Annotated in this window: 56 protein-coding genes (1 of these 56 only partly in view); 30 read left to right on the top strand and 26 right to left on the bottom strand. The window is 67.4% G+C overall.

The features are described from left to right. Positions 1-32: 32 nt before the first annotated feature. From flhA to ACI2KI_RS09585, 11 genes are all read right to left on the bottom strand, one after another. The gene (flhA, locus tag ACI2KI_RS09635; protein ID WP_390182852.1) at positions 33-2,138 is read right to left on the bottom strand and encodes a flagellar biosynthesis protein FlhA; all 2,106 of its coding nucleotides are present in this window, start codon (positions 2,136-2,138) and stop codon (positions 33-35) included. A 47-nt stretch (positions 2,139-2,185) separates the two neighbouring features. Then, positions 2,186-3,055 carry a class A beta-lactamase gene (bla, locus tag ACI2KI_RS09630; RefSeq protein WP_404619576.1) on the bottom strand — a complete coding sequence of 290 codons (870 nt, stop codon included), beginning with the start codon at positions 3,053-3,055 and terminating at the stop codon, positions 2,186-2,188. 4 nt (positions 3,056-3,059) lie between these two features. Then, positions 3,060-4,472 carry a sigma-54 interaction domain-containing protein gene (locus ACI2KI_RS09625; protein ID WP_404619574.1) on the bottom strand — a complete coding sequence of 471 codons (1,413 nt, stop codon included), beginning with the start codon at positions 4,470-4,472 and terminating at the stop codon, positions 3,060-3,062. Between the two features lie 41 nt (positions 4,473-4,513). Then, positions 4,514-4,846: a flagellar motor switch protein FliN gene (gene fliN / locus ACI2KI_RS09620; RefSeq protein WP_292083895.1), complete on the bottom strand. Its 333-nt coding sequence runs from the start codon at positions 4,844-4,846 to the stop codon at positions 4,514-4,516. Then, positions 4,846-5,502 carry a flagellar assembly protein FlbE gene (locus ACI2KI_RS09615; protein ID WP_404619572.1) on the bottom strand — a complete coding sequence of 219 codons (657 nt, stop codon included), beginning with the start codon at positions 5,500-5,502 and terminating at the stop codon, positions 4,846-4,848. The genes fliN and ACI2KI_RS09615 overlap by 1 nt, the downstream gene beginning before the upstream one ends. Before the next feature lies 1 nt (position 5,503). Further along, the gene (gene fliG, locus ACI2KI_RS09610; RefSeq protein ID WP_404619570.1) at positions 5,504-6,538 is read right to left on the bottom strand and encodes a flagellar motor switch protein FliG; all 1,035 of its coding nucleotides are present in this window, start codon (positions 6,536-6,538) and stop codon (positions 5,504-5,506) included. Continuing rightward, a complete protein-coding gene (gene fliF / locus ACI2KI_RS09605; RefSeq protein ID WP_404619568.1) occupies positions 6,538-8,175 on the bottom strand; it encodes a flagellar basal-body MS-ring/collar protein FliF in 1,638 nt (545 codons plus the stop codon). Before fliF ends, fliG begins: the two co-directional genes overlap by 1 nt. A 183-nt stretch (positions 8,176-8,358) precedes the next feature. Beyond that, complete coding sequence (locus tag ACI2KI_RS09600) at positions 8,359-9,456, bottom strand: Glu/Leu/Phe/Val dehydrogenase (protein ID WP_404619566.1); 1,098 nt, start codon at positions 9,454-9,456, stop codon at positions 8,359-8,361. A 96-nt stretch (positions 9,457-9,552) separates the two neighbouring features. Then, positions 9,553-10,575, bottom strand: a complete 1,023-nt coding sequence (locus ACI2KI_RS09595; protein ID WP_404619564.1) for an alpha/beta fold hydrolase — start codon at positions 10,573-10,575, stop codon at positions 9,553-9,555. Between the two features lie 17 nt (positions 10,576-10,592). Further along, positions 10,593-11,198, bottom strand: a complete 606-nt coding sequence (locus ACI2KI_RS09590) for a uracil-DNA glycosylase family protein (RefSeq protein WP_404619562.1) — start codon at positions 11,196-11,198, stop codon at positions 10,593-10,595. Then, positions 11,182-11,502 (bottom strand): DUF3253 domain-containing protein, encoded by a 321-nt coding sequence (locus ACI2KI_RS09585; RefSeq protein WP_404619560.1) that lies wholly within the window; start codon positions 11,500-11,502, stop codon positions 11,182-11,184. The genes ACI2KI_RS09590 and ACI2KI_RS09585 overlap by 17 nt, the downstream gene beginning before the upstream one ends. A gap of 47 nt (positions 11,503-11,549) precedes the next feature. On the opposite strand from ACI2KI_RS09585, the gene ACI2KI_RS09580 reads away from it, so the two are divergent. Then, entirely contained in the window at positions 11,550-11,984 is a 435-nt protein-coding gene (locus ACI2KI_RS09580) for a PaaI family thioesterase (protein WP_292083904.1), read from the top strand. Between the two features lies 1 nt (position 11,985). On the opposite strand, the gene ACI2KI_RS09575 is transcribed toward ACI2KI_RS09580, so the two are convergent. From ACI2KI_RS09575 to ACI2KI_RS09560, 4 genes are all read right to left on the bottom strand, one after another. Next, on the bottom strand, positions 11,986-12,258 hold the full coding sequence (locus ACI2KI_RS09575) for a hypothetical protein (RefSeq protein WP_292083906.1): 273 nt from the start codon (positions 12,256-12,258) through the stop codon (positions 11,986-11,988). A gap of 40 nt (positions 12,259-12,298) precedes the next feature. Beyond that, positions 12,299-12,916 carry a glutathione S-transferase family protein gene (locus ACI2KI_RS09570; protein WP_404619557.1) on the bottom strand — a complete coding sequence of 206 codons (618 nt, stop codon included), beginning with the start codon at positions 12,914-12,916 and terminating at the stop codon, positions 12,299-12,301. 30 nt (positions 12,917-12,946) lie between these two features. Beyond that, positions 12,947-14,221, bottom strand: coding sequence for a NupC/NupG family nucleoside CNT transporter (locus tag ACI2KI_RS09565; RefSeq protein WP_404619556.1), 1,275 nt, complete (start codon positions 14,219-14,221; stop codon positions 12,947-12,949). 176 nt (positions 14,222-14,397) lie between these two features. After that, complete coding sequence (locus ACI2KI_RS09560; protein ID WP_292083909.1) at positions 14,398-15,276, bottom strand: branched-chain amino acid aminotransferase; 879 nt, start codon at positions 15,274-15,276, stop codon at positions 14,398-14,400. An 89-nt stretch (positions 15,277-15,365) separates the two neighbouring features. Between ACI2KI_RS09560 and ACI2KI_RS09555 the strand changes: the two genes are divergently transcribed. From ACI2KI_RS09555 to ACI2KI_RS09545, 3 genes are all read left to right on the top strand, one after another. Beyond that, the gene (locus tag ACI2KI_RS09555; protein WP_292083910.1) at positions 15,366-16,097 is read left to right on the top strand and encodes a response regulator; all 732 of its coding nucleotides are present in this window, start codon (positions 15,366-15,368) and stop codon (positions 16,095-16,097) included. Positions 16,098-16,104: 7 nt separating this feature from the next. Beyond that, a complete protein-coding gene (locus ACI2KI_RS09550; protein ID WP_292083911.1) occupies positions 16,105-17,448 on the top strand; it encodes an ATP-binding protein in 1,344 nt (447 codons plus the stop codon). A 79-nt stretch (positions 17,449-17,527) separates the two neighbouring features. Next, entirely contained in the window at positions 17,528-18,022 is a 495-nt protein-coding gene (locus ACI2KI_RS09545) for a hypothetical protein (protein WP_404619553.1), read from the top strand. Between the two features lie 3 nt (positions 18,023-18,025). Here ACI2KI_RS09545 and ACI2KI_RS09540 read toward each other — a convergent pair whose 3' ends face one another. The 3 genes from ACI2KI_RS09540 to ACI2KI_RS09530 all read right to left on the bottom strand — a co-directional run bounded on the left by ACI2KI_RS09540 (position 18,026) and on the right by ACI2KI_RS09530 (position 19,688). Then, positions 18,026-18,820: a pyrroline-5-carboxylate reductase family protein gene (locus ACI2KI_RS09540; protein ID WP_404619551.1), complete on the bottom strand. Its 795-nt coding sequence runs from the start codon at positions 18,818-18,820 to the stop codon at positions 18,026-18,028. After that, complete coding sequence (locus tag ACI2KI_RS09535; protein WP_292032930.1) at positions 18,820-19,323, bottom strand: YbjN domain-containing protein; 504 nt, start codon at positions 19,321-19,323, stop codon at positions 18,820-18,822. The genes ACI2KI_RS09540 and ACI2KI_RS09535 overlap by 1 nt, the downstream gene beginning before the upstream one ends. 77 nt (positions 19,324-19,400) lie before the next feature. Further along, positions 19,401-19,688 (bottom strand): accessory factor UbiK family protein, encoded by a 288-nt coding sequence (locus tag ACI2KI_RS09530; protein ID WP_404619549.1) that lies wholly within the window; start codon positions 19,686-19,688, stop codon positions 19,401-19,403. A 174-nt stretch (positions 19,689-19,862) separates the two neighbouring features. Here ACI2KI_RS09530 and lgt point away from each other — a divergent pair, with 174 nt between their 5' ends. From lgt to ACI2KI_RS09510, 4 genes are read left to right on the top strand one after another with little or no spacing between them, the layout of a single operon-like run. Further along, positions 19,863-20,735 carry a prolipoprotein diacylglyceryl transferase gene (lgt, locus tag ACI2KI_RS09525; protein WP_404619547.1) on the top strand — a complete coding sequence of 291 codons (873 nt, stop codon included), beginning with the start codon at positions 19,863-19,865 and terminating at the stop codon, positions 20,733-20,735. A 6-nt stretch (positions 20,736-20,741) separates the two neighbouring features. After that, complete coding sequence (locus ACI2KI_RS09520) at positions 20,742-21,815, top strand: class I SAM-dependent methyltransferase (RefSeq protein WP_404619545.1); 1,074 nt, start codon at positions 20,742-20,744, stop codon at positions 21,813-21,815. Between the two features lie 33 nt (positions 21,816-21,848). Beyond that, positions 21,849-22,094: a helix-hairpin-helix domain-containing protein gene (locus ACI2KI_RS09515; RefSeq protein ID WP_390182833.1), complete on the top strand. Its 246-nt coding sequence runs from the start codon at positions 21,849-21,851 to the stop codon at positions 22,092-22,094. After that, positions 22,091-22,861, top strand: a complete 771-nt coding sequence (locus tag ACI2KI_RS09510; RefSeq protein ID WP_404619543.1) for a polyphenol oxidase family protein — start codon at positions 22,091-22,093, stop codon at positions 22,859-22,861. The genes ACI2KI_RS09515 and ACI2KI_RS09510 overlap by 4 nt, the downstream gene beginning before the upstream one ends. Here ACI2KI_RS09510 and lpxC read toward each other — a convergent pair whose 3' ends face one another. The 7 genes from lpxC to cysS form a co-directional block, all read right to left on the bottom strand. Continuing rightward, complete coding sequence (gene lpxC / locus ACI2KI_RS09505) at positions 22,862-23,761, bottom strand: UDP-3-O-acyl-N-acetylglucosamine deacetylase (RefSeq protein ID WP_404619541.1); 900 nt, start codon at positions 23,759-23,761, stop codon at positions 22,862-22,864. Between the two features lie 188 nt (positions 23,762-23,949). Continuing rightward, positions 23,950-25,518 (bottom strand): cell division protein FtsZ, encoded by a 1,569-nt coding sequence (ftsZ, locus tag ACI2KI_RS09500; protein WP_404619539.1) that lies wholly within the window; start codon positions 25,516-25,518, stop codon positions 23,950-23,952. A gap of 258 nt (positions 25,519-25,776) precedes the next feature. Then, a complete protein-coding gene (locus ACI2KI_RS09495) occupies positions 25,777-29,007 on the bottom strand; it encodes a TonB-dependent receptor domain-containing protein (protein ID WP_404619537.1) in 3,231 nt (1,076 codons plus the stop codon). A gap of 408 nt (positions 29,008-29,415) precedes the next feature. Continuing rightward, entirely contained in the window at positions 29,416-30,741 is a 1,326-nt protein-coding gene (ftsA, locus tag ACI2KI_RS09490) for a cell division protein FtsA (protein WP_105563928.1), read from the bottom strand. A 25-nt stretch (positions 30,742-30,766) separates the two neighbouring features. Next, complete coding sequence (locus ACI2KI_RS09485) at positions 30,767-31,621, bottom strand: cell division protein FtsQ/DivIB (RefSeq protein ID WP_404619535.1); 855 nt, start codon at positions 31,619-31,621, stop codon at positions 30,767-30,769. Continuing rightward, positions 31,609-32,544 (bottom strand): D-alanine--D-alanine ligase, encoded by a 936-nt coding sequence (locus ACI2KI_RS09480; protein ID WP_404619533.1) that lies wholly within the window; start codon positions 32,542-32,544, stop codon positions 31,609-31,611. The genes ACI2KI_RS09485 and ACI2KI_RS09480 overlap by 13 nt, the downstream gene beginning before the upstream one ends. Positions 32,545-32,666: 122 nt before the next feature. Next, positions 32,667-34,118 carry a cysteine--tRNA ligase gene (cysS, locus tag ACI2KI_RS09475; RefSeq protein WP_404619531.1) on the bottom strand — a complete coding sequence of 484 codons (1,452 nt, stop codon included), beginning with the start codon at positions 34,116-34,118 and terminating at the stop codon, positions 32,667-32,669. 127 nt (positions 34,119-34,245) lie between these two features. Here cysS and folE point away from each other — a divergent pair, with 127 nt between their 5' ends. The 18 genes from folE to ACI2KI_RS09385 all read left to right on the top strand — a co-directional run bounded on the left by folE (position 34,246) and on the right by ACI2KI_RS09385 (position 50,883). Further along, complete coding sequence (gene folE, locus ACI2KI_RS09470) at positions 34,246-34,863, top strand: GTP cyclohydrolase I FolE (protein ID WP_313472044.1); 618 nt, start codon at positions 34,246-34,248, stop codon at positions 34,861-34,863. 200 nt (positions 34,864-35,063) lie between these two features. Next, complete coding sequence (locus ACI2KI_RS09465) at positions 35,064-35,504, top strand: biopolymer transporter ExbD (protein WP_292083928.1); 441 nt, start codon at positions 35,064-35,066, stop codon at positions 35,502-35,504. Between the two features lie 137 nt (positions 35,505-35,641). Then, complete coding sequence (locus ACI2KI_RS09460; protein WP_404619529.1) at positions 35,642-37,471, top strand: gamma-glutamyltransferase family protein; 1,830 nt, start codon at positions 35,642-35,644, stop codon at positions 37,469-37,471. Positions 37,472-37,481: 10 nt separating this feature from the next. Continuing rightward, a complete protein-coding gene (locus tag ACI2KI_RS09455; RefSeq protein WP_404619527.1) occupies positions 37,482-38,270 on the top strand; it encodes a hypothetical protein in 789 nt (262 codons plus the stop codon). A 51-nt stretch (positions 38,271-38,321) separates the two neighbouring features. After that, entirely contained in the window at positions 38,322-39,188 is an 867-nt protein-coding gene (locus tag ACI2KI_RS09450; protein WP_404619525.1) for an alpha/beta fold hydrolase, read from the top strand. A gap of 42 nt (positions 39,189-39,230) precedes the next feature. Further along, a complete protein-coding gene (locus ACI2KI_RS09445; RefSeq protein WP_404619523.1) occupies positions 39,231-40,085 on the top strand; it encodes an aldo/keto reductase in 855 nt (284 codons plus the stop codon). A 39-nt stretch (positions 40,086-40,124) separates the two neighbouring features. Further along, on the top strand, positions 40,125-40,373 hold the full coding sequence (locus ACI2KI_RS09440) for a helix-turn-helix domain-containing protein (RefSeq protein WP_390182820.1): 249 nt from the start codon (positions 40,125-40,127) through the stop codon (positions 40,371-40,373). Next, a complete protein-coding gene (locus ACI2KI_RS09435; RefSeq protein ID WP_404619521.1) occupies positions 40,373-41,011 on the top strand; it encodes a Pr6Pr family membrane protein in 639 nt (212 codons plus the stop codon). The genes ACI2KI_RS09440 and ACI2KI_RS09435 overlap by 1 nt, the downstream gene beginning before the upstream one ends. Before the next feature lie 10 nt (positions 41,012-41,021). After that, positions 41,022-42,551 carry a UbiD family decarboxylase gene (locus ACI2KI_RS09430; protein ID WP_404619519.1) on the top strand — a complete coding sequence of 510 codons (1,530 nt, stop codon included), beginning with the start codon at positions 41,022-41,024 and terminating at the stop codon, positions 42,549-42,551. A gap of 85 nt (positions 42,552-42,636) precedes the next feature. Next, positions 42,637-44,943 carry a methyl-accepting chemotaxis protein gene (locus tag ACI2KI_RS09425; protein ID WP_404619517.1) on the top strand — a complete coding sequence of 769 codons (2,307 nt, stop codon included), beginning with the start codon at positions 42,637-42,639 and terminating at the stop codon, positions 44,941-44,943. Between the two features lie 90 nt (positions 44,944-45,033). Next, complete coding sequence (locus ACI2KI_RS09420) at positions 45,034-45,654, top strand: hypothetical protein (protein WP_404619515.1); 621 nt, start codon at positions 45,034-45,036, stop codon at positions 45,652-45,654. Between the two features lie 113 nt (positions 45,655-45,767). Then, the gene (locus ACI2KI_RS09415) at positions 45,768-47,546 is read left to right on the top strand and encodes a M14 family metallopeptidase (RefSeq protein ID WP_404619513.1); all 1,779 of its coding nucleotides are present in this window, start codon (positions 45,768-45,770) and stop codon (positions 47,544-47,546) included. Further along, positions 47,543-47,944: an MAPEG family protein gene (locus ACI2KI_RS09410; protein WP_400543242.1), complete on the top strand. Its 402-nt coding sequence runs from the start codon at positions 47,543-47,545 to the stop codon at positions 47,942-47,944. The genes ACI2KI_RS09415 and ACI2KI_RS09410 overlap by 4 nt, the downstream gene beginning before the upstream one ends. 49 nt (positions 47,945-47,993) lie before the next feature. After that, positions 47,994-49,340, top strand: a complete 1,347-nt coding sequence (locus ACI2KI_RS09405; protein ID WP_404619512.1) for a TldD/PmbA family protein — start codon at positions 47,994-47,996, stop codon at positions 49,338-49,340. After that, positions 49,337-50,131 carry a 3'(2'),5'-bisphosphate nucleotidase CysQ gene (locus tag ACI2KI_RS09400; protein WP_404619511.1) on the top strand — a complete coding sequence of 265 codons (795 nt, stop codon included), beginning with the start codon at positions 49,337-49,339 and terminating at the stop codon, positions 50,129-50,131. The genes ACI2KI_RS09405 and ACI2KI_RS09400 overlap by 4 nt, the downstream gene beginning before the upstream one ends. 15 nt (positions 50,132-50,146) lie before the next feature. After that, a complete protein-coding gene (locus tag ACI2KI_RS09395) occupies positions 50,147-50,398 on the top strand; it encodes a DUF4170 domain-containing protein (RefSeq protein WP_312064475.1) in 252 nt (83 codons plus the stop codon). A 99-nt stretch (positions 50,399-50,497) separates the two neighbouring features. Further along, the gene (locus ACI2KI_RS09390; protein ID WP_312064473.1) at positions 50,498-50,686 is read left to right on the top strand and encodes a hypothetical protein; all 189 of its coding nucleotides are present in this window, start codon (positions 50,498-50,500) and stop codon (positions 50,684-50,686) included. Beyond that, entirely contained in the window at positions 50,683-50,883 is a 201-nt protein-coding gene (locus ACI2KI_RS09385; protein ID WP_300199985.1) for a hypothetical protein, read from the top strand. The genes ACI2KI_RS09390 and ACI2KI_RS09385 overlap by 4 nt, the downstream gene beginning before the upstream one ends. Before the next feature lie 3 nt (positions 50,884-50,886). Here ACI2KI_RS09385 and ACI2KI_RS09380 read toward each other — a convergent pair whose 3' ends face one another. Then, positions 50,887-51,552 carry a protein tyrosine phosphatase gene (locus ACI2KI_RS09380; protein ID WP_404619617.1) on the bottom strand — a complete coding sequence of 222 codons (666 nt, stop codon included), beginning with the start codon at positions 51,550-51,552 and terminating at the stop codon, positions 50,887-50,889. A 91-nt stretch (positions 51,553-51,643) separates the two neighbouring features. Here ACI2KI_RS09380 and ACI2KI_RS09375 point away from each other — a divergent pair, with 91 nt between their 5' ends. The 4 genes in view from ACI2KI_RS09375 to lpxK are tightly spaced (at most 3 nt apart) and all read left to right on the top strand, a layout consistent with a single transcriptional unit that may run on beyond the window. Then, entirely contained in the window at positions 51,644-53,509 is a 1,866-nt protein-coding gene (locus ACI2KI_RS09375) for an ABC transporter ATP-binding protein (protein ID WP_404619509.1), read from the top strand. After that, positions 53,506-54,192, top strand: a complete 687-nt coding sequence (locus tag ACI2KI_RS09370; RefSeq protein WP_404619507.1) for a lysophospholipid acyltransferase family protein — start codon at positions 53,506-53,508, stop codon at positions 54,190-54,192. The genes ACI2KI_RS09375 and ACI2KI_RS09370 overlap by 4 nt, the downstream gene beginning before the upstream one ends. A gap of 3 nt (positions 54,193-54,195) precedes the next feature. Further along, positions 54,196-55,497 (top strand): 3-deoxy-D-manno-octulosonic acid transferase, encoded by a 1,302-nt coding sequence (locus ACI2KI_RS09365; RefSeq protein ID WP_404619505.1) that lies wholly within the window; start codon positions 54,196-54,198, stop codon positions 55,495-55,497. Continuing rightward, positions 55,494-55,515, top strand: the 5' portion of a protein-coding gene (gene lpxK / locus ACI2KI_RS09360) for a tetraacyldisaccharide 4'-kinase (protein WP_404619503.1). The gene runs 995 nt beyond the window's last position; the window shows 22 of its 1,017 coding nt (coding positions 1-22); it begins with the start codon at positions 55,494-55,496; the stop codon falls past the right edge of the window. The genes ACI2KI_RS09365 and lpxK overlap by 4 nt, the downstream gene beginning before the upstream one ends.

The raw sequence follows: 55,515 nt of genomic DNA, 5'->3' as shown, positions 1-55,515 counted from the left end.
CCCTTGAGTCCAGTCGTTAACCTCGATCCTGATCAGACCGAGCCGACGGTCCGCAGACGGGCCTTCGGATGAACCTCGTTCTGGCTCATCACGACCGTCTGGCCGCGGAAGCGCTCGATGATCGAACGGACGTAGGGGCGGACCTGGGGGCCGGTCAGCAGGACCGGGTTCTCGCCCGCCATGGCGGCGCGCTCGAAGACGTCGCGGACGTTGCGGATGAAGTCCTGCAGGCGGCTGGGGGCCATGGCCAGTTGCTTGTCCTCGCCGGGGCCGATCAAGCTCTCGGCGAAGGCCTGCTCCCAGTCGGGCGACAGGGTGACGATGGGCAGGGCGCCGTCGTCGCCGCGGTTGGCCCAGCACAGCTGACGCGCCAGGCGGGTGCGGACGTGCTCGACCAGGGTGGTGACGCTGGTGGTGTGGGGCGCGGCTTCGGCCAGACCTTCGAGGATGGCCGGCAGGTCGCGGATGGAGACCTTTTCGCGCAGTAGGCTCTGCAGCACGCGCTGCAGGGTGGTGACGGTGACGACGGTCGGGATCAGTTCCTCGACCAGCTTCTTCTCTTCGCCGTTCAGTTCGTTGAGCAGCTTCTGCACCTCGGCGTAGGACAAAAGCTCGGCCATGTTCTCCTTGAGGATCTCGGTCAGGTGCGTGGTCAGCACCGTCGAGGGATCGACCAGGGTGTAGCCACGGAACGTAGCCTCTTCGCGCAGGCTCTCGTCGATCCAGGTGGCGGGCAGGCCAAAGGCGGGCTCGCGCGTATGCTCGCCCGGCAGCTCGACCTGACGGCCAGCCGGGTCCATGGCCATCAGCGACGACAGGCGCACCTCGCCGGCCCCGGCCTCCATCTCCTTGATGCGGATGGCGTAGCCCTGATTGGGCAGGCGCATGTTGTCGAGAATGCGCACGCTGGGCATGACGAAGCCGTATTCCTGGGCCAGCGAACGGCGCAGGGCGCGGATCTGATCGGTCAGGCGGCGGCCTTCCAGGTCGTTGATCAGCGACAGCAGGGCGTAGCCCAGCTCGATCTTGACCTCGTCGATGGTCAGGGCGGTCGAGATCGGCTCCTCGACGTCCTCCTTGGGCTTGCCCAGGTCCACGGCCCCCTCGACCGGGGCGGGCTTCAGCCGATCACGGCCCAGCTTCCACGCCATGAAGCCCGAGCCCAGAGCCAGGGCGGCGAAGGGGATCAGCGGCATGCCGGGGATCAGGCCGATCAGGCCCGCCGCGCCGGACACCACGCCCAGCGACACCGGGTTGCTGGCCAGCTGGCTGACCAGGGCCTTGTCCGCCGAGCCCTCCACGCCCGCCTTCGACACCAGGAAGCCGGCGGCGACCGAAACGATGATCGCCGGAATCTGGGTCACCAGACCGTCGCCGACCGTCAGCTGGACATAGGTGTTGGCCGCCTCGCCCACCGGCATGCCGTGCTGCGTCACCCCGATCAGCAGGCCGCCGATGGCGTTGATGAAGGTGATGATCAGGCCCGCCACGGCGTCGCCGCGCACGAACTTGGACGCACCGTCCATGGCCCCGAAGAAGGTGGATTCCTGCTCCAGCTCCTTGCGGCGCAGCTTGGCCTGGTCCTCGGTGATCAGGCCCGACGACAGGTCGGCGTCGATGGCCATCTGCTTGCCCGGCATGGAGTCCAGGGTGAAGCGGGCCGAGACCTCGGCGATGCGGGTCGATCCCTTGGTGATGACGACGAAGTTCACCACCAGGATGATGGCGAAGATGATCACCCCGATGATGAAGTTGCCGCCCATCATCAGTTCGCCGAAGGCGTTGATGACCTGACCGGCGCTGTCGTGGCCTTCCTGGCCGTGTGTCAGGATCAGGCGCGTCGAGGCCAGGTTGAGCCCCAGACGGAACAGGGTCGAGACCAGCAGGACCGTGGGGAAGATGGCGAAGTCCAGCGGCCGCTTCATCATCACGGCCGTCATCAGGATCAGCACGCTGGACACCAGCGAGATGGCCAGCAGCAGATCCAGAAGCATCTTCGGGATCGGCAGGATCAGCAGCATGATGACCGCGATCACGCCAACCGCCAGCCCCACGTCGCCGCGCAGCAGCCAGCCGAGCGCGTCGCGCCCGGTGGGGCGCGCGTAGCCGTCCTTCATCAGGATCGGCGCATCAGCCATGGCGGCGGACGAAGGTCATCCCGCCTGATGACAGGATTCGCGCGGTCTCAGCCATGCCCCAGCGCCTTGAGCGCCAGACGGGTGGCGTCGGCGATGACGGCGTCCCGTTGTTCCGGCGTCGATTCCGACGTCGCCTCGTAATAGACGGCGATGGGCATCGGATCAGCTCCACCTGGCGGCCGGAGATAACCGATGTCGTTTGTAGGGCCAGAACCGCCTGTCCCTGTCTTATGCATCACGTGCCAACCCGCCGGCGCAGCGGCCTTTATCCGCTCGGCGCCCGTCTTGGTCGCAGTCAGCCACGCCATCAGACGAGGTGGCCCCGCCGCTTCGACCATCTCGGGAATCAGCCAAGCTAGATTATGCGCCGCCTGCGCCGGCGTCGTCGTGTCCATATCGTCACCGACGATATTGAGTTGCGGCTCCCAGCGATCGACCCGCGTGACCTGATCGCCTATCGCGCGATACCACATCCGCCAGGCGTCCAGACCGCCCATCTCGCGGATCAGGATGTTGGCGGCCGGATTGTCGCTGACCGTCACAGCCGCCTCGCACAGCTTCTGAATGGTCAGGCTGGAGCCGACCGCCGGTTCCGTCACCGGAGCGTGACTGATCATGTCGGCGGCGGTGATCGGGATGGCGCGATCCAGCCGCTCCTCGCCCCGCGCCACGCGTTGCAGGGTGGCCGCCGCCAGGAACAGCTTGAAGGTCGAGCAATAGGTGAAGCGTTCGTCAGCGCGCCACAGCAGACGGCCGTGCGGCCCTTGCAAGACGAAGCCGAGGCGCCCGCCGTGTCGAGCCTCCAGCCCTGAAAGGTCCAGCGCCTGATCGACCTTGGACGGGACTTCGGCGGCGCACCCCGCCGTCAGGCCAAGCGCCCCGGCGCCCAGCAGAATCGTCCGGCGGTCGGCCCGCATGGCCCTAGCCCGCCGCGCCGTAGGCGGCCGCGACGCCCGACTGGGGCGCCGGGATGGCCGTGCCCTCGTCTGCGTATTCGTTCAGCTTGTTGCGCAGGGTGCGGATCGAGATGCCCAGGATGGTCGCCGCATGGGTGCGGTTGCCCAGGCAGTGGTTCAGGGTGTCGAGGATCAGGGTCTTTTCCATCTCGGCCACGGTCTGACCGACGAAGCTGCGGGTCATGGCGTCGGCCATCTGGGCCGCATGACCGGCGACGCCGGCGTCATAGGTCGAGGCGATGGGCGACGGGGCCGCCGCGCCGCCTTCCAGCAGAGGACGGCCGTCCGGCAGGCGGATGGCGTCGACGTCGATCTCGGCCCCCGTCGCCAGCAGAACGGCGCGGTGCATGGCGTTTTCCAGCTCACGCACGTTGCCGGGCCAGCGGTGGCCCACGAGGGCGCGGCGGGCCTCGACCGAAATCGGGCGCGGCGGCACGCCGTTGGCGGCGGCGTACTTGCGGATGAAGTGGTCGCACAGGACGGCGATGTCGCCCGGACGCTCGCGCAAGGACGGCAGGCGCAGGTTCACCACGTTCAGGCGGTACAGCAGGTCTTCGCGGAAGGTCCCCTCGGCCACGGCCTTGGCCAGATCGCGGTTCGAGGTGGCGATGATGCGGATGTTGACCGGCACGGGCTTGGAGCCGCCGACCCGGTCGATGACCCGCTCCTGAATGGCGCGCAGCAGCTTGGCCTGCAGGCGGGCGTCCATCTCGCTGATTTCGTCCAGCAGCAGGGTGCCGCCGTCGGCCTCCTCGAACTTGCCGATGCGGCGGGCCACGGCGCCGGTGAAGGCGCCCTTCTCGTGGCCGAACAGCTCGGATTCCAGCAGGTTGTCGGGAATGGCGGCGCAGTTCACGCTGATGAAGGGTTTGTCAGCGCGCTTGGACCCTGTGTGCAGGTGACGGGCCATCACCTCCTTACCGACACCGCTTTCACCGGTGATCAGAATGGAGGCTTCCGAACGCGCCACCTGGTCGGCCAGGCTGATGACGGCCTTCATGGCCGGATCGGCCGAGATCATCGGGCGCTCGTCGTCGGCCACGGCGGACAGGACGGCGGCGATCAGGTCCGCCTCGGGCGGCAGGGGAATGAACTCCTTGGCCCCGGCGCGGATGGCGTCGGCGGCTTCACGAGCGTCGGCGTCCACGCCGCAGGCCACGACCGGGACGTGGATGCGCTCGGCGTCGTTGGCGGCGATCAGGGCGGCGATGTCGATGCGGTAGTCGACCATCATCAGGTCGGCCCCCTGCCCGCGCCGCAGTTGCTCGGTCGCCTGATCGGCGCGCTCGACGTGCTGCACCTTGGCGCCGTGCGCCATGGCCATCTTCACCGCCGTCGCCAGCTGTCCGCTGAGCCTGCCAACCACCAGAAGCCGCATGGGTCTTCTCCTCTAAATCTACATCAGGATCCGGCGGCCGATCAGGCGCCAGAATCCTCGGTCTTGATGATTTCCGTCATGGTCACGCCCAGACGGTCCTCGACGACGACGACCTCCCCGCGGGCGACCAGGCGGTTGTTGACGAAGATGTCGATGGCCTCGCCGACCTTGCGGTCCAGCTCCAGCACGCTGCCGCGGTTCAGCTTCAACAGCTGGGCGACCGACATATGGGCCTTGCCCAGGACGGCGGAGATGTTGACCGGCACGTCGAAGACGGTGGCCAGGTCGGCGGCGGACTTGTCCCCCCCCTCGTCGGCGAGGGTCAGGGCGGTGGAGTCGCCGAACTCTTCCAGCGAGAGATCGTCGGTGGCCATCAGAAGGCGCTCCTGTCGAGGGATTCAGCATGGCCGGCCTCGGCCGCGAGCGCGGCCTCCAGCGCGGCGGAAACGCGGGCGGCGACGCCCTCGGGATCGAACTCGGCGCGGCCGTCGGCCCATTCCAGGGCGAAGGCGGCGGCGGGCGCGCCGACATCCTCGCGGAAGGCCATCAGACCGGTGAAACCGGCGTCGGCGCACAGGGCCTCGATGTGGGCGCGGGTCGTCTCGTCCAGACCGGCGGCCCGCACCAGAAGGCGCGGCGAGGCGTCGATCTCCTGAGCCAGCTGCTCGATGGCGGCTTCCAGCGGGCGGCGCGGGAAACGGTCGAAGGCGGCGGAGGCCAGGACGCGAGCAGCGGCGACCGCCAGCTCGGCCGACTGGCGACGATGGGCCTCGGCGATGGTGCTGAGGGCGCCGGCGGCATGAGCCGCCTGCTGGGCCAGGGTCGACAGGGCGTCGGCGCGCAGGGCCTCGACCTCGGCAAGAGCCTGCTGACGGGCCTCCAGTCGCGCCTGAGCGATCAGGGCGTCGACCTCTGCGGGGGCGAAGGATCGCTTGACCGGCTGCCAGGCCGAGGGACGCACGACGTCGCCCGAGGCGTCGAACTCGGTGTCGAAGATGAAGGGGCGCGCGGTGGAGGGGATGCCGGTCATGTCAGTAGATCAACTCGTCGTCAGCGCCCTGGCCGGCCAGCATGATGTCGCCGCGCGCGGCCAGGTCCTTGGCCACCTGGACCATGGTCATCTGGGCGGCGTCGACGTCCTTGAGGCGGACAGGGCCCATCGACTCCATGTCCTCCCGCATGATCTTCGAGGCGCGCTCGGACATGTTGGAGAAGAACATTTCGCGCAGGGAATCCGAAGCCCCCTTCAGCGCCAGGCCCAGTTGGTCCTTCTCGACCGCCCGCAGCAGGGTCTGCACGCCGCCGGGATCCAGCTTCGACAGGTCCTCAAAGACGAACATCAGCGAGCGGATGCGCTCGGCCGAGTCGCGGCTGCGTTCCTCCAGGGCGCCGATGAAGCGGGCCTCGGTCTGGCGGTCGAAGCTGTTGAAGATGTCGGCCATCAGTTCGTGGCTGTCGCGCTTGGAGGTGCGGGCCAGGTTGGACATGAACTCGGTGCGCAGGGTCTGCTCGATCTTGTCCAGGATGTCGCGCTGCACCGGCTCCATGCGCAGCATCCGCTGGACGCATTCCAGGGCGAAATCTTCAGGCAGGGCCGTCAGCACGCGCGAGGCGTGGTCGGGCTTCACCTTGGACAGGATGACGGCGACCGTCTGCGGGTATTCGTTCTTCAGATAGTTGGCGAGGACGGCCTCGTTCACATTGCCGAGCTTGTCCCACATGGTCCGCCCGGCCGGGCCGCGGATTTCCTCCATCAGGGCGTCCACGCGGTCGCCCGGCATGAAGGAGGCCAGCAGGCGCTGGGTCTGCTCGTAGCTGCCCATCAGGGCGCCGGCGCCGCCGATGCCCGAGACGAACTCGACCAGGACTTCCTCTACCACCTGGGCGGCCACGGTGCCGAGACCGGCCATGGCCTGGGAGACCTCCTTGATCTCCTCCTCGTCCAGCTGCTGCCAGAGGATGGTGTGCTCTTCGCCCAGAGACAGCAGGACGACGGCCGCCTTCTCAGGCCCCGTCAGTTTGCGGATGTCGTCGATCGGACCCTTTTTGCTCACGAGACGGGTCATTAGCTTTCATGCACCCAGGAACGAAGGATGGCGGTGGATTCCTCCGGGTGGGAGTCGACGAAGTCCGCGACCTTCTTGATCGAGGAGGCCTTCACCTGGCCCTCGATGCGGGCGATGTCGAGCCGCTGCTCCATGTCGGTCGGCCCCGCCAGCATCTGGGGCTGGCCCGGCAGGACGCCGCCGACGATCTGGGCGTCCAGCGGGGTCACGGGAACGCCGTCGGCGCCGACCAGGGCGGGCGCACCGGCGCCGCCGGTGGCCGTCTTCAGCAGCGGACGCACGACGAAGAAGATCAGCAGCAGCCCGGTCACCAGCAGGACCAGCAGCTCGACGCCGCGCATGATGTCGTTCTTGTCGAAGTTGAACATCGACGAGCCTTCGTCCGCGCCCGGCGCCGCCGAGGGTTCGCGGTTGAAGCGGACGTTGACCACCTCGATCTTGTCGCCCCGCGTCTCATCGATGCCCACGGCGGCGGCGACCAGGGTCTTGATCTGCTGAACTTCCTCGGCGGTGCGCGGGGCGTAGGTCGGCTCGCCCTTGCCATCGGCGGCGGGGGTGTACTTACCGTCCACGGCGACCGAGACCGACAGCTTCTTGACCTCGCCAGGCTCCTTCACCGTCGTCGTCGTGGTGTTGGAGATCTCGTAGTTGGTCGTCTCGGTGTTTTCCGAGTTGGTCGAGCCGATCGGCGTCGTGTTCGGGGCCTGACCGCCGGGGATGTTGTTGGTGGCGGTGACGCCGCCGTCGGCCTGACCCGTCGTGTCCTGCGACTGGGAGCCATTGGTCGAGGTCGAGCGGACGACCTGACCGTCGGGATCGAACTTCTGTTCCTGGGTGGTCGAGCGGCTGTGGTCGATGTCGGCCGTCACCTGGACGCGGGCCGCGCCGGCGCCGACCACGCCCTCGACGATATCCTTGATGCGGGTCTGGAGCTGGGCCTCGGTCGTGGCCTTGGCCGCCTCGGCGTTGGCCGAGGTGAAGCCGGTGTCTTCAGAACCGGCTGCGAGCGTGCGGTTGGACTGATCCGTCACCGTGACCTTGTCCGGCTTCAAGTTCGGCACCGAGGAGGCGACGACGTTGCGGATGGCGCGGACCTGGTCGGCGCTGAGGTCGCGACCGCCGACGCCGACGACCACGGCCGCGGTGGGGTCGGTGGCGGCGGCCTGGAACATCTCGCGGCGCGGCATGGTGATGTGAACGCGGGCCGAGGTGATGCCGCGCATAGACATGATGGTGCGCGACAGCTCGCCTTGCAGGGCGCGCTGCTCGTTCAGGTTTTGCTGGAACTCGGTCTGGCCCAGAACCGACTGGTTGTCGAAGATCTCGTAGCCGACGCTGCCCGAGGTCACGAGCCCCTTGCCCGCCAGCATCAGGCGCGCCGTACCGACCTCGTCACGGCTGACGAAGATGGTCGAGCCGTCGCCCTTGGAGCTGTACTTGATGCCCGCCTGATCCAGGGCGGCGCTGATCTCGGAGGCTTCGCGCAGGTCGAGGTTGGAATAGAGCAAGGCGTCCGGCGCCTGGCCCACACGCAGCATGACGGCGACCAGCACCGCAGCCACGCCGGCGGCGACGCCGAGCACTGCGGCCAGACGGCCGATACCGAACTTCTGCAACGCCGCCGTGAAGCCGCCCACGCGTCCCCGCCCATCCACTAACGGGATGAACTGATCCCGCTAGGCAGAAAGTGCCGCGTGGATGGTAAACGCCGCGTTAAGATGCGTTAAAGATTGGGAGAATCCGAGCGGCTCTCGCCGGACAAGCAGAAGGCGGCGCGCCCTTCGACGCGCCGCCTTCCCTGAGTTTCAGCCGATGAAAGCTTAGGCCGCCTTCAGCAGCTCGGCCTTCAGATCGCCAGCCGCCTTGATGCGGGCTTCGGCGATGGAGTCGGCGATCAGGTGGGTCGGCTTGTTCTCGACGACCGAACGCTCGAGGATTTCCTCGAAGGTCTCCATCAGGCGCGACAGCTTGCCCTCGACCCACGAGGCGTCATAGGCGCCGCCCGACTGGCGGGCGTTCATTTCCGATGCGACGTTGATGATGCCGCCGCCGTTAACGACGTAGTCAGGGGCGTAGAGCACGCCGCGACGGAACAGCTCGTCGCCGATGTCGGCGGTGGCCAGTTGGTTGTTGGCGGCGCCGCAGACGGCCTTGACCTTGAGGCGGTCCAGGGTCTGCAGGTTAAGCGTCGCGCCGAGGGCGCAGGGCGCATAGATGTCGGCGGCGACGTCATAGATGGCGTCCGGGGCGACGATCTCGGCGCCGGTCGCGGCGGCGACGGCTTCCAGATTGGCCTGGTTGACGTCGGTTATGATCAGCCTGGCGCCGGCCTTGTGCAGCATCTCGGCCAGATAGGCGCCGACGTGACCCACGCCCTGCAGGGCGACGGTCAGGCCGGTCATGTCGTTCTGATTGAACAGGCGACGGGCGACGACCAGGTTCGAGCGGAACACGCCCTCGGCGGTGACAGGGCTGGGGTCGCCCGAGGCTTCCGGGCCGTCCTTCAGGCCGAGCACGTATTCGGTGACCTTGCGGGCTTCGGCGATGTCCTCGACCGAGGTGCCGACGTCTTCGGCAGCGTAATAGTTACCGCCCAGGCCGTTCAGGGCGCGACCGAAGGCGCGGAACAGTTCCGGCGATTTCTGGGTGCGGCTGTCGCCGATGATGACCGACTTGCCGCCGCCCATTTCCAGGTCCGCCACGGCGTTCTTGTAGCTCATGCCCTTGGACAGACGCAGGACGTCCTCCAGCGCCTCGGCGGCGGTGGCGTAGTTCCACATGCGAGTGCCGCCGACGGCGGGGCCGCGCGCGGTGGAGTGAACCGCGACGATGGCCTTCAGGCCGGTTTTCTCGTCGTGGAAGGCGTGAACGCCCTCATGGTTCGCGAAAGAGGGGGAATCAAACAGCGTCTTGCCCATGACAGGCCTTTCCTGGGGTATTTTTTATGCGCGTGGAGATACGCCGCGCCCGCCTACAGGGCAAGCGTGTCGGTTTCGCGTCAGGAAAAGGCGCGTTCAGCGCGCTTTCGGGTCAGCCCGCAGGGCCGGAAGCACCGGTCCGGCGCCTGACGGCAAGGGGGCGGCGGCGTCGCGCAACCAGGCCTCGACATCGCGATAGACGACCTCGCCCTGAAGGTCGCGGTTCAGAATGTGCCAGCCGTCCGGATAATAGGCCGTGCGCAAATCGGGCCGCTCGCCCGCCCGTTCCAGCGCCAGTCGCATCGGCCCCTTGCGCACGATCTGGTCGTGGGCGCCGTAGAGCAGCAGGGTCGGCTTCTGGACTGCGCCGAGGCGCAGCGACGCCGCCTCCATCAAATCGACCAGACCATGCATGGAATCGAAGCGGGTCGAGATGATGCTTTGCGGATCGCGGCCATTACGGATCAGCTCCAGGGTATTGTCCGAGGCGCGAATGTTGCGAACGGCGAAGGCCGGCGGTTCGACCGCCTTGTCGCCCATCAGGCGGGCGGCGGCCCAGAGCCCCGCGCGGTTGAACGGACTCTGGCTGGACCAGCCCCAGACCCCGGGGGCCAGCAGGATCACCCGGTCGGCATCGGGCGGAGCCTCCCCTCCAAAGGCGGCGATGGTCGAGGAGCCGCCCATGCTTTCACCCGCCACCACGATCAGGGCGTTGGGCCGTTCGGCGCGCACCAGTGAGACGATGGTGCGCAGGTCGGCGCTGGTCAGGCTTTCGGGCGCGAACTCGCCACGATGGGGCGACAGGCCGAAGCCGCGCTGATCATAGGCCCAGGTCTCGATGCCGCGCGTCGCCCACCACGGCCCGGCCAGCCGGAATGAGGCGTAATGGTCGTTGAAGCCGTGCAGGGCGACGATGACGGCCCAGGGCTGCTGGTCCTGCGGACTCCAGCGCAGATAGGGCAGACGGGCACCGTCCTGGACCACGAAGGCGCCCCGCCCTTCGGTCCCCGCCTCGATACGCGGGCCGTGGAAGCCGTTGGGCAGCGCCTGCGGTCCTTGCAGGTGCGGCGTGGCGCAGGCGGACAGGGCGAGCGAAAGGGCGAAAAGGCCCCCAGTCAATCCGCTTCGTCCGATGCTCACGCCAGAATCTCCGCTGTCCTCTGGCGAAGGTAGGGCTGAACCTCGGCCTCGAACCACGGGTTTTTCTTCAGCCAGGCGGTATTGCGCCAGGACGGGTGCGGCAAGGGCAGGATGGCGGGGGCATAGTCGCGCCAGGCGCGGACGGTTTCGGTCATGTTGGATCGGGCCCGGTCGCCCAAGGCCCAGGTCTGGGCGTAGCCGCCGACCAGCAGGGTCAGCTCGACCTTGGGCAGTTCGGCCAGCAGCCGGGGTCGCCACAGCTCGGCGCAGCGGCGCGGCGGCGGATAGTCGCCGCCTTTTGGGTCTGTGCCGGGAAAACAGAAGGCCTGAGCCGCGACGCCCAGACGCGGTTCGCCGTAGAAGGTCGCCTCGTCCACGCCCATCCAGTCGCGTAGTCGAACCCCGGACGGGTCTGTGAAGGGCAGACCGCTCTCATGCACCCGCCGTCCCGGCGCCTGGCCGCAGATCAGCAGGCGCGTTTCGGGCGTGACCATGACCACCGGGCGCGGCGTGTGAGGCAACTGCCCCAGGCACGCCCGGCAGGCGCGGATATCGGCCAGGACGTCGTCCAGGCCGGTTTCCGGCTCAGTCGAAGTCGTCATCCGATTTTTCGACGGGCGGCAGAGCCGCCAAGGCCGCGGCCGTCTCGGCCTCGGTCGGCAGGCGCAGACGGATCACGCCCTTGAAGGCGTTCGGATCGACCGCCTTGCCCTTCTTGGTGATGGTCAGCTTGCCCTGACGCATCAGGCCCAGGGCCGTGGCGCGCACCTTGGGCAGCATGCGCTGCCACTGCTCGGGCTGCAGCTCCTTCGCCACGTCCGCGGGTTCAATGCTCTTGCCGCCGACGTTCTTGGGGTCGGCCTTGGCCAGTTTTTCGAAAATGGCCGCTTCGATTGGATCGCTCATCGGGTCTATATGCTGCACCGCAAGATCGGAAAGAAGGCGTAATCGGCATGGTCGCGAAAATCACCATCACGGAAGGCGAGTTCGCCGGCTGGCAGACCTATGACCTGCACGACACCTTCGACGTGGTGGTCGGCCCCTTCTACGGCAAGCTGGACCCCGACGGTCATATGCGCTGCGCCTTCCGCGCCGAACAGAAGCACATGAACGCCGGCGGCCGGATGCACGGCGGCTGCCTGATGACCTTCGCCGACATCGCCATGTTCCAGATCGCCTATCAGGAGATGGAGGGGGCGTCGGGCGTGACGGTGCAGCTGGATTCGACCTTCATCGACGGCGCCTATGTCGGCGAACTGATCGAGGCGACCGGTCAGGTCACCAAGGCGGGCAAGAGTCTGATCTTCGTGCGCGGCCAGATCAATACGGGCGAGCGGCTGCTGATGACCTTCTCGGGCGTGATCCGGAAGTTCACGCCTCGGGCCTGACCTATCTGGTAGCGGCGTAAACGACGCGGCAATCGCCATCGACCGTGGTGTAACGACTGTTCGCGGCGTCCACGAAAGCCACGCGGCCCCCGTCGCTGTATTCGACCTTGCCGGTCGAACGGCCCTTGAAGATCTCGACGCCATAACTCCAGCAGGTGATGTCCGCCGGGCGGTCGCTGAAGGTCGCATCATTGCGCGCGCGTCGGCTTTCCGTACAGGCGGCGGCGGATACGGCAAGACCGAGGACGAGGGCGATCGTAACTGCTCTGTTCATGCCGCACAGCTTGGCATGACGGACAGGGGTCGAAAAGCCTTTAGACGCCCGCTTTCGCCGCCGGACGCGCGCGGCAAGCCTCCAGCCAGCGGGCCAGATGGGTGAACTCTTCCGGCGGGCGGTACTTGACTAGGCGGGCGAAATCCAGCCCCACGGCGGCGACGATATCGGCGATGGTGAAACGGTCGGCGGCGATGAATTCGTGCTCGGCCAGTTGGCGATCCAGCAGACGCATAAACTTCTCTGCCCCGAGGCGACTGTATTCCGCCACCTGGGGCTGGGGCGCTTCGAGCGCGGCGAGCGCAGGGTGGCTGAAGCGCACGTTCAGCATCATGGGGTTGGCCAGATACATTTCGCACCGGCGCGTCCACATCTCGATGATCGCCTGTTCCCTGGGATCGCGCCCAAACAGGTTGGGCTCTGGATAAAGGGCCTCCAGATACCGGCAGATGGCGATGGATTCGGAGATGCAGGTCCCGTCGTCCAGTTCCAGCGCCGGGACGTGCGGCACGCCGAACTTGTCACGATAGGCAGCGGTGCGGTGCTCGCCCGCCAGCAGATCGATCTCGACCCCTTCGACGTCGGATACGCCCTTTTCCGCCATGACCCAGCGGACCCGGCGCGGATTGGGGGCACGGCGGCTTTCGTAAAGCTTCATGAAACGCCCCTCGGGTGATCGGCAGAAAGGCTACTGTCCGAAGACGGAGGCGGGCAAGGCCCCGACGATGCAGGCGGTCATCAGGGTGGCCAGGAAGCCGGCGAACAGAGCCTTCCACACCAGACCCAGGACTTCTTCGCGGCGCTCGGGCATCAGCACCGACAGTCCGGTGACGGTGATGCCCACAGAGCCGATGTTGGCGAAGCCGCACAGGGCGTAGGTCATCAGCATCCGGGTGCGCTCGCTCATCTCGCCGTCCGGCACCGCGCCCAGTTTGATGAAGGCGACGAACTCGGTCAGGGTCAGCTTGACGCCCAGCAGCCAGCCGGCGGTGTGGGCGTCCGCCCATTCCACCCCGGTCAGCCAGGCGACGGGGGCGAAGACCACGCCGAGGATGCGCTCGACGCTCAACGGTTCCCCGCCGATCCAGAAGGCGCCGAGCATGACGTTGGCCAGGGCCACCAGGGCCACAAAAACGATCAGCACGGCCGAGATGTTCAGCACCACCATCAGGCCGTCGGACGTGCCCTTGACGATGGCGTCGATGGAGCTGTCGTACTTGAGCGCCGAGTTGTAGTCGGCGACCGCCCCGCCCTCACCCGGCTTCTCGGGGATCATGACGCGGGCCAGAAGGACGCCCGCCGGGGCCGAGACGATGGAGGCGACCAGGACGTGGCCCGCCGCGTTGGTCAGCACCGGCGCCAGAATGGTGGCGTAGGCCACCATGGTCGAGCCGGCGACGGTGGCCAGACCCACCACCATCATCAGGAACAGTTCCGAGCGGGTCAGCTTGTCCAGATAGGCCCGGATGACGATGGGGCTCTCGATCATGCCGAGGAAGACGTTGGCCGCGACCGCCAGGGCCGAGGCGCCGCCCAGACCCATGGTGCGCTGGAACAGGAAGCCGAAGCCCAGGGTGATCCACTTCAGGATCTTCCAGTGCCACAGGAGAGCCGACAGGGCCGAGATCACCAGAATCAGCGGCAGAACCTTGAAGGCGAAGGTGAACAGGGCGCCTTCGTTGGCCACGGCGTAGGGCTGATCCCCGCCCGCCAGATAGCCGAAGACGAACTTGGTCCCCTCCTCGGTCGCCAGTTCCAGCCCCTTCACGGCGTTGTTGATGCCGTCCAGCACCACCTGCGAGCCGGGAATGGCGAAGGTCGCCAGGATCAGGGCCGCCTGCACCAGCACCGCCCCGATGGCCAGACGCCACGGGAAGAGCTTGCGGTTCTCGGACAGGGCCCAGCAGACGGCGATGATGACGATCAGGCCGAACAGGCTCTGCAGGTTCAGAAGGCTGAACATGGAAAAGGCGGCTCCGCGACCGGCCGACGGCCAGCAGCCGCCCTTGAAATCTGCTTGAACGCTACCGCGCGCCCTCTGGTCAAGAGCGCATGCGGCGTCCTGCCGCGCCCGGCCTCGGCTCCCGCGCTGAAGGCGCGCAAGAAAAAGGCGGAGGGTGAGCCCTCCGCCTGTTCCGATCAGAGCTGGCCGCGGACCAGCTTGCCGTAGTCGTCCATCAAGGTCAGCGACAGTTCGCCCGGCGTGAAGCGATAGTCGCCGATTTCGCTGACCGGGGTGACCTCGGCGGCCGAGCCGGTGAGGAAGCACTCCGAGAAGCTCGACAGCTCTTCCGGCAGGATGTCGCGGATCACCACCTCGATGCCCTTGGCCTGGGCCATCTCGATCACGGTCTGGCGGGTGATGCCGTCCAGGATGTGGTCCACGCGCGGCGTGTGCAGGGCGCCGTTCTGGACGAAGAAGACGTTGGCGCCGGTGGCCTCGGCGACATAGCCGCGCCAGTCCAGCATCATGGCGTCGGCGAAGCCGCGCTTCTCGGCCGCCGTCTTGGACATGGTGCAGATCATGTAGAGGCCGCCGGCTTTGGCGGTGGAAGGCGCGGTTGCGGGGTCAGGACGACGCCACTTGGCCCACTCCAGACGGATGCCCTTCTTCTTGACCTCGGGGTCGAAATAGCTGGGCCATTCCCAGGCCGCGATGGCCAGGTGGACCTTGCTGTTCAGCGAGGAGACGCTCAGTTGCTCGGCGCCCAGATAGGCCACCGGACGAATGTAGCAGTCGGTCAGACCGTTCTTTTCACAGGTTTCCTTGCAGGCGGCGTCGATCTCGGCCACGCTGTATGGAATGTCGAAGTCCAGCAGCTCGGCCGAGCGCTTCAGCCGTTGGCTGTGCGCCGTCAGCTTGAAGATTTCGCCGCCATACATACGCTCACCCTCGAACACCGACGAGCCGTAGTGAAGGCCATGGGTCAGAACGTGCGTTTTCGCGTCCCTCCAGGGCACGAACGCGCCGTCAAACCAGATCCAGCCGTCACGATCGTCGAAAGGAACGAAGGCCATTGAATAACGTCTCCTCGGGATGTGGTCCGGTTACACTCTTCTCTCCCGCCGCCGTCAACGCCTTTGCGTTCGGCAGGATCGCCTAAGACATGACTGATACGCGCTCGAACGGCCGCTCCGGCCCTATCGCTGCTCCCGGCGCCGGCCGCCACCTGCTGGTCGTCGATGACGACGACAGAATCCGCGAGTTGCTCAAAGAGTTCCTGACGCGCGAGGGCTATCGCGTCACCGGCGCCGCCCACGCGGGCGCGGCGCGGCGTCTGGTCGAGCTGATCGAGTTCGACCTGATCGTGCTGGACGTCATGATGCCGGGCGAGAGCGGTTTTGACCTGACCAGCTGGATCCGTAGCCAGGCCTCGCTGTCCAAGACCCCGGTCCTGCTGCTGACCGCCAAGGGCGATCCGAATGATCGCATCGAGGGCCTGTCGCGCGGGGCCGACGACTATATGTCCAAGCCCTTTGATCCGCGCGAACTGGCGCTGCGGGTCGAGGCCATCCTGCGCCGCACCGGCGGCAAGCCGATGACCCCCCGCGAGATCCACATGGGACCGGCGGTCTTCGACATGGAGCGGCTGGAGCTGACCCGCGACGGCGAGTTGCAGCGCCTGACCGAGGCCGAGGCGCAGTTGCTGAAGACCCTGGCCATCCACGCGCATTCGCCGGTCGAGCGGATGAACCTCTCGCCCGACACCGCCGACATCACCGGCCGCGCCGTCGACGTGCAGGTGACGCGCCTGCGCCGCAAGCTGGAAGCCGATCCCAAGAACCCGCGCTATCTGCAGACCGTGCGCGGCGTCGGCTACATGCTGGCGCCGGACTGATCGCGTCATGCGGCTGCTGCCGTTCAACGTCTGGGCGCGAGTGATCAAGCGCCGCCTGCCGACCTCGCTGTGGGGCCGGTCGCTGCTGATCATCGTCCTGCCGGTGCTGATCATGCAGGGGGCCGTGACCTGGGCCTTCTTCGACGCCCACTGGCAGGCCGTGACCGCGCGCCTGTCCGAGGGCTTGGCCGGAGACGTGGCCTGGGCCGCCGAGAGCTATCGCGACGAGCCCACTGCGCAGAACCTGGCCGTCATCGCCGACCGGGCCGAGCGCTCCATGCAGTTGTCGGTCGCCTTCCAGGAAGGCGCCAGCCTGCCACGGGAACAGAGGCGCGGCGCCATCGGCGTGGTCGATCGCACGATGGAAAAGGCCCTGGCCTCGCGCTTGGACCAGCCCTTCTGGTTCGATACGACCCGCTACCCCGCCTATGTCGACATCCGCGTGCAGGAGCCCGACGGCGTGCTGCGCGTCATCGCCCCGCGCGAACGGGCCGTGGCGACCCAGGCGCACATCTTCGTCCTGTGGCTGATGATCGCCACCATCCTGTTGCTGGGCGTGGCGGTGCTGTTCATCCGCAACCAGGTGCGCGCCATCGAGCGCCTGGCCGACGCGGCCGAGGCCTTTGGCCGGGGCGAGAGCGTGCCGCGCTTCAAGCCGCACGGCGCGCGCGAGGTCCGCGCGGCCGCCTCGGCCTTCCTCGACATGCGCGCCCGCATCCAGCGTCATATCGACCAGCGCACCGCCCTGCTGGCCTCGGTCAGCCACGACCTGCGCACGCCCCTGACCCGTCTACGGCTGGAGTTGGCCCTGGCCCCGCCCTTCAAGCGCGCCGAGGCGATGAAGGGCGACCTGGACGAGATGGAGCACATGATCGACGAGTACCTGGCCTTCGCGCGCGGCGAGGCCGGAGAAGCGATGCAAATGGTCTCGATCCCCGAAATGCTGCGCCGCGCCGCCGACGACGCCCGCCGCGCCGGCGCCGAGGTCACGCTTGAGACGCCTGACGAACTGGACGCCCAGTTGCGTCCCCTCGCCTTCCGTCGCGCCCTGAACAATCTGGCCGGCAACGCCGCCTCTCACGGCGAACACGTGCGGTTGTCGGCCCGCCCCCTTCCCTCGGGGGGGATCGAGATCGCGGTCGAGGACGACGGTCCCGGCATCCCGGAAGACATGCACGAGGAGGCCTTCCGGCCCTTCTCCCGACTGGACGCCTCGCGCAATCAGAACAGCAAGGGCGTCGGTCTCGGCCTGGCCATCGCCCGCGACGTGGCGCGCGGCCACGGCGGCGACATCACCCTGAGCCGCAGCGACCTGGGCGGACTGAAGGCTTCGATCCGCCTGCCGGGATAAATCGCGCCTCCCTCTGGCGTGGCTGTAAAATCATCGCCATCTTGCACCTGTTCCAGGGGGGCCTGGATCAGGAGTCCGTATGATGCGTAACTTCGCCTTTCTTGCACCAATGACCGTCGCCCTCTTGCTGGCCGGCGCCGCCTCGGCCCAGCCTTCAGCCGTGGTCGTCACCGTCAGTCCCGACTTCGCCAAGACCGCTGAAGAACTGGGACAGCGCGATGTTCAACAACAGGTCGATGACCTGACGGCCAAGGTCACGCGCGTCCTGACGCAGCGCCATGCCCTGGACGGGGCGCGGATTGAGCTGACGATCACCGACCTGAAGCCCAACCGGCCGACGATGCAGCAGATCAGCGACAAGCCGGGCCTGGACCCCATCCGCAGCATCTCGATCGGCGGCGCCGCCATTGAAGGCACGGTGACCATGGCCAACGGTGACGTACAACCGGTGAAATACGACTATTATTCAACCAGTCTGGCGGATGTGCGCGGTTACAGCACCTGGCAGGACGCTGGCACCGCCTATGACCGTCTGGCCCGCAACCTGGCCGACGGCCGCTACGTCAAACGCTAACGATCAGCCGCTGAGTTCGGTCGACTTGGCCACAGCCGCCTGAACGGCGCTCTCGACCGCCCGGTCGAGGGCGCCGTTTGCATTCAGGGCCACAAGGCCGGTCTGGGTCACGCCGCCGGGCGAGGCCACGCGGTCGATCAGGGCGTCCAGAGCCTCGGTTCCCTCAACCCCCGCCGCGGCGGATCGCAGGGTGGCGCGGGCCAGCCGCACGGCGGCCTCGGGCGTCAGACCTTCCTCGACCCCGGCCTGGGCCAGGGCGCGGGTGAAGGCGAAGAAGTAGGCCGGGCCGCAGCCGGACACAGCCGTTGCGGCGTGCATGGCGGCTTCCTCGTCCAGATGAACCGTCTCGGCGATGGGGGCGAACAGGGCCTCGCCTACGGCGCGGGCGGCGGCGTCAGCGGCCCAGATGGTCGCCACGCCTTGGGCCTGGGCCACACCGGTCGTCGGCATGATGCGGACGACGGCACGACCGTCGAAGCCCTCGGAAATCGTCTGCCCCGTCACCCCGGCCATGACCGAGACGATCACGGCGTCGGGCGACAGGTGCGGCAGGATCGGGCGAGAGGCCTCGAACCACTTGGCCGGCTTGACCCCGACGACGAAGGCGCGGGCGTCCGCCAGGGTTTCCAGCGGCGGATTGATCCGCGCGCCCAGGGCCCGCGCCGCCTCGGCGGCGGGCTTCTCGGACGGGGTCAGGATGATCAGATCGGCGGGATCGACCGCGCCGGTCTTCAGCCAGCCTTCCAGGATGGCCGAGCCTAGCCGCCCTACGCCTTGCAGAACGACCGCGCGGCTCATTAGGCTGTGCCCACGGTTTCGAACAGGCAGGCGTCGATGGCTTCCTGCGCCTTCTTGGAACCGCGCACCATGAAGTCGAAGGCGGGGTAGTAGCGATCGGCGGCCTCGATGGCGGCGTCGATCATGGAGGCCGCCTGGGCCAGGGTCGGGCGTTCGCTGTGCGGCAGGGCCAGCGAATGACGGAAGACGATCTCGCCCTCATCCGGCCAGACCTCGAAATGCCCCAGCCAGGTGCGCTGGTTGATCATCGACACCAGTTCATAGGCGGCGGCGCGGCGCGTCTTCATGACCCGCAGGTCCAGGGCGCAGCACAGTTGAAGGCAGTCGCCCTCGGGCCGCCAGGCGAACCACAGCTCATAGTCCTTCCAGTCGCCGGCGAGGGCGAAGGCGAGGTCGCCGTCGTCCGTGCGGTCAAACGGCAGGTTCTCCGCGTTGAGGACGTGCTCCACGACATCCAGGGGGTCGTAGGGAACGTCGACCTCTTCGGGTCGGGCTGCATCCATCAGGGGTTCACAATCTTAACTCGAGGGTCGCGACTCACGACCTGCAAACGAACGGTAAACGTGTTCGCAGATTCGGCTCAACCGGCGGCGTCAGCGTCAGGCTTCGCGGCTGTGGACGTTCCGCTCGGCGTCTTTTTCGCGGGCGATTTCTGAGTCTTAAGCTCGGCGATCTCGGCGCGCAGGGCGGCGATCTCGTCCTTCAGCACGTCGAACTCGTCGCGACGGACCAGGTCCATCTCGGCGACGAAACGATCAGTCTGGGCGCGCCAGGCGGCCTTGGCCTCGTCGCCCGCAGCCTGGGCCAGACCCATGGCGCCCGTCGTCAGCTTGGCGAACTCGTCGAGGATCGGATTGCGCGTCTGCATGATGAACTCTCGCGTCTTTGCCACACCAGTATATGGTTAATGGCGCCGTAAATTGGGTGAACGAAACCTTGCCGTCCGAACCGGCTATAAACTGCTTCGCGGGAAAAGCGCGCGACGAATGCAGTCTCGCTTGCTAGATGATTTCGGGTCCCAAACGGCGCTGACGGAGGCCCTGTGCCCTTCCCCGAATTCGACCCTGTCCTGATCCATCTCGGCCCCCTGCCCATCCGCTGGTACGCCCTGGCCTATGTCGCCGGGATCGTGCTGGGCTGGTGGTACGCCTCGCGTCTGGCCAAGACGGAGCGCCTGTGGGCGCCGGGCAAGCCGCCGGTGACGGGACCGCAACTGGACGACCTGGTGCTGTGGATCACCCTGGGCGTCATCCTGGGCGGCCGGTTCGGTTACGCCCTCTTCTACAAGCCGGCCATGTTCGCCCAGTTGTTCACCAGCGACAGCTGGGGCGAGCGGCTGGAGCTGCTGCAACTGTGGACCGGCGGGATGAGCTTCCACGGCGGCTTCCTCGGCGTCGTCATCGCCATTGCGATCTACGCCAACCGCCAGAAGATCAATCCGCTGAGCCTGGGCGACCTGATCGCGCCGGTCGCGCCGCTGGGCCTGTTCTTCGGCCGCATCGCCAACTTCATCAACGGCGAGCTGTGGGGCCGCGAGACGACGGTTCCCTGGGCCATCCGCTTCTGCAACGCCCGCATCGAACAGATGTACGGCTTCTGCCCCGCCGGCAACGAGCCGCGCCACCCCAGCCAACTGTATGAAGCGGGCCTCGAAGGCCTGCTGCTGTTCGCCATCCTGTCCCTGGCCATCTGGAAATGGCGGATGCTGAAGCGTCCGGGCTTCGTCACCGGCCTGTTCCTGCTGGGCTACGGCATCTGCCGCGCCGCGCTGGAGAACGTGCGCCAGCCGGACGCCGGGTTCGAGCACCTGCCGCTGGGCCTGACCATGGGCATGATCCTGTCGATCCCGATGATGCTGGTCGGCGCCTGGCTGATCTGGCGGGCGCTGAAGAAGCCGGCCGTCACGGAGGCGTAAGGCGTCATGACCGAGACCCTCAAGGACCGTCTGGTCCGCGAGATCGTGCTGACCGGGCCGATGACGGTGGCGGACTATGTCACGCGTTGCCTGCACGACCCCAAGAGCGGTTATTACGCGACCCGACCGGCCCTGGGCGAAGGCGGCGACTTCATCACCGCCCCCCTGGTCAGCCAGATGTTCGGCGAACTGATCGGCCTGTGGGCCGTCGAGACCTGGAGCCGTCTGGGCGCGCCCGAGCGGGTTCGGCTGGTCGAGGTCGGGCCGGGCGACGGGACGCTGATGTCCGACGCCCTGCGGGCCGCGCGGCTGGCCCCCGGCTTCCTCGAGGCCGTGGACCTGATCCTGATCGAGCCCAGCGCACCACTGCGGGCCGAGCAGGCGCGGCGGCTCGCCGACGCCGACGTCCACCCGCGCTGGCTCAGCGCCCTGCATCAGATAGAGACCGACGCTCCGGTCATCCTGATCGGCAACGAGGTGCTGGACTGCATGCCCGCGCGGCAGTTCATGAAGACCGAAGGCGGCTGGGCCGAGCGCCGCGTCGGCGTCACCGACGACAATGAACTGACCTTCGGCCTGCTCGCCATTTCCGGCGGCTTTGACCGGCCCGAATATGACGTCGAACCGGGCCAGGTGGTCGAGATTTCGGAGCAGCAGGCCGCCTTCGCTCGCGATCTGGCCAGCCTGATCAAGGCCGCCTCGGGCGCGGCCCTGCTGATCGACTATGGCCGCAGCCAACCGGGCGCAGGCGACACCCTGCAGGGCCTGCGACGGCACCAGAAGGTCGATCCGCTATCGACGCCGGGCGAGGCCGACCTGACGCAGTGGGCGGACTATCCTCTGGTGCTGGAGGCCGCCGTGCGGACGGGGGCGGATGTCACCGGCTGCGTCAGTCAGGGCGCCTTCCTCAAGGCTCTGGGGATCGAAGCCCGCGCCCAGCGGTTGATGCAGGCCCGCCCCGACGCCGCCCCTGTCATCCAGCGCCAGCTGGACCGCCTGACCGCGCCGGACCAGATGGGCGAACTGTTCAAGGCGGCGGCGATCTTCTCGCCCCGCGCGCTGGCCCTGCCCGGCTTCTGAGGTCTGCGGTCTGTTTCCGCAGGGAGTGTGACGATGCGTTTTTCCGACCGGGAACGGGCCGTGCTTCTGGCCGTGAAGGGCGTCGGCCCCAAGGTCGTCGAGCGGCTCGAGGAGCAGGGTCTGGGCGCCTTTGAACGTTTGGCCCAGGCCGATCCCGCCGTGGTCTGCGCCGGGGCCGCCGTCAGCCTGGGCTCGACCTGCTGGAAGAACAGCCCTCAGGCCCGCAAGGCCGTCGAGGCCGCCGTCAACGCCGCCCGTAACTCGCTGGAGGCCGCATGAGCCTGAACCCCATCACCCACCCGCTGCTCGACAAGGCCGGAGTGCGTCACGGCTTCTTCACCCGCCAAGGCGGCGTGTCCGAGGGGATCTACGCGGGCCTGAACGCAGGCGTGGGGTCCAAGGATGATCCCACAGCCGTGGCCGAGAACCGCCGCCGCGTGGCCGAGTGGATGGGCGGGGTGAATGACGACCTGTGCGGCTGCTATCAGATCCACTCCGCCGTGGCCCGCGTGGCCGAGGCCGGCTGGAAGGGCGAACGGCCCGAGGGCGACGCCGTGGTCAGCGCCGTGCGCGGCCCGATCGCCTCCGTCCTGACCGCCGACTGCGCACCCGTACTGTTCGCCGACGCCGAGGCGGGCGTGGTCGGCGCGGCCCACGCGGGCTGGAAGGGCGCGCTGGGCGGGATCATCCACTCGACGGTGGCCGCCATGGAGGCCCTCGGCGCCCGGCCTGAGCGCATGGTCGCCATCGTCGGCCCCTGCATCGCCCAGGCCAGCTATGAAGTCGGCGCTGACTATCAAGAGCGCTTCGCCCGCCATGACCCCGGTAGCGAACGCTTCTTCGCCCCCGGCCCCGCCGAGGACAAACGCCTGTTCGATCTGCCGGGCTTTGTCCTGTGGCGGCTGGAGCAGTCCGGGGTCGGCGACGCCGCCTGGACCGGCGACGACACGCGCGCGGACGCAGGCCGCTTCTACTCGAACCGTCGCGCCTTCTTGGCGGAAGAGCCGGATTTCGGGCGGTTGATCTCGACGATCAGCCTGGGCTGATTAGCCCGCCATCGCCATGTCGGGGACGCGGGTGATTTCGCGCCAGGCGTCGGGCTGGGCCAGCAGGGCGCGGACCAGCTTGTTGTTCAGGGCGTGGCCCGCCTTGACGCCTTCGTAACGGCCCAGCAGGGGCGCGCCGAGGACGTAGAGGTCGCCGATGGCGTCCAGGGCCTTGTGGCGCACGAACTCGCGTTCCATGCGCAGGCCGCCAGGGTTCAGGATTTCGTCGCCGTCGATGACCACGGCGTTTTCCAGGCTGCCGCCGCGCGCCAGGCCGGCCTGACGCAGAGCCTCGACCTCATGGGCGAAGCCGAAGGTGCGGGCGGCCATGATGTCCGAGCGGAAGGTCGCCTCGTCCACGACGAAGTCCACCACCTGATTGCCGATGACCGGCGTGGGGAAGTCAATCTCGAAGCGCATCTCGTAACGGTCGCAGGGCTTGAGGACGGCGGACTTGTCGCCCTCCTCCACCCGGATCGGCTTGAGGATTTCGATGTAGCGGATCGGGGCTTCCTGACGGCGGAAGCCGGCGCGGTCGAGCAGTTGCACGAATTGCAGTGCCGAACCGTCCAGAATCGGCAGCTCGGGGCCGTCGACCTCGATCACGGCGTTGGAGACGCCGAGCGCGCACAGGGCGGCCATCAGGTGCTCGATGGTCGACAGGCGCACGCCCGCCGCGTTCTCGATCATGGTGTTCAGGCGGGCGTCGACGACAGCCTCGCCCGAGACGGGGATCCGGTTGTCGCGATCCGTGATGTCGGTGCGCACGAAGACGATGCCCGCGCCGGGCGCAGCCGGACGCACGACCAGCTTGACGCGCTGGCCGGTATGGACGCCCACGCCGGCCGTGATGGCCGGAGCGACGATGGTCTGTTCGTGATGGTCGTTACGGACCGACAAGCTGAAACTCTCTGTGTTGCACGGCTCCGCGCAGTCGTGCGGAGTTCGCCTCGCCTGTCGTTTAACCACGACGGCTCAAGCGCGAAATGAAAGATGGGTTTCGAAATGTTTCGGTCTGACGACAGGCCCTAACAACGAAAACGCCCCGGAGCCAGGCTCCGGGGCGTTTCAATCAGGGTTTCGTCCGATCAGTTCGCGAGGCGGCGAAGGAAGGACGGGATTTCCAGGTCGTCGTCCTCAGCCTGGCCGGCCTGATAGTCCAGGGTCGGCTGGACCGACTGGGACTGGCGCAGCTGCTGGGTCGTGCGGTTGGACGACGGCGACGGCGCATAGGACGGCTGCGACTGCTGCTGTTGCGGCTGCTGGCGCTTCTTGCCGAACAGGCTCCAGCCGCTGCGCCGGTGATCACGGTCGTCGTAATATTCTTCTTCAGCGACCGGCTCTTCGCGGCGCGGGGCCGGACGGGCTTGCGGCTGCTGTTGCTGACCACGGTCGAAGTAGAGATCGCCCTGCGAGGCGGCGGCGGGTTCCGCGCGAACGGCGCCGGATTCGTACTCCTCGACCCAGGGATCGACGATCGGCTCCAGGTTGCGGGGCGCGTCGTGGATGACGGGCTCCGGGCGCGGCTCGGGCGCTGCGCGGGCGGCCGGGGCCTCATAGACCGGAGCGGGCTCGGGCGCGCGAACCGGCTCACGAACCGGGTCGATGCGGACTTCCGGCTGACGCGGCGCGGCAGCGGTCGGACGGCGGTCCGAGAAGGCCGAACCCTGGGGCTCGATCTTCTGGATCACGGCTTCGTCCATGCCGGTGGCGACGACCGAGACGCGGATCTTGCCGTCCAGGGCCGGATCGAAGGCGGCGCCGAAGATGATGTTGGCGTCACCGTCCACTTCGGCGGCGATGGCGTTGGCGGCCTCGTCCACTTCCAGCAGGGTCATGTCCAGACCGCCGGTGATGTTCACCAGCACGGCCTTGGCGCCCTTGAGGCTGGTCTCGTCCAGCAGCGGGTTGGCGATGGCGTTCTGGGCCGCCAGCAGGGCGCGGTCGTCACCCGTGGCCTCGCCCGTGCCCATCATCGCCTTGCCCATTTCGGACATGACGGCGCGGACGTCGGCGAAGTCGAGGTTGATCAGGCCCGGCAGAATCATCAGGTCGGTGATCGAGCGCACGCCCGAGTGCAGGACCTGGTCGGCCATGCCGAAGGCGTCGGCGAAGGTCGTGCGCTCGTTGGCGACGCGGAACAGGTTCTGGTTCGGGATGACGATCAGGGTGTCGACGTAGCGCTGCAGCTCGGCGACGCCCGAGTCCGCCAGACGCATGCGGTGACGGCCTTCGAAGGTGAAGGGCTTGGTGACGACGCCGACAGTCAGGATGCCCCGGTCGCGGGCGCACTTGGCGATGACGGGGGCCGCGCCGGTGCCGGTGCCGCCGCCCATGCCGCAGGTGATGAAGACCATGTGCGCGCCGTCCAGGTGCGCGTGGATCTCGTCAGCGCTCTCCTCGGCGGCGTTCATGCCGACTTCGGGGTGGGCGCCGGCGCCGAGACCCTGGGTGATGGTCTCGCCCAGTTGAATGCGGCGGTCGGTCTTGGCGAAGCTGAGGTGCTGGGCGTCGGTGTTGGCGACGACGAACTCGACCCCTTCAAGGCCGGCGTCGATCATGTTGTTCACGGCGTTTCCGCCCGCGCCGCCGACGCCGAAGACGACGATCCGGGGCTTCAGTTCCGTGTGTTGCGGCTTCACCAGCGAGAGAGACATGTTCTTGTTCCGACTTTCCGACCCTGCCCGTTAACCCCAATGCGAAATCCCCGCCGAATCGCATTGGTTATGAGCGTGTTAAGGAAAACCCCTTTTGAGTTAACGGAGTGTTACTCCGGTAATATGAGTCGGAAGGTTTGAAAGCCCGCATCCTCAGCTTGGCCGCAGATTTCCTTCATTTTTCAGCGACGGCGTTTAACCCGCAAACAAAAAGGGCGGCTCTTTCGAGCCGCCCTTCCGTTTCAGTTCAGACCGAACTTACCAGGGACGGTAGTTCAGGCTGATCGAGTAGCGACGACCATAGGGGTCGAAGTTCGAGTACAGGGTCGCGCCCAGCCAACGCGCCTGTTCGGCGTCGAAGGCGTTCTGGACCGTACCCGTCACGGTCAGGTCTTCGCGCAGTTGGTAACGGACCGAGAAGTCGTTCCGCAGGAAGTTCTCGCTGTCCATGTACTTCGTCTCACGCTGGTCGGCGTTCTGCACGAAGTCACGTTCACGCACGATGTCCTGGGCGGTTTGCCAGTCGGCCACCCAGCTGATGCGCAGGGGCTCGATCGGCGTCTGCCAGGTCAGGGTCGAGGAGAAGCGAACGCGCGGATAGAACAGGTTGCTCGAGAGTTCCGTGTAGTCGTACGGGTTCTCGATGTTGTTGAAGTTCTTCTGCTCGATCAGCCACGAACCGTTCAGGCTGTGGGTGAAACGACCCCAGTTGCGACCGATCATTTCTTCCGTGTCGAACGTGTAGTTCGTCGTGAAGTCCAGACCACGAACGTTACGCTTGGCGTAGTTGATCGAGCTCTGGATGAAGTCGATCAGCAGGAAGCGGTCGTCGCGCGGCGTGTTCGGATCGTTGACGCCGGTGCGGGTCAGGGTGGCGCAGGCGCTGGCGTTCAGGCCCGGGCCGCTGACGCAGTTTTCGGCGGCGACCTGGGCGGTCACAGCGGCGATCACATTGTCGATCTGGATCTCGTAGTAGTCGAGCACCAGCGAGAAGTTCGGGATGAAGCGCGGCTTCAGAACCGTCGAGAAGGTGAAGGATTCCGACTCTTCCGGCTTCAGGAACGGGTTGCCGCCGTTCTTGCCCGCGACGCTCGAACCATAGTCCGGACGATAGGCGTTGGCCGCCGTCGGGTCCGTGAAGTTGAACGTCAGGCCGAACTGCTGCGCCAGGGCCGCGCAGTTGACGACGCGGTTGGCCGCCTTCTCACGGTCCGCCATGTTCTGGATAGCCAGGGTGGCGCAGGGATCGTTGAAGTTCAGGAAGGTCTGCGTGAACGGCGAGTTCGTTTCCGACAGGGTCGGCGCACGAACCGAGGTGTTGAAGCTGGTCTTGAAGGCGATGTCCGGGATCGGACGATAGACCAGGTTCACGCCATAGACGTCGCTTTCGCCGAAGGTCGAGAAGTCGCTGTAGCGATAGCTGGCGCTCAGTTCAGCATAGTCGCCCAGGAAGGAGTCGCGCATCAGCGGGATCGAGAGCTCCGCGAAGGCTTCCTTCGTCTCATACTCGGCCGGCATGAAGTCGGCGCCGCCGTTCAGCTGGGCGTAGGTGGTGCCCAACGAGCGGCTACGGCCCAGTCCTTCCGTGTACTCCTTGCGGTACTCGGCACCCAGGGCCAGGCCGATACGGCCGGCGCCCCAGAAGTCCCACAGCTGACCCGAGACCGAAGCCACGGCGTCGTGCTGCTCGTTGACCTGCTCGATCTGCAGTTGAGCGCGGACGTAGTTAAGGCCTTCAGCGCTCTGGTTGCCGGCGCCGAAGACGTTCAGCGGCTTACAGTTCTTCACCACGTCCGAGTTGGCGTTCAGCGTGCCGCCGATGTTCGGGTTGCGGTTGGTCACAGTGCCGCCGTTTGCAGTCAGCAGCTGCACGCGGCAGACGATGGCGCCGGCTTGGCCGAGCACGCCCGCCGTGTCGCGCACGGCGTCCATGGCGTACGAGAAGCGCTCGATGTCCAGACCGCGCTCGACGTTCAGGTTGTCCATACGGCCGTAGGTGTAGCCGATGTCCCAGTCCAGGTTCTTGACGAAGCTGACATCGCCGGCGTTGCCGTTCAGACCCAGAACGTAGCGCTGCAGTTGCTTCTCGTTGGTCTGCGGGCGGTCCAGCAGCCAGGCGGAGTAACGAGCGAACGGAGCAGCCGTATCGCCGGTGACCGCACCAGGAGCCGTCGCGCTGGCGGCGCCGTAGGTGGTCGCGCGGTTGTTGCGGATGGCGGCGGCCAGTTCAGCCGGCAGGAAGGCGTTGTCCGTGCGCGTCGTATAGGCCGACGTGCTGAGGATCTGCATCGAGTTGTTGGCGTTCAGCGTGTCCGAAATATAGATGTCGCCGAACGAGTTGCCCGTGGCCAGGTTCGTCGTCTCGTCGACGTACTTGGCCTCAGCATACAGGTTGATGTTGGGCGTGATCTTGAAGTTCGCACCGACCTGGAAGCGAGCGTTCTCGGACTGCGGCAGGGTGGAATCGACGTTGAAGGTCGTGTTGGGGTTCTCGCCGTCGCCGCCGACATTCGTCACGCGGTTGACGCCGTTCACCTGAACCCAGTTACCGAAGTCGGCCAAGCGCGCGCTGGTGCCGTTGAAGACGTAGGTCTTGCCCGGAGCAACGCCAAAGCACGAAGCAGAGGTGATCGAGGTGGTGGTGCACTGACGGGTCGGAATGACGTTCGGGTTGTTCAGGGCGCTGGGCTGGTAGTTGTTAGCCAGGGTAACCTGACCCCACTTCATGATCTGCAGGCTGCGACGATCACGATACAGTTGCGTATCCATGATGCCGTCATAGGGCTGCGCAGCCGTGTCGGTGTCGCGCGTGACCAGGCCCCAGGCTTCTCCCAGCCAATCAATGTCCGAGGCCAGGACTTCGTCCAGGCGCTCATATTCGGCGAAGCCGTAGACATTCAGACGATCATCAAAGAAATTCTTGCCCGCCAGAACCGAAACGCGTTCCGAGTCCTGCCCGCCGTCGTTGAGCTGAGCCCAACGCGCGTCGAGTTCCAGACCTTCAAAGTCCTTGCGCAGCTTGAAGTTCAGCACGCCGGAAACGGCGTCGGCGCCGTAAACCGACGAGGCGCCGCCCGTGACGATTTCCACGCTTTCGATAAGCAGGCGCGGGATGGTGTCGACGTCGACAGCCAGAGTGCCCTGCGGCGAACCCACGTGGCGACGACCGTCAACCAGGGTCAAGGTGCGGCCCGAGCCCAGCGAGCGAAGGTTCGGCAGCGACAGGCCGCCGGCGTTCAGGACGCCCGCCGTGGTGTCGGACGGAACCTGCGAGTTCATCAGGGCCGGAATGGTGGCCAGATAGTCGATGACCGTGTTCTGACCCGTGGTCAGCAGGGTCTCGCGGCTGACCTGGATCAGCGGGGTCGGAGCGGTCGTCGGGTCGCGACGGATACGCGAACCGGTGACGACGATTTCCTCAACCGTCGTAGCCTGTTCCGACTGCGCCGGCTGGGCCGATTGAGCGAACGCCGGAGCCGACGCCGCCATCAGACCCGCAAGGACAGTCGTCCCAAACAGGAAATTGCGCTTCAGATGCATTAGTCGGGACCCCCAAATGGAAAATGACACAACACCGCGATCGCCGAACGACCACGTGCCTAACTGCTCCGTTTAATCGAAATCGCCCGGCGAACAATGATTGCGACCCAAATCAGGCGATTGCGCGCCAGAACTGTTACAATCAGAACACACTAAGGTCACAGACCGCCGAAAAACGTTCGATGAGCGTGAACATTTGCAATGAACGCGCCCGAGGTGGAAAAATTTTTCGGATTCTGGCCGTCGGTCACCTTGAGCGACGCAATTTAATCGTCGCTCACGCGATCAACGCGAACTGCAACCGGCCGATTTGCGCCGAAAAGCCGCAACCCCGAGCTGTTGCAAGCCAATCAGGCCCTACAGGTTGTCGCGCAGCCAGCCGGCGGCGCGGGCCACCATGCCGCCGCGGTGCACCTTGGGGGCGTCGGCGGCGGTGATCTGACGGGACATCAGCTTGCGGGCCGAGACGGCCTCGCGCGGGCCGTAGGCGGCGCGCAGCAGGACGCCCGAGGCCGAGCAGAAGGCCGGGCCGGAGGCGGCGTCGGCCAGGTGAGGCGCGCGTTGCGGCTTGCCCAGGCGGACGGGGCGGTCGAAGACGCGCACCGCCAGTTCACGCACGCCGTTCAACTGGCTGGCCCCGCCGGTCAGGACGATGCCCGCGCCCGGGTCCATGCCGACGCCGGCGTGCTTGAGCCGGTCGCGCAGCAGTTCGAGGGTTTCCTCGACGCGCGGGGCGATGACGGTCTTCAGCATGGCGCGCGGGACGATGACGGGGCCGGCGGACGGGTCCTCGCCGCGCGGCGGGGCCTCCAGCATCTCGCGGTCCTCGTTGGCGCTGGCCATGGCCGAGCCGTGCAGGGTCTTCAGGCGCTCGGCGCCGACCTTGGAAGTCGACAGGCCGCGCGCGATGTCGGCGGTGACGTGATCACCGCCGACGTTGAGGCTTTCGATATGCAGCAGGGAGCGCCCGCCCCAGACGGCCGCCGAGGTCGAGCCGCCGCCCATGTCGATGCAGACGCTGCCCAGCTCCATCTCGTCCTCTTCCAGCGCGGCGAGCGAGGAGACGACCGGGGCGGCGGCCACGCCTTGCAGGTCAAGGTGAGCCAGTTCGAGGCAGTGGCTGAGGGCGCCGAAGGAGCCTTCAGACATGGAGACGACCAGCAGGTCCAGCCCCAGCGAGCCCCCGCGCATCGAGCGCGGATCATGGACGCCGCGCGCCCCGTCCACCGACCAGGCGATGGGCAGGACGTGGATCGGGCGACGGTTGGGCAGGCGGATCTGGGCCAGGGCCATGCCGATGGCGCGGGCCAGATCGCCGTCGCTGATCGGATGGGCGCCCAGGGAGACGCGGGCCTGGACCCGGTGGCTGGCCATCTGGCCGATGGCCGTGGTGACGATGACGCCGGAAACGGGCGAGCCGGCGGCGCGCTCGGCGCGCTCGACGGCGTGGCCGATGGCCTGGGCCGCCTCGTCCATGTTGACAATGGCCCCGCCGCGCACGCCGCGCGACTGGACGTGGCTGGCGCCCGCGACGCGGATGGTGCGGTCGGCGTGGCGCACGCCCTCGGGCTTCATGATGAAGCAGGCGACCTTGGACTGGCCCAGGTCGAGCGCGGCCACGGCCGGAGCGCGCGGGGCGCCCTTGGCTTGATCCGTGTTCGTGTCTCGGCTGCGTCCGGCCATGATGCTCGTATCCTGAATAGTCGTGTCAGACAGCGCCTTCGGAGGGCCGGACGGCGACCTCCTCGGGCGTGCGGAGATCGACCCGGGCGAAGCCCAGATCGAGAAGGCGTTCGCGCTGGTCCAGCGCGTCGAGACGGATCAGCGCGCTGTCCTGATCCACGGCAGGCAGCTGGATCAGAGCGCCGTCCTTGAGGCGGAGATCCCAGCGGCGCTCGTCCACCCGGACGAGGGCTTCAACGCGCGCCATCAGGCGCGGGCGCTGGGCCAACAGCGGAAGGATCTCGGCGGCGGTCTGATCGGCGCCCTTGCCGACGACCAGCGGAAGCTTGGGATAGCGGCCGGCGTCAGCGCCCTGGATGACCTGGCCCCGGCTGTCGATGACGTAGGCGTGGCCGCCGGTCTGCCAAACGGCCAGACGGTCATGTTCCTTGACGTCGACGATCAGGGTGTCGGGCAGCAGGCGCACCACGCGCGCCTCCTTGACCCAGCCCACGGCCTGCACCCGGTCGCGCACGGCGTTGAGGTCGAGGCTGACGATGGGCTGGTCGGCGCTGACGCCGACTGCCTGCTGGATAGCGGCGCGGGCCTCGGGCGAGGCGCCGGTGACGTGCAACTTCTTCACCTTCAGGCCCATGCCCGAGGTGACGCTGTCGAAGCGGTTGGAGACCGAGTTGGAAATGCGCTCGGCCCGCGCCCCGGTGGCCAGGACCCCGCCCAGCACCACGACGCCCGCCACGATGGAGATCAGAACGGCGCGCGGCGACAGGTCCAGCCGACCGATGGCGGCGACCTTGCCCGGCGTGGCCGGAGCGTTGCGGGAGCCCTGCCCCCTGCCCTTCGTCGAACCCTGTCGCCGACCGCCGCGCACTACCGCGGGCATGAGGCGTCCTCCACCATCCACCGAACCAGATCACGATACGCCATCCCGACATAGGCCGCCTGCTCGGGACTGAGCGAGGTCGGCGTCATGCCGGGCTGGGTGTTGACCTCCAGAAGAACGAGAACGTCGTTAACATCGTCATAACGAAAATCGGCCCGGGACACGCCGCGGCAGCCCATGGCCGTATGAGCGAGTTCCGACTGACGTAAAGCCTTGTCAAAGACGTGGGCCGGCAGCTCAGCGGGCAGGACATGCTTGGAGCCGCCCGGAGCGTATTTAGCCTCGTAGTCGTAGAAACCCTTGGTCGGGGTGATGTCGGTGACGGTCAGGGCGCGCGGGCCGCTGGTCTCGCCCAGGACCGTGACGGCCAGTTCCTTGCCCGCGATGAAGGGCTCGACCATAACCAGGTCGCCATAGGTCCAGCTGTCGTCGCCGACGATGGCGCAGGGCGCGTCGCCCGGCTGGATGACATAGACGCCGACCGAGGAGCCCTCAGCGTTCGGCTTGATGACATAGGGGGGCTGAATGACGTGGTCCGCCGCCACCGCCTTGCGGTCGAACAGGCCGCCGCCGGGGACGACAACGCCCGCCGCGCGCAGCACGGCCTTGGACTTGTCCTTGTCCATGGCCAGGGCCGAGGCCAGGACGCCTGAGTGGGTGTAGGGAATGCGCAGGGTCTCAAGGATGCCCTGGACGCAGCCGTCCTCGCCCCATTCGCCATGCAGGGCGTTGAAGACGACGTCGGGTTTCAGGGCCGTCAGCACCTGGGCCAGATCGCGACCCGCGTCGACACGCGTGACCTTGGCGACCTGCCCCTCCAGGGCGTCGGCGCAGCCTCGCCCCGAGGACAGCGAAACCTCGCGTTCCGACGACAGGCCGCCCATCAGGACAGCGACGTGAAGAGTGTTCAGGGGCGCGCGCATGGGACGATCCGACTACTAGCCCGCCCCTATGCCCTGAATACGGTTAACCGGTTGGAAACGATAGCGGGGCGGATGCGGAATTCACCGGTCCGCGATTGCGCCTCGCGCGTCGTCCGCCTCCCCTACCCCTTCACCCGCCAGGTCGCGCCTTGCGGGCCGTCCATGACGACGACGTTCAGTTCGTTCAGCCGGTCGCGGATGCGGTCGGCCTCGCCCCAGTTCTTTTGGGCGCGGGCGACAGCGCGCTGCTCCAGCAGGGCCTCGACCTCGGCCTTCAGGGCCGGATCGCCGCCCTCGAACCATTCGTCCGGCGTCAGGGCCAGCACGCCCAGCAAGCCGGCGGCTTCGACCAGGCTCCAGCGGGCCATGGCCACGTCGTTGATGTCGGCCTCAGCATCGTTCAGCAAGTCGCGCAGGGCGTTGCCCAGCCCGAACAGTTGGGCGATGGCGCCCGGCGTGTTGAGGTCGTCCTCCAGCGCGTCCAGCACCGGGTCGAGGGCGTTCTCGGCCAGCTCCATCTCGGCCTCTTCCAGGACGGAGAGGTCGAAATCGGCTAGTCTGGCGTCGGCGTCGCGCAGGACGCCGTAGAGGCGGTCCAGGTTCTTGCGCGACTGATCCAGCAGGGTCTGGTTCCAGTCCAGCGGCTGACGATAGTGGGCGCTCAGCAAGGCCCAGCGCACCACCTCGCCCGGCATGGCCTTCACCAGATCATGCAGCAGAAGGACGTTGCCGATCGACTTGGACATCTTCTCGGCGTCCACCGTCAGGAAACCGTTGTGCATCCAGTAGCGGGCGTATTCGTCATGGGCCTGGTCGCCGTGGGCGTGACCATGGGCGCAGACGCCCTGGGCGATCTCGTTCTCGTGGTGCGGGAAGACCAGGTCGATGCCGCCGCCGTGGATGTCGATGGGCAGGCCGAGGGTCTGCTCGATCATGGCCGAGCACTCGATGTGCCAGCCGGGACGCCCTTCGCCCCACGGGCTCGGCCAGGACGGCTCGTCCGCCTTGGACGGCTTCCACAGGACGAAGTCGTGCGGGTTCTTTTTATAAGGCGCAACCTCGACGCGGGCGCCGGCGATCATGTCGTCCAGGTTGCGGCCCGACAGCGCGCCGTAGGACGGATAGCTGGAGACATCGAACAGGACATGACCCTCGGCGGCATAGGCGTTGCCGGCGTCGATAATGGCCTGAATCTGGGCCGTGATGGCGCCGATATAGTCGGTGACGTGGGGGGCGATGTCCGGCGGGCTGACGTTCAGCAGGCCCATGTCGGCCAGGTAGGCCGCCTCGTACCGCGCCGTGATCTCGCCTATGGCCACGCCTTCGCGGGCGGCCTTGGCGTTGATCTTGTCATCCACGTCGGTGACGTTGCGGGCGTAGATGACCTTGTCCGGGCCATAGGTCCGGCGCAGCAGTCGCACCAGGACGTCGAACACCACCGGCGGACGCGCATTGCCGATGTGGGCGTAGTCATAGACCGTCGGGCCGCAGACATAGAGCGTCACCCGGTTCGGATCGCGCGGCGTGAAGGCGCGCTTTTCACGGCGAAGGGTGTCGTGGATGTGCAACGGCATGGGTGACAGTCTTTTGCGAGTTTTCTTGCGGGACGGACGACGTGTCCCATATAGCGGCCTGATACACAGTCATACTTGATTGGTAAAAGGTAGCCTTGGCGGTCTCCCCGCCCCTCTGGATCAGTTCATGAGCACTTCGCCCGCCAAGCCCGTCCTCGTCACCGAAGAGACCGCCGTCGTGCGCCCCAGCCGCGAACAGGCGCTGGAGGCCGTGCGCACCCTGATCGCCTGGGCGGGCGACGATCCCTCGCGCCCCGGCCTGATCGACACGCCCAAGCGGGTGGTCGACGCCTATGGCGAATGGTTCGACGGTTACGACGCCGATGCGGGCAAGGAGTTGTCGCGCACCTTCGAGGACGTGACCGGCTATGACGACATGGTCATCCTGCGCGACATCGAGATCGAGAGCCACTGCGAGCACCACATGGCCCCCTTCCTCGGCAAGGCCTATGTCGCCTACCTGCCGGGCGAGAAGGTCGTGGGCATCTCCAAGCTGGCGCGCGTGGTCGAGATCTTCGCCCGTCGCCTGCAGAACCAGGAGACCCTGACCAACGACATCATCGAGGCCATCGAATCGCACCTGCAGCCGCGCGGCGTGGCCGTCCTGGTCGATGCGGCGCACCAGTGCATGACCACGCGCGGCGTTCATCACCGCCACGTCACCACCATCACCACCCGCTTCACCGGCGCTTTCAAGGACGACCCGGCCCTGGCCGACCGCTTCCTCAAGCTGGCCAGGGGCTGAGGACAAGAGGCTGAGTCGCAAGGGGTTTGATCCGGTCGTCTCGCACCTGCGAAACGACCGATTTGGCAATCTTATTGCCCTTTGACGCGAATTCGTCACGCAAGACGGCTTTACAAGCCCGGCGCGGGACGCCAAGAGACGATCCATACCTTTGAGTGCTGCTCGCCGGAGAATGCGAGCTGTGATGGAGACGACGGCGTATGGGCTCTAAACTTTCCGGTCCCGCGGGCCAGGGTGGCAAAACGATCGAACAGAACGCTGACATCAACGTCACGCCGTTCGTCGACATCATGCTGGTGCTGCTGATCATCTTCATGGTCGCCGCGCCGCTGGCCACCGTGTCGATCAAGCTGGACCTGCCGCCGGCGGTCCCCAGCGAAACCAATGAAAAGCCCAAGGAACCCGTGTACGTCACGATCCAGGAGTCGGGCAGCATCTACATCGCCGAGAAAGAAACCTCGGTCGCCACCCTCCCGGCCGACGTCTGCGCCGCGCAGAACGTCACGACGGACTGCCGCGAAGAGCGCGTCTTCGTCCGCGCCCAGCCGGAAGTGAAGTACAACCAGTTCATGGAAGTCATGAACAAGCTTCAGGAAAACGGCTTCTACAAGGTCGGTCTGCTGAACGAAGACATCGAGTAGGACTTAGCTCCGCTCTCAATGAATCAGGGCCGCTCCTCCGGGAGCGGCCCTTTTTCTTGGCCTGAACGCCATCCCCGCTTGCCCCCGAGACAATGCCGGTCCTTGATGCAGACCGTCAGTTTTCGGGGGAATCCGCCATGCGTCGCCGCACCTTCCTGTCCAGTTTGCCTGCGGGCGCCCTTCTGGCCGGAGCCGGCTCGGTCGCCGCCCAGACGACGCCGGCGCCCGCCACCGCAGCCCCCGCCTCGTCTCGCCCCGCCGATCCCTACGCCGGCGTCGGCATCGGCGACCGGGTGACAGGGCCGAAATTCGTCGGCCGCTCGACCGTCTGGGGCGCCAACGGCGCCGCCGCCACGGCCCACCCCGCCGCCACCCTGATCGGACTGGACACCCTGAGGCGCGGCGGCTCGGCCATCGACGCCGCCATCGCCATCAACGCCGCCTTGGGCTTCCTGGAGCCGACCGCCAACGGCATCGGCGGCGACGCCTTTGGCCTGATGTGGGACCCGGCCCAGAAGAAGGTCGTCGGCTTCAACGGTTCGGGGAATAGTCCTCTCGCGTTGTCGCTGGCGACCGCCCGCTCGAAGGCCGTGGACGGCTATCTGCCCAAGTACGGCGCCGTGACCGTCAACGTGCCCGGCACGGTCGACGCCTGGTGGAGCGCGCACCAGCGCTACGGCAAGCTGCCTTGGAAGGACGTCCTGATTCCCGTTGCCGAACTGTGCGAACAGGGCGTGCCCGTGCCTGAGGTCATCGCCTGGTATCTGGAACGCAACATGGCCGGCTTCGACCGCGCCAGCGCCCAGATCGAGGAGAACGACAACCGCAAGAAGGTGTACCGCCCCGACGGCCGCACGCTGAAGACGGGCGAGATTTTCGCCAACCCGGACCTGGGCCGCACCTACCGCATGATCGCCGAGGGCGGGCGTGACGCCTTCTACGACGGTGCCATCGCCGACCACATCGAGCGCTATTTCAAGCGCATAGGCGGCTGGATGACCCGCGCCGACCTGGCCGCCCACCGCACCGAATGGGTCGAGCCGCTGATGACCACCTATCGCGGGGTCGAGGTCTATAGCCTGGGGCCGAACACCCAGGGCCTGTCGACCAACCAGATCCTGAACATCTGCGAGCAGTTCGACCTCAAGGCCATGGGCTTCCAGTCCGCCGCCTCGATCCACGTCCAGGCCGAGGCCAAGCGGTTGGCCTTCGAGGATCGCGCCCGCTACTTCGCCGACGAGCGCTTCGCCAAGGCCCCGACCGCCTGGCTGAACTCCAAGGCCTACGCCGCCGAGCGCGCCAGGCTGATCAACCCGGATCGCGTCATGGATCGGGTCTTCCCCGGCGACGCCCCGACCCAGGGCGACACCACCTATTTCAGCGTGGCCGACAAGGACGGGATGATGGTCAGCTGGATCCAGTCCAACTATCGCGGCATGGGTTCGGGCCTGACGCCGGATGGTCCCGACGGCGGGACCCTGGGCTTCATGTTCCAGGACCGGGGCGAGCTGTTCGCCCTGACCGACGGCCATCCCAATGTCTATGCGCCGGGCAAGCGACCCTTCCACACCATCATTCCCGGCTTCGCCTGCAAGGACGGGGAGCCCTGGCTGGCCTATGGCGTCATGGGCGGCGGGATGCAGCCCCAGGGGCAGGCCCAGATCATCATCAACATGGTCGACTATGGCCTCGACCCGCAGCAGGCCGGGGACAGCCCGCGCTGGCAGCACTACGGCTCGTCCGAGCCGACCGGCCAGCCCGCCGAGGGCGTCGGCAAGCTGCACCTGGAAACCGGCGTGCCCGAAGCCACCAGGCAGCAGCTGACCGCCATGGGCTGGGACCTCGGCCCGCCCGACGGCGGCTTCGGCGGCTATCAGAACGTCATGAAGCAGATAAACGCACAGGGCCGCTGGACCTACGGCGCGGCCACCGAGATGCGCAAGGACGGCAACGCCCTGGCCTATTGAGGAGAACGCCATGATCGCCGCCCTTCTGGCCGCCGCCGCCCTCGCTGCGCCCGCCGCCTGCACGCCCGTTCCCGGCGTCGAAGCGCTTTGGAAGAACGAGATCCGCTACGTCGTCGTCGGCGAGATGCACGGCACGGCCGAGACCCCCGCCGCTTTCGCTGACATGGTCTGCGCCGCGCGGGACAAGGGACCGGTGACGGTCGCGCTCGAATTCTCGGAAGGCATGCAGCCCATGATGGACGCCTTCATGGCGGCCGAAAGCGACGAGGCCGCCCGCGCGATCCTGGCCGCCTATCCGCACGGCCCCTTCGTCCACCACGACGGGCGCGGCAGCGTGGCCATTCTGGACATGCTGCTGCGTCTGCGGGCGATGAAGCGCGAGACGCCAGGCCTCAAGATCGTCGCCTTCGCCCCCGACAGCCCGCGCGTTGGGGGCTTCAGTCAGTCCTACTACGACCTGGACATGGGTCATCGACTGGCGACCGCCGCGCGCAAGGCGCCGGACAGCCGGATGCTGGTCCTGGTCGGCAACATCCATGCGCAGAAAAAGACAATCGATAGCTTCAACCTGACCCCCGCGGTGATGCACCTGCCGTCGGCCGAGGTCGTCAGCCTCTATGTCGTTCCGCAGGGCGGAAGCGCCTGGAACTGCGGAGGTGAAGCCTGCGGCGCCAATCCCTTGCCGGAGACCTACGACGCCGCCGCGCGGGGCGTCGTCATCCAGCCCTATGGCAACGGCGCCTTCGACGGCGTCCTGGCGCTCGGCCCGACCACCGCATCCGAACCCGCCAAGCCTTGACCTGACGCCACGTCAATCGCCTAGAGTTCGTTTCCAAACAGGACGGACCCTATGACCGAGCTCGTGACCCGCGACTTCACCGCCCCGGCCCCCGACGGTTATCCGCTGTCGATGCGACTGGTGTCGGCGGCGGAGCCGCGCATCGCCGTGCTGGTGTCGTCGGGGACGGGCTTTCCCAAGGGCTTCTATGAGCGGTTCGCGCGGCATCTGGCCGAGCGCGGCGCGGCGGTGCTGACCTATGATTTTCGGGGCATAGCCGGGTCGCGGCCCGATGACCTGAAGGCGATGGCGATGGACTACCCCGACTGGGGCCGGCTGGACATGCCCGCCGCCCTGGACGCCCTGATCGCGGCGGCGCCGGGCCTGCGCGTCGTCCATGTCGGCCACAGCGTCGGCGGGCATTTCCTGGGCTTCATGGCCAATCAGGACCGGATCGACCGCCACGCCTTCGTCTCGGTCGGCACCGGATGGTGGGGCGGGCACCACCGCAGCTACAATCCGCTGGAGCTCTTCTTCTGGCTGGGCTTCGGCCCGTTCAGCCTGATGCGGCACGGCTATATCAAGGGCGGCGGCCTGTGGGGCGGGACCGACCTGCCGCGCGGCGTCTTCACCACCTGGCGGCGCTGGTGCCTGAAGCGGGCATACTTCTCGCGCGAGCTGGAAACGAGCTTGCGGCCCCATCATTACGAGGCGGTGACCGCGCCCATCCGATCCTGGATCTTCACCGACGACCCCATCGCCACGCCGAACACCGCGCGCGACCTGCTGACGGTTTACCCCAAGGCCCCGTCCGAGATCAGTGTCCACGCCCCCGACGACTTCGGCGCGCGGCGCATCGGCCATGAAGGGGCCTTCCGCAAAGGGATGGAGCCCTTGTGGGATCAGATTTTCCACTGGCTGGACAATGGCGAGGCCTGATCGAGCGCCTATATCGAGCGCTCCTTAATGCCGGAGCCTCCCATGCCCTATTCCGATCAGCCGACCGTCATCGCCTCGGGCGTGGAGATTCCGCTTCTCGGTTTCGGCACCTGGCAGCTGGAAGCCGACGACGCCCGGCGCATGGTGCTGGAGGCCCTGCGCATCGGCTATCGCCACATCGACACGGCCTGGATCTACAAGAACGAGAAGGCGGTGGGCGACGGCATCGCCGACGCCGTGACCGAGGGGATCGTGGCCCGGGACGACATCTTCGTCACCACCAAGATCTGGGTCGAGCACTTCCATCGCGACGCCCTGCTGCGTCAGGCCGAAGAGTCTGCGATCAGCCTGGGCCTGACGCCCGACCTGCTGCTGCTGCACTGGCCCAAGCCGACGCCCTCGCTCAAGGAGACGATCGACGCCCTGAACGAGGCCCAGGAAAAGGGTTTCACCAGGCATATCGGTCTGTCGAACTTCCCCTCGGCCCAGTTCCGCGAAGCGGCGGCCCTGTCGAAGGCGCCGCTGGTGACCGATCAGGTCGAGTATCACCCCTACCTGTCGCAAAAGACCCTGATCGAGACCGCGCGCGAACTGGGCTCGTCCATCACAGCATGGTCGCCGCTGGCCCAGGGCAAGATTGCCGACGACGCCGTGATCGGCGAGATCGCCAAGGCTCACGGCAAGACCAACGGCCAGGTCACGCTGCGCTGGCTCATCCAGCAGGGCGTGATCGCCATTCCGCGCACCACCAAGGTCGAACGCGCCCGCGAGAGCTTCGACATCTTCGACTTCGAACTGTCGGCGGACGAGATGGCGCGCATCAGCGCCCTGGCCCGTCCCGATGGCCGTCTGGGTGACTGGCTGGACGCGGCCTTCCAATGGGATCAGGATGCCTGAATAAGCAGCGTCGCAGGACGCGCGCGTCGGGAGGACGCCATGGGTTCGGTTCTGGGCTTTCCGGGGATTGATCCGATGGACGCCGTCGTCGGCGCCCGCATCCGGCGCTGGCGCGACCAGAGGGGGGTGTCGCCGGACGATCTGGCCGCCGCCCTCGACCTGACGCCCGAGGCCCTGCGCCGCATCGAAGCGGGGCGCGAACATCTGGATTCCGCCGGCATCGACGCCGCCACCCGCGCCCTTCGCCTGCCGGTGTGGGCACTGGTGTCAGACGTGCCGGGCTACTGATGGCCCGCCTTTACCGCGCGATCTTCGCCGCTCTCGGCTGGTTCGCCCTGGGCCTGCAATACGGGCTGATGCTGAAGGGCAATCCGCAGACCGGCGCGGGCGAGCTGACGCTCAACTTCTTCAGCTACTTCACCATCCTGTCGAACATTCTGGTGGCCCTGGCCCTGACGGCGCCGGCCGTGGCGCCGAACAGCCGGCTGGGACGCTGGTCGCTCAGCGAGAGCGTCCGGGCCGCCGTGACCATGTATATCGTCGTGGTCGGGGTGGTTTATCACTTCCTGCTGGCCCCGATCTGGAACCCGCAGGGGTGGTCGCTGGTCGCCAACAACCTGCTGCATTACGTCATGCCGATCGCCTTCGCCGTCGACTGGCTGGTCTTCACGCCCAAGGGACGGCTGCGCTGGGTCGATCCGGCCCGGTGGCTGGTCGTGGTGCTGATCTATGGCGGCTGGACCCTGCTTCACGGCAAGCTGAGCGGCTGGTGGCCCTACTGGTTCGTGGACGTGGATCGACTGGGGCTGGGCAGGACCGCAGTCTATTTCGCGGGCCTGCTGGTCTTCTTCCTGATCGTGGGCCTGATCGTCGTGGCGATCGATCGCACCTTCGGACGGCGTGACAGACGGCTCGCGTCCGCCTAAGCCTCAGCGCATGGCCTACAAGTCCCTGCGCGATTTCATCGCGACCCTAGAAGCCGATGGCGAACTGGTTCGCGTGTCGGAGCCCGTCTCCACCCATCTGGAGATGACCGAGATCCAGACCCGGCTGCTGAGGAACGGCGGCCCGGCGGTCCTGTTTGAAAAGCCGGTCATGCCGGACGGCTCGATCAGCCCTATTCCCTGCCTGGCCAACCTGTTCGGCACGGTGAAGCGGGTCGCCATGGGCGTGACGCTGGAGGGCAAGCAACGCACCACGGCGGGCGAACTGCGCGAGGTCGGCGAACTGCTGGCCTTCCTTCGCAATCCGACGCCGCCGCGCGGCTTCTCGGACGCCATGGAGATGCTGCCCTTGGCGCAGACCGTCATGTCCATGCGGCCCAAGACGGTGAAGAGGGCCCCGGTGCAGGAGGTGGTGCTGAAGGGCGATCAGATCGACCTGACCAGCCTGCCGATCCAGGGCTGCTGGCCCGGCGAGCCGGCGCCGCTCATCACCTGGGGTCTGGTCGTGACCAAGGGGCCGTCGGACGACCGCGAGGACGACTTCAACCTGGGCATCTATCGGATGCAGGTCCTGGGCAAGGACAAGGCCATCATGCGCTGGCTGGCCCATCGCGGCGGGGCCCAGCACTATGCCCGGCACAAGAAGGCGGGCAAGCGCGAGCCCCTGCCCTGCGCCGTGGTGCTCGGCGCCGATCCCGGCACCATCCTGGCCGCCGTGACCCCGGTGCCGGAGACCCTGTCGGAGTATCAGTTCGCGGGCCTGATGCGCGGCTCAAAGGCCGAGCTGGTCGCCTGCAAGACCGTGCCGCTGATGGTGCCGGCCCAGGCCGAGATCGTGCTGGAAGGCCATGTCCTGCTTGACGAGTTCGAGGACGAAGGCCCCTACGGCGACCACACCGGCTACTACAACTCGGTCGAGAAGTTCCCGGTCTTCCAGGTGACGGCGATCACCATGCGCAAAGACCCGATCTATCTGACCACCTTCACCGGGCGCCCGCCGGATGAGCCGTCCGTGCTGGGCGAGGCCCTGAACGAGGTCTTCATCCCCCTGATCCGCCAGCAGTTTCCCGAGATCACCGACTTCTGGCTGCCGCCCGAGGGGTGCAGCTATCGCATCGCCGTGGTGTCGATGAAGAAGGCCTATCCCGGCCACGCCAAGCGGGTGATGATGGGCTGCTGGAGCTATCTGCGGCAGTTCATGTACACCAAGTGGATCATCGTCGTGGACGACGACATCAACGCCCGCGACTGGAAGGACGTCATGTGGGCCGTCTCGACCAAGATGGACCCGGCGCGCGACATCACCGTCATCGAGAACACCCCGATCGACTATCTGGACTTCGCCAGCCCCGAGAGTGGCCTGGGCTCCAAGATCGGTCTGGACGCCACCGACAAGTGGGAGCCCGAGACCAAGCGCGAATGGGGCGAGGAAATCCGCATGGACGCGACCGTGATCGAGCGGGTCAACGACATCTGGGACAGCCTCGGATTGCCGGGCGACAAGACGCCGATCTGGAAATAGCGCCGACAGCGATCGCCGAACTCCAGTCGCGATAGGCTCTCCTTAATCCTCTCGCCGTTAAGCCGGTGAGGATCGGGGAGAGACCATGCTTGCTTTCAAGAAACTGACTGTCGCTGGTAAAATGCTGACGGCGGGCGGCGCCGTCACGGGCGTCCTGCTGCTTTGCGCGGCCTTCGCCGTCTCGCACAACACGCGAACCGTTGCGCGTGGTCTGTCGCACGACTACGCTCAGGCTCTGAGCGACGGCGCCGTGGCCAACGTTAGCGGCAAGATCGGCGAAGCCTCCTCCACCGCCCGATCGATGGCCGAGATGATCGGCAAGGCCCATGAATCCGGCGTGCGCGACCGCACCACGGTCATGGCCATGATGAAGCCCGCCGCCACCGCGACGCCGCTGGTGCTGGGCAGCTGGTTCATCGCCGCGCCCGGCGCTTTTGACGGCCGCGACGCCTCTCTGGCGGGCCGGGTCGACCTGGGCTCGAACGCCGCCGGTAACTTCCTGCCCTACTGGGTCAACGACGGCGGCGTGATCACCATGCAGCCGCTGAACGCCGGCAACGACTACGAGCAGCCCTACTTCACCCTGCCCTTCAACAGCGGCAAGCCGGCCATTGTCGAGCCCTACGCCTATGACGTCGGCGGCAAGTCGGTGCTCATGACCTCGGTGGCCTATCCGGTCGTCTCGGGCGGCAAGGTGATCGGCGTGGCCGGTCTGGACCTGGCGCTGGATGATCTCTCGACCCTGCTGGGCGAGATGAAGCCGCTCGGTTCGGGACAGGTCATGCTGCTGTCCAGCTCGGGCGCCTGGGTGTCGCACCCCAACGCCGCCCTGCGCACCAAACCCTATGCCGAGGATCAGGCCGAGGCCGTGCGCGCCGTCCTGAGCCGCAACGAGGCGACCCTGCTGAGCGGCATGCGCAGCCTGACCGGCGAACGCATCGAGCGCCGCGTCAGCCCCGCCCCCCTGCCCGGCCTGAACGCCACCTGGGGTCTGGTGACCGACATCCCCACCAAGGCCATCAACGGCCCGTCTGACCGCCTGGCCGTCGCCATGATGATCGGGGGTCTGGTCATCCTGGCCCTGGTTCTGGCCAGCCTGTTCTTCGTCACCGACAAGGTGGTGCGCCAGCCGCTGGCGCGGCTGACGGCCTCGGTCAAGGCGCTGAACGCCGGCCGCTATGAAGAGCCGGTGCGCGGCACCGAAAGCGCCGACGAGGTCGGCGGCATCGCCCGCGCCCTGGAGGGCTTCCGCCATCAGCTGGCCGACACCGAGCGCCTGAGGGCCGAGCAGGAACAGAGCCGCATCGCCGCCGAGGCCGAACGCCGGCGCAACGACGCCGTCCGCCGGGCGGCCGAAGAGGAGCAGCGCCTCGTCGTCGCCTCGGTGGGCGAGGGCCTGTCGCAACTGTCGGACGGCAACCTGACCTATCGTCTGGAGGCCGCCTTCCCCGAGGACTATCGCAAACTGCGCGACGACTTCAACCTGGCCATGGGCCGGCTGGAAGAGACGATGACGGTCATCATCGGCAGCGCCGCCGGCATCCGCTCGACCACCACCGAAATCAGCCAGGCCTCCGACGACCTGTCGCGCCGCACCGAGCAACAGGCGGCCAGCCTGGAAGAGACCGCCGCCGCTCTGGAAGAGGTCACGACCACCATCCGCCATGCGTCGGACGGCGCCGATCGCGCCCGCGACATCGTTGAGACGACCCGCCAGAACGCCCGTCGCAGCGGCGACGTGGTCGATCAGACGGTCACGGCCATGCGCGAGATTGAGTCCTCGGCCCAGCAGATCGCCCAGATCACCGGCGTCATCGACGAGATCGCCTTCCAGACCAATCTTCTGGCCCTGAACGCCGGGGTCGAGGCCGCCCGCGCCGGCGACGCGGGTCGCGGCTTCGCCGTGGTGGCCTCGGAGGTCCGGGCTCTGGCCCAGCGCTCGGCCGAGGCCGCCAAGGAGATCAAGGCCTTGATCGGCTCCAGCACCGAGCGGGTCAACCAGGGCGTCCGGCTGGTCGACGACACCGGTCAGGCCCTGACCCGCATCATCGACGAGGTGGCCCAGATCAGCGGTCTGGTCGCCGATATCGCCGCCTCCGCGCGGGAACAGGCGACCGGCTTGGGCGAGATCAATGTGGCGGTGAACCAGATGGATCAGATGACCCAGCAAAACGCCGCCATGGTCGAGGAATCCACCGCCGCCTCGCATTCGCTGGCGCAGGAAACCACCAGCCTGGCCGACCTGATGGGCCGCTTCCGCATCCGCGCTGAAACCGCCCCGGCGGCGCGTCCGGCGTCCGCGCCCCGCACTGTCACCGCCCTGAAAACCGTGGGAGGACGCGGCCTGTCGGCCGTTCCCGCGGCCTCGACCGACAACTGGGAAGAGTTCTGACACCCGGCCATCCCCGCCGCCGACTGGCGCCGTCTGGCGCTGCGGCGGGGAACCGTCTAGCTTGATCGCCGCCATTGTCGGGGGGCCGTCTTGAGCGCGTTCGAGTTCTTCTTCAGCTTCTACGGCCTGTTGCTGGGTCTGTCGGTGGCCGAACTGGTCGGCGGCTTCGCGCGAGTGCTGCACGAACGCGAACGCATTCGCTTCGGCTGGCTGACTCCGGCGCTTGCCCTGTTCGTGGCCATCGACATCGCCACCTTCTGGAACCAGGCCTGGGTGATCTTTCGCGGGGCGCCGTTCAACACCTTCCTGCTGCTGGTCAGCCTGAGCATCGCCGCGACCTTCTATGTGGCGGCCAGCGTCACCTTCCCCCGCGTCTCGGCCGAGGGCGCGCATGAGCGGGTCGATCTGGACGCCCACTTCTGGGCCCATCGCAAGCTGGCGTTCGGTTGCATCATGGGCGCCAATCTGATCGTTGCGGTCATGGTCATCGTCTTGGGTCAGGTTGATCCCGGCTTCGCCAAGGTGGCCAGTTCGTTTTCCCTGTGGGCCGGTGTGACCGTCTTCGTGGTGGGGACGGCGACGGCGGCCTTCGCGCCCTGGCGGTGCGTGGCGATCGGGGCTCTAGCCGTCGTCCTTCTCTACAGCCTGTGGCAGATGGCCCGGTCGGCGGCGGCGCTGGCGGCCTGGGGCCCCGTCTTCGGCGCAGGCTGAGAACATTGCCGGAGACTTGCCAGACGATGACGATCAGCCCACGAAGAGCCATGCGCCCTGATTACTTCGTTGCGGCGGCCGTAGCCGCCCTTGTCGCCTGCGTGAGCCCCGCCATGTCCCAGACCCCGACTTCCGTTCCCAACGTCGCCCCCTGGGATCAGGCCTTCCTGCCGCCCGCCCCCGCTTGGAACGGCGCCTCCAGGGCCCTGCTGCGCGACGCCTCGGATCCCTGGGTCACGGCCTTCGAGGCCGACGCGGCGCATGACTTCTCGCCCTCCTACGCCGACACCCGCGCCTGGTTCGACCGGCTGGATGCGGCCAGCGACCTGATCCGCATCGAGCAGTTCGGCACATCGCCTGAGGGCCGCCCCCTCTATGCGGTGATCGCGTCCAAGGACGGCGCCACGCTGGACCCGTCCAAGCCCGTCCTGCTGGCCCAGGCCAGCATCCATCCGGGCGAGATCGACGGCAAGGACGCGGGCATGATGCTGCTGCGCGACATGGCCTTTTACGGCAAGGACGGCCTGCTGGACCGCGCCAACCTGATCCTGATCCCGATCCTGAGCGTGGACGGGCATGAGCGCACCGGCCCCTATTCGCGGCCCAACCAGCGCGGGCCGCGCAATCAGGGCTGGCGCCACACGGCGACCAACCAGAACCTGAACCGCGACTTCATGAAGCTGGATCAGGCCGAGATGCAGGCCGTCATGGGCCTGATCCACAAGTATCAGCCCGACCTCTACGTCGACATCCACGTAACCGACGGCATCGATTATCAGTACGACGTCACCTACGGCTACAACGGCGAGGACGGCGTCTGGAGCCGCAGCCCCGCCATCGCCAAATGGCTGGACGACGCCTTCAAGCCCGAGATGAACGCCGCTCTGGAAGCCCAGGGCCACATCCCCGGCGAACTGGTCTTCGCCATCGACGACCGCGACCCGAAGAAGGGCATGAACGACGGCGGTCTGGGCGAACGCTACTCCAACGGCTGGGGCTCGGCGGCCCACGTCCCGACCATCCTGATCGAGAATCACAGCCTGAAACCGCACGAGCAGCGGGTGCTGGGCACCTATGTCTTCCTGGAAGAAGCGCTGAAGCTGCTGGCCGACAAGTCGCAGACCCTGCGCGCCGCCATCAGCGCCGACCGCGCCCTGCGTCCCGCCGAACTGCCCGCCAACTTCGTCGGCGACGAGCAGCCGATCCGCACCCGTCCGTTCAAGGGCATCCTCTACGACACCTATGACAGCGTCGCCTCGGGCCGTCCCGAACTGCGCTGGCTGGGCCAGCCGGACCCGGAGCTGTGGCAGGTGCCCTACTTCGGATCGCGCCCGACGCTGACGCTGAAGCGCCCGACCGCCTACTGGGTGCCGTCCTATCGCGCCGACATCATCGAGCGGCTGAAGACGCACGGCGTGCAGATGGAGACCCTGTCCGCCCCGCGCACGGTCGCCGTCGACATGCTGCGTCTGGTCGACCCCAAGGTCTCGGCCCGCACCAATGAAGGTCACGTGCCGATCACGGTCGGCGAGGTCCGCCCTGAGGCCAAAGACTGGACCTTCCCCGTCGGCTCGGTGCGCGTGCCGACCGATCAGCCGATGGGCGATGTCGCCATCCTGCTGCTCGAGCCGCAGTCGTCCGAGAGCTTCTTCGCCTGGGGCATGTTCCCCGAGGTGCTGAACCGCGTCGAATACATCGAGGCCTACGCCATCGCGCCCCTGGCGGAGAAGATGCTGGCGGTCGATCCGGCGCTCAAGGCCGAGTTCGAGGCCAAGCTGGCGGCCGAGCCCGCCTTCGCCGCCGACGGCGACGCGCGTCTGGCCTGGTTCTACGAGCGCACGCCCTTCTATGATCAGCGCTTCCGCCTCTATCCTGTGGGGCGCGAACATTGAGCCTGATCCCGACCATTCAGGCGGCGGCCCTGTGGGGCGGGCTGCTGATCCTGCTGATGTTCGGCCTGTCGGGCGTGGTGGTGAACCGGCGCCGCAAGCACATGGTCGAGTTCGGCGACGGCGGCGAGCGTGAACTGGTCTGCGCCACCCGCGCCTTCGCCAACGCGGCCGAGTACATCCCCGCGGGGATGTGCGGCCTGATCCTGCTGGCCTTCCTGGGCGCGCCGGCCCTGCTGATTCATGCGGTCGGTGGGACCCTGTTCGCGGGCCGGGTGATCCACGCCCTGGGCCTGCTGTTCCAGCAAGGGCCGTCGCTGGGCCGCTCGGTCGGCATGATCCTGACCTGGCTGGCCCTGCTGGTGGCGGCGGTCAGCCTGATCGGCTGGTCGATCCTCTGAAGCGCGGCAGGCCGGTTGCGATACAGCGGCGGGTCCGCCATATCGGGGCATGTCCGCACAGACGCCCTCCCCCGACATCCTGCATGATCTGGTCGCCGCCGCGCTGAAGGCCGGCGCCGACGCCGCCGAGGCGGTATCCGCCCACCGCGCCTCCCTGTCCGTCGGCGTGCGCAACGCCGAACTGGAAGAGGTCGAGCGCGAAGAGGCCCGCGATCTGGGCCTGCGCGTCTTCGTCGGCCGGCGTCAGGCGACGGTGTCCGCCTCCGACCTGTCCGACGCCACCCGCGCCCGTCTGGTCGAGCGCGCCGTGGCCATGGCCAAACTGGCCCCCGAGGACCCCTATGCCGGTCTGGCGCCGCAGGACCGGCTGGCCCAGGGGCCCCACGCCGATCTCGACCTGTTCGATCCGTCCGAGCGCACCGCCGAGGCGCTGGAAGCCGCCGCCGCTGAGGCCGAGGCCGCTGCGCTCGCCGTCGAGGGCGTGTCCAAGTCCGAGGGCGGGCACGCCTCCTGGTCGGCCAGCGAATGGCGCCTGGTCACCTCGCACGGCTTTGACGGTCGCCACAAGGGCAGCGCCTTCTCACTGGGCGTCGGCGTCATCGCCGAGAAGAACGGGGCCATGGAGCGCGGCGGCGAAAGCCGCGCCACCCGCTACCTGTCCGACCTGCCCGGCGCCGCCGAGATAGGCCTGAAGGCGGGCGAGCGCGCCGTAGCCCGCGTCGGCTCGCGCAAGATCGCCTCGACCACCGCCCCGGTCATCTTCGAGAACCGCATCGCCACCCAGGTCCTGTCGCCCCTGCTGGGCGCCATTTCCGGCCCGGCCATCGCGCGTGGCAGCTCCTTCCTGAAGGACAAGCTCGGTCAACGGGTCCTGCCGGCGGGCGTGGACATGATCGACGATCCGTTCCGCCTGCGCGGCCTGGGCTCGACCCCCTTTGACGACGAGGGCGTGGCGGTCGAGCGGCGCAACATCGTCGAGGACGGCGTCATCACCACCTGGCTGCTGAACACCGCCGCCGCCGCCCAGCTGGGCATGGCCTCGACCGGCCACGCCTCGCGCGGCCTGGCGGGACCGTCGGGCGTCTCGACCCACAACCTGCATCTGGCGCCGGGCGAGCGCGACAAGGCGGGCCTGATGGCCGAGGCCGGGTCGGGGCTGCTGATCACCTCCATGTTCGGCCCCTCGCTGAACGCCAACAACGGCGACTGGTCGGCCGGGGTGTCCGGCTTCTGGTTCGAGGACGGCGAGTTGGCCTATCCGGTCAGCGAAGTGACCGTGGCGGGCAATCTGATCGACCTCTACGCCCGTCTGGTGCGGGGATCAGATCTGGAATTCCGGGGTTCCTTCAACGGCCCCTCCCTGATGTTCGACGCGGTGGCCATCGCCGGAAAATGACCGAGCTTCTGTCCGACCTCGAACTGATCCGCGACGCGGCTTCGGCGGCGGGCAAGCTGGCGCTCGAGCATCGCGAGGCAGGACTGAAGGTCTGGTCCAAGGAGGGCGGCTCGCCCGTCACCAGCGCCGACCTGGCGGTGGATCAACTGCTGCGCGACACGCTTTTGAGCGCCCGCCCCGACTACGGCTGGTTGTCAGAAGAGACGGCGGACAGCCCTGAGCGGCTGACGAAAAAGCGCATCTTCGTCGTCGATCCGATCGACGGCACCGTCGCCTATATGAAGAACAAGCCGTGGTGGTGCGTGCCCATCGCCGTGGTCGAGGACGGCCGCCCCGTCGCCGCCGTCATCCACGCCCCCATGCTGGGCGAGATGTTCGAGGCCACCCTCGGCGGCGGCGCGCGGCTGCAGGGCCGCCCGATCAGCGCCTCGGACACCGACACCCTGGAAGACGCCGAGCTTCTGGCCGACGCCCGGCTGATGGAGGCGCGCGAATGGACCGAGCCCTGGCCGGAAATGCGCTTCACCAAGCGCAACGCCCTGGCCTATCGCATGGCTCTGGTCGCCGCCGGGGCCTTTGACGCGGCCATCGCCATCGGCCCCAAATGGGACTGGGACGTCTGCGCCGGCGCCCTGATCGCCGAGGAGGCGGGCGCCCGCGTCAGCGATCATATGGGCCACGCATGGTGCTTTAATCGTCCCGATCCGCGACAAACCAGCCTGATCTGCGCCGCGCCGGCCCTTCACCCGTTGATCGTGAGGCGCACAGCGCCTATCCCGCTCGCCATCTGATCATCCCCTCTCGCAATGGACCCCCTCTCCATGGCCGACGCCCACGACCCCCAACTGCTTCACCTCGTCATCGGCGGCGAGATGCGCCACCCGTCCGAGCCGGTTTTCCGCGACTTGGACAAGGTTGAGTTCGTCGGCGCCTACGGCAGCTATGACGAAGCCAAGCAAGCTTGGAAGGCCCGCGCCCAGGCCACCGTCGACAACGCCCACATGCGCTACTTCATCCTGCACGCGCACAAGCTGATCGACCCGCGCTCGGACGTCTGATCCGCCGCCCTCGCCTCACGGCGAGGTTTACGGAACCGCACAGGCGGCTGACGCGCTTTCGTGTCAGCCGCCTTTGGCGTTTCTGGAGAGGTTTCCGTCATGACGCCCACCCTGATCGTCCTGCTGCTGGTGATCCTGGCCGTGGTCGCCGTCGTCTGGGTCGTGAAGAAGGGCCCCGCGCACACGCCCCGTCCCGGCGAGGATCAGGACACCGCCTGGAACGACCCCATCACCCCGGCCGAATCCGGGCATCATCATCCGTCCCGCAAGCCGGAGCCGCGACCGTGACCCTGTTTGGCCAGACCCTCGACGGGCAACAGCTGTTCGGGATCATCTCCCTGATCAGCGTTCTGGCTCTGTGGCTGATCGTTCTCGGGCGCGAACGCAATTATGCTCGTTGGTTTCGCCAGTGGGAAGCCGACCGCAAGGCGCGTCGCGACGCGGAAACGGCCCAGCACGGCCCGAAGCGCGGCCCCTGGGGCTAAGTCCTATTCGCGCTTCAGCAAGCGGTCCACGACCAGCTTGCCCCACCAGCCGGCCTTGAACTCGGCGCGTATCGCCTTGGGGTCGTAGGCGTCGCTGTCGACCCAGTCCTCGAAGCTGACCCCGGTCGGCTCGACCTCGGCGACATACTTCTCCAGCGTATAATCCAGCACCCCGGTCAGCCCCTCGCGGCTGTGCAGCGTACGCTTGCCCAGTTCCGTCATGGCCGCCGAGATCGGCTCGCCCAGACGGAAGTGGCGATAAAGCACCGCCATCATCCCCGCTCGGTCCGCACCCGACTTGCAATGGATCAGGGCCGGATACTCGATGGTCTTGAACAGGTCGCGCGCCCGGTCGATGCGGTCGCGCCCCGGCGGATCGCGCGAGTCCAGCGGGGCGTCGATCAGAGTCAGGCCCAGCCGCTTGCAGGCGTCCTTCTCCAGCCAGTAATAGGCTTCGTCGCGCTGCCCGCGCAGGTTGATGACGGTCCTGATCCCGCGCCTTTGCCAATAGGCCAGTTGCCCCGACGACGGTTGGTTGGTGCGCACCAGGTCCGGCCCCAGCCAATGGGCGTTGGTGAAGGCTGTGCGCAGGAAGGCGTGATCGGCCCAGAAATAGGACCAATGCGCCTTGAACCGGCCCATCAGCGTTGTCAGATCATAGTGCGCCATAGGCCGCAGATAGCGATGAAACCGCAGCGCGTCACCCACAGCCTTCGCCGTGCGGCTTGACTTGGCGCCCGTCCCGTTCGACCGAGAGCCGATGACTGTTCCCGCGCCCGCATCCGACACCCGCGAACCGCTGCGGCCGCTTCTGGGCCGGATCTGGCGCGACTACCTGTCCCGGCACAAGGGCGCCTTCTTCGCCTCCATGCTCTGCGCCGCGATCTCGGGCGGCCTGACCGCCCTGCTGCTGAAGTTCCTGGAACCGGCCATCGACCTGCTGTTCACCCAGCACCAAGGGCCGGTTCAGATCTGGGGCCTGGTCAGCATCCCGTCGGACAGGGTGCTGATCCTCATCCCGCTGTTCATCATCATGGTGGCGATCATCCGGTCGCTGGCCATGGCGGCTCAGGCGGCGCTGGTGAACCGGTTGGGTCACGGCATCGTCGGCGACATCCAGAAGCAACTGTTCGCGGGCATGATCCGGGCCGACCTGTCGAGGTTGCGCGGCCAGCATTCGGGGACCTTCGTCTCTTCCGTATTGTTCGACGCCAACCTGGTGCGCGAAGCCTTCACCTCGGGCGTGGTCAACTACACCCAGAACGCCCTGATGCTGCTGGGCGTCATCGTCGCCATGGGCTTCATCGACCTGCCGCTGACCCTGATCGTCCTGCTGGGCGTGCCGGTAGTCAGCTGGATCATCCGCCGCTTCGGCCAGAAGTCGCGCAAGGCCGCCCGGGGCGCCATGGTCGAGACCGAGGCCCTGTCCAGCGCCCTGATGGAGAACCTGGACGGCGTCCGCGTCATCAAGATCGAGAACCGCGAAGCCGCCGAGGAGGCCCGCGTCTCCACCGTCATCGACCGCCGCCAGCGTCACATCATCAAGGGCGCCGACAGCCGCGCCTTCGCCGGCCCCGCCAGCGACATCGTCGCCTACGCCATCGTCGCCGCTGTCATGGCCTATGCGGGCTGGAGCGCCAGTCAGGGCCAGATGACGGTCGGCGCCTTCGCCTCCTTTATCGGCATGTTGCTGCTGGCGGGACAGGCCCTGCGTCAGGTGACCAATCTGACCACCGTCCTCAGCGAAGGCATGACCGCCGCGCGTCGCCTGTTCACCGCCCTGGATATCGAGCCAGAGATCCGCGAGGCGACCGACGCCGTGGAGCTGGAGACCGGGCCGGTCACGGTCGCCTTCGATCATGTCTCCTTCACCTATGCCGCCAATGAAGAAGGCGGCGCGCCGACCCTGTCGGACGTCAGCCTGCATGTCGCGCCGGGCGAGACCATCGCCCTGGTCGGCCCCTCCGGCGGCGGCAAGTCCACCATCCTGTCGCTGCTGCCGCGCTTCTATGACGTCACCGCCGGCGCCGTGACCATCAATGGTCGCGACATCCGCGAACTGAAGCTGCAGTCCCTGCGCGATCACATCGCCCTGGTGACGCAGGAGCCCTTCCTGTTCGACGACACCGTGGCCGCCAACATCGCCTATGGTCGCAAGGGCGCGACAGCCGAAGACATCATCGAGGCTGCGCGATCCGCCGCCGCTCATGACTTCATCACCGCCCTGCCCGAAGGCTACGCCACCCGCGTCGGGGAGGCCGGGATGCGGTTGTCGGGCGGCCAGCGCCAGCGCATCGCCATCGCCCGCGCCTTCCTGAAGAACGCGCCCATCCTGCTGCTGGACGAGGCCACCAGCGCCCTCGACACCGAAAGCGAGGCCCTGGTTCAGGCCGCCCTGGAGCGGCTGATGCAAGGCCGCGCCACCCTGATGATCGCCCACCGTCTGTCGACGGTTCAGAACGCCGACCGCATCTATGTCATCGAGGCGGGTCGCGTGGTCGAACAGGGCACGCATAGCGCCCTGGTCTGGAAGGGCGGGCTCTACGCCCGCCTGGCCAGGCAGCAGTCGCTGGACGGCCCCGCGCCTGTCGGCGCGTCCGCCTTGCCCGACGAGACCGGCGCATGAGGCCCCTGCGTAATCCGCTCATCCAGACCTCCATGGCCTGGATCCTCTCGGAATGGATGCGGTTCTGCTACGCCACCATCCGTTGGGAATATGAGAACGAACAGGTCGCCGAGGAGGTCTGGGCCGAGGGCGGCGGCGTCCTGTGCGCCTTCTGGCACTCGCGGCTGGCCCTGGCCCCGGCCAGTTGGCCGATGAAGCGGGCCCAGCCGGTCAAGGGGCTGGTGTCGTTGAGCGCCGACGGCGAGTTCTTCGCGCGCGCTGTGGGTCGACTCGGCATCCCCGCCGTGCGCGGTTCCTCCAGCAACAAGGACAAGGCCAAGCAGTCCAAGGGCGGCACCCAGGCCCTACGCGACGGTCTGAAGCAGTTGAAGGTCGGCGGACTGGCGGTCACCCCGGACGGTCCGCGCGGCCCGGCGCGGCAGATGGCCGAGGGCCTGCCCCTGATGGCAAAGATTTCGGGCGCGCCGGTCCTGTTCATCGGCATTTCATGCAAGCCTGCGGTTCGGCTGAACAGCTGGGACCGGGCCGTCCTGCCGCTTCCCTTTGGCAAGGGCGCCGTGGTCTGGGACAAGGCCTGGTATCCTGAAGGCGCCGAGATGTCCGCGGTCGCCGCAGACTGGACCGAGCGCCTGACCGCGGTGGAAGCCCGCGCCGACGCCATCGTCGGGCTCGAGCGGGTCTAGGCCGTGATCTTCAGCCCCGCCCTGATCGCCTATCGCCTGCTGACCCGGCTGATCGAACCCCTGGTCCCGCGCCTACTCGACGGCCGCGTCAAGCAGGGCAAGGAAGACCCGCAGCGCGTCGATGAACGGTTGGGGTTGGCAGGCGTGGTCCGCCCCGCCGGGCCGCTGATCTGGATTCATGGCGTCAGCGTCGGCGAGGCCCTGTCCATCCTGCCCCTGGCCGAGCGCATCCGTAAGGACCGCCCCGACGTGACTGTCCTGGTCACCACCGGGACCCTGACCTCGGCGCAGATCCTGGCCCAGCGCCTGCCGCACGGCGTCATCCACCAGTTCGCCCCGGTGGACAGCCCCGGCGCCGTCGCCGCCTTCCTCGACCACTGGTGCCCCACCATCGGCGTCTTCGTCGAAAGCGAGCTGTGGCCCAACCTGCTGACGGCGGCGAAGAAGCGCGGCGTCGCCCTGGCCCTGGTCAGCGCCCGCATCACCAACAAGACCGCCGAGGGTTGGAAGAAGGCGCCCGGCATGGCCCGCGCCTTAATGGCCTGTTTCGCCCATGTCTGGCCCCAGGATCAGGCCAGCGCCGACCGGCTGACGGCGCTCGGCGCCCGCGTCGACGGTCAGGTCAATCTGAAGCTGTCGGGCGAGCCCCTGCCCTATGACAAGGGCGAGTTCGGCCGTCTGTCGGCCCTGATCGACGACCGCCCCGTCGTCGTCGCAGCCAGCACCCACGAGCACGAGGAAATGGCCATCGTCGGGGCGCTGGATCATCTGGCCGAGCGCCTCTTCCTGATCGTCGTGCCGCGCCACCCCGACCGCGCCGACGAGATCGCCCGGTCGCTGGCCCAGGACGGTTACAGCTTCGCGCGGCGCAGCCTGCGTCAGCCGATCACCGACGACACCGACATCTATCTGGCCGATACCCTCGGCGAACTGGGCCTATTCATGCGGCTGGCCGACGTGGTGGTGATGGGCGGATCTTTCGCGCCCGCTCTGGGCGGCGGCGCCGTCGGCGGGCACAATCCGCTGGAGCCCGCACGTCTGGGCAAGCCGGTCGTCACCGGCCCCGACGCCAGCAACTGGAACGCGGTGACGCGGATGTTGAAAAACTCCGGCGGCCTGGTCTCGGTCCTGTCACCTTCTGAACTTCCGGGCATCGTCGGCCCGCTGCTGGCCCATCCCGAGGCGGCGCGCGACATGGGCGAGCGTGGCCGTCGCGCCGCCGCCGAGGCCGCCGCCGGGCTGGACCGCCTGTGGCTGGCGCTGCAGGCTCATCTGCCCGCCGCCCCCTCGCGAGGCCGCCGATGAAGCTGAACACCCCCCGCT

Origin of the sequence: Brevundimonas sp. NPDC046655 (assembly GCF_044901625.1) — a bacterium.
Taxonomy (GTDB): Bacteria; Pseudomonadota; Alphaproteobacteria; order Caulobacterales; family Caulobacteraceae; genus Brevundimonas.
The sequence above is the reverse complement of the archived record's forward strand: the minus strand, read 5'-3'. Positions and strand labels throughout refer to the sequence as shown.

What these genes read in the sequence shown, in the direction of transcription:
- flhA (WP_390182852.1), bottom strand. Translation starts at nt 2,138, where the DNA reads ATGGCTGATGCGCCGATCCTGATGAAGGACGGCTACGCGCGCCCCACC.
- bla (WP_404619576.1), bottom strand. Translation starts at nt 3,055, where the DNA reads ATGCGGGCCGACCGCCGGACGATTCTGCTGGGCGCCGGGGCGCTTGGC.
- ACI2KI_RS09625 (WP_404619574.1), bottom strand. Translation starts at nt 4,472, where the DNA reads ATGCGGCTTCTGGTGGTTGGCAGGCTCAGCGGACAGCTGGCGACGGCG.
- fliN (WP_292083895.1), bottom strand. Translation starts at nt 4,846, where the DNA reads ATGGCCACCGACGATCTCTCGCTGGAAGAGTTCGGCGACTCCACCGCC.
- ACI2KI_RS09615 (WP_404619572.1), bottom strand. Translation starts at nt 5,502, where the DNA reads ATGACCGGCATCCCCTCCACCGCGCGCCCCTTCATCTTCGACACCGAG.
- fliG (WP_404619570.1), bottom strand. Translation starts at nt 6,538, where the DNA reads ATGACCCGTCTCGTGAGCAAAAAGGGTCCGATCGACGACATCCGCAAA.
- ACI2KI_RS09600 (WP_404619566.1), bottom strand. Translation starts at nt 9,456, where the DNA reads ATGGGCAAGACGCTGTTTGATTCCCCCTCTTTCGCGAACCATGAGGGC.
- ACI2KI_RS09590 (WP_404619562.1), bottom strand. Translation starts at nt 11,198, where the DNA reads ATGACGACTTCGACTGAGCCGGAAACCGGCCTGGACGACGTCCTGGCC.
- ACI2KI_RS09585 (WP_404619560.1), bottom strand. Translation starts at nt 11,502, where the DNA reads ATGAGCGATCCAATCGAAGCGGCCATTTTCGAAAAACTGGCCAAGGCC.
- ACI2KI_RS09580 (WP_292083904.1), top strand. Translation starts at nt 11,550, where the DNA reads ATGGTCGCGAAAATCACCATCACGGAAGGCGAGTTCGCCGGCTGGCAG.
- ACI2KI_RS09575 (WP_292083906.1), bottom strand. Translation starts at nt 12,258, where the DNA reads ATGAACAGAGCAGTTACGATCGCCCTCGTCCTCGGTCTTGCCGTATCC.
- ACI2KI_RS09570 (WP_404619557.1), bottom strand. Translation starts at nt 12,916, where the DNA reads ATGAAGCTTTACGAAAGCCGCCGTGCCCCCAATCCGCGCCGGGTCCGC.
- ACI2KI_RS09565 (WP_404619556.1), bottom strand. Translation starts at nt 14,221, where the DNA reads ATGTTCAGCCTTCTGAACCTGCAGAGCCTGTTCGGCCTGATCGTCATC.
- ACI2KI_RS09560 (WP_292083909.1), bottom strand. Translation starts at nt 15,276, where the DNA reads ATGGCCTTCGTTCCTTTCGACGATCGTGACGGCTGGATCTGGTTTGAC.
- ACI2KI_RS09555 (WP_292083910.1), top strand. Translation starts at nt 15,366, where the DNA reads ATGACTGATACGCGCTCGAACGGCCGCTCCGGCCCTATCGCTGCTCCC.
- ACI2KI_RS09550 (WP_292083911.1), top strand. Translation starts at nt 16,105, where the DNA reads ATGCGGCTGCTGCCGTTCAACGTCTGGGCGCGAGTGATCAAGCGCCGC.
- ACI2KI_RS09545 (WP_404619553.1), top strand. Translation starts at nt 17,528, where the DNA reads ATGATGCGTAACTTCGCCTTTCTTGCACCAATGACCGTCGCCCTCTTG.
- ACI2KI_RS09540 (WP_404619551.1), bottom strand. Translation starts at nt 18,820, where the DNA reads ATGAGCCGCGCGGTCGTTCTGCAAGGCGTAGGGCGGCTAGGCTCGGCC.
- ACI2KI_RS09535 (WP_292032930.1), bottom strand. Translation starts at nt 19,323, where the DNA reads ATGGATGCAGCCCGACCCGAAGAGGTCGACGTTCCCTACGACCCCCTG.
- ACI2KI_RS09530 (WP_404619549.1), bottom strand. Translation starts at nt 19,688, where the DNA reads ATGCAGACGCGCAATCCGATCCTCGACGAGTTCGCCAAGCTGACGACG.
- ACI2KI_RS09520 (WP_404619545.1), top strand. Translation starts at nt 20,742, where the DNA reads ATGACCGAGACCCTCAAGGACCGTCTGGTCCGCGAGATCGTGCTGACC.
- ACI2KI_RS09515 (WP_390182833.1), top strand. Translation starts at nt 21,849, where the DNA reads ATGCGTTTTTCCGACCGGGAACGGGCCGTGCTTCTGGCCGTGAAGGGC.
- ACI2KI_RS09510 (WP_404619543.1), top strand. Translation starts at nt 22,091, where the DNA reads ATGAGCCTGAACCCCATCACCCACCCGCTGCTCGACAAGGCCGGAGTG.
- ftsZ (WP_404619539.1), bottom strand. Translation starts at nt 25,518, where the DNA reads ATGTCTCTCTCGCTGGTGAAGCCGCAACACACGGAACTGAAGCCCCGG.
- ACI2KI_RS09495 (WP_404619537.1), bottom strand. Translation starts at nt 29,007, where the DNA reads ATGGCGGCGTCGGCTCCGGCGTTCGCTCAATCGGCCCAGCCGGCGCAG.
- ftsA (WP_105563928.1), bottom strand. Translation starts at nt 30,741, where the DNA reads ATGGCCGGACGCAGCCGAGACACGAACACGGATCAAGCCAAGGGCGCC.
- ACI2KI_RS09485 (WP_404619535.1), bottom strand. Translation starts at nt 31,621, where the DNA reads ATGCCCGCGGTAGTGCGCGGCGGTCGGCGACAGGGTTCGACGAAGGGC.
- ACI2KI_RS09480 (WP_404619533.1), bottom strand. Translation starts at nt 32,544, where the DNA reads ATGCGCGCGCCCCTGAACACTCTTCACGTCGCTGTCCTGATGGGCGGC.
- cysS (WP_404619531.1), bottom strand. Translation starts at nt 34,118, where the DNA reads ATGCCGTTGCACATCCACGACACCCTTCGCCGTGAAAAGCGCGCCTTC.
- folE (WP_313472044.1), top strand. Translation starts at nt 34,246, where the DNA reads ATGAGCACTTCGCCCGCCAAGCCCGTCCTCGTCACCGAAGAGACCGCC.
- ACI2KI_RS09465 (WP_292083928.1), top strand. Translation starts at nt 35,064, where the DNA reads ATGGGCTCTAAACTTTCCGGTCCCGCGGGCCAGGGTGGCAAAACGATC.
- ACI2KI_RS09460 (WP_404619529.1), top strand. Translation starts at nt 35,642, where the DNA reads ATGCGTCGCCGCACCTTCCTGTCCAGTTTGCCTGCGGGCGCCCTTCTG.
- ACI2KI_RS09455 (WP_404619527.1), top strand. Translation starts at nt 37,482, where the DNA reads ATGATCGCCGCCCTTCTGGCCGCCGCCGCCCTCGCTGCGCCCGCCGCC.
- ACI2KI_RS09450 (WP_404619525.1), top strand. Translation starts at nt 38,322, where the DNA reads ATGACCGAGCTCGTGACCCGCGACTTCACCGCCCCGGCCCCCGACGGT.
- ACI2KI_RS09445 (WP_404619523.1), top strand. Translation starts at nt 39,231, where the DNA reads ATGCCCTATTCCGATCAGCCGACCGTCATCGCCTCGGGCGTGGAGATT.
- ACI2KI_RS09440 (WP_390182820.1), top strand. Translation starts at nt 40,125, where the DNA reads ATGGGTTCGGTTCTGGGCTTTCCGGGGATTGATCCGATGGACGCCGTC.
- ACI2KI_RS09435 (WP_404619521.1), top strand. Translation starts at nt 40,373, where the DNA reads ATGGCCCGCCTTTACCGCGCGATCTTCGCCGCTCTCGGCTGGTTCGCC.
- ACI2KI_RS09430 (WP_404619519.1), top strand. Translation starts at nt 41,022, where the DNA reads ATGGCCTACAAGTCCCTGCGCGATTTCATCGCGACCCTAGAAGCCGAT.
- ACI2KI_RS09425 (WP_404619517.1), top strand. Translation starts at nt 42,637, where the DNA reads ATGCTTGCTTTCAAGAAACTGACTGTCGCTGGTAAAATGCTGACGGCG.
- ACI2KI_RS09415 (WP_404619513.1), top strand. Translation starts at nt 45,768, where the DNA reads ATGTCCCAGACCCCGACTTCCGTTCCCAACGTCGCCCCCTGGGATCAG.
- ACI2KI_RS09405 (WP_404619512.1), top strand. Translation starts at nt 47,994, where the DNA reads ATGTCCGCACAGACGCCCTCCCCCGACATCCTGCATGATCTGGTCGCC.
- ACI2KI_RS09400 (WP_404619511.1), top strand. Translation starts at nt 49,337, where the DNA reads ATGACCGAGCTTCTGTCCGACCTCGAACTGATCCGCGACGCGGCTTCG.
- ACI2KI_RS09395 (WP_312064475.1), top strand. Translation starts at nt 50,147, where the DNA reads ATGGACCCCCTCTCCATGGCCGACGCCCACGACCCCCAACTGCTTCAC.
- ACI2KI_RS09390 (WP_312064473.1), top strand. Translation starts at nt 50,498, where the DNA reads ATGACGCCCACCCTGATCGTCCTGCTGCTGGTGATCCTGGCCGTGGTC.
- ACI2KI_RS09380 (WP_404619617.1), bottom strand. Translation starts at nt 51,552, where the DNA reads ATGGCGCACTATGATCTGACAACGCTGATGGGCCGGTTCAAGGCGCAT.
- ACI2KI_RS09375 (WP_404619509.1), top strand. Translation starts at nt 51,644, where the DNA reads ATGACTGTTCCCGCGCCCGCATCCGACACCCGCGAACCGCTGCGGCCG.
- ACI2KI_RS09370 (WP_404619507.1), top strand. Translation starts at nt 53,506, where the DNA reads ATGAGGCCCCTGCGTAATCCGCTCATCCAGACCTCCATGGCCTGGATC.